Here is a 57,671-nt window from a genome sequence, read left to right as displayed (position 1 = left end):
CCAGGAGCACCTCATGCGCATCCGAGGTCGCGGGTAGGGGGTCGGTGCGGCCGGGCAGTCCGGCCGTTATCAGTGCGCGTGCCGTCCGCCCGACCCGCAGGTGGTCGAGCTCGTTATCGCCCACGGGAACAGCGCCGCGCTCCTTCGCCAGAGAAGCTCCCAGAAGGAGCAGATAGGCATTGGCGAAGGCCTGGTGCATCCAGAGGCGGCCGCTCCGCTCGTACCCGAGCCCGGCATGAACGAGGTAATCGATCAGCACTCGATCGATCTTCCAGTTCGCGACGTAGTCGACATCCGCCAGCTCATGGTCGGCCAGGCGGTCGACTCGGTAGGGCGTCAGGTCAACAGTGCGCGCCAGCTCGACGAACTCGCCCATGGCGCCCCGCCGGTGCACCTCGCCAGGGCGGGCCTCGCCAATGAACCCGGCGTCGGTCAGCGTCTCCTCGGTGTGGCTGCTGTACGGCCAGCTGGGATCCTCATAGGCGAGGAAGTCGTCGAAAAGCCTGTACATGCGGTCCCAGTACAAAGCGGTGACCTTGAGCCAGCGCTCGTCACGGAAACGCACATGCGGATAATAGAAACCGAACCAGGCCGAGTCTGCCACGGTCCCAACGGTAACCCGCGAGGCGTGCCGGGGCGAGCAGCCGGCGAATTCTCGCGGAGTTGTAGGTCAGGGACGGATTGACCTATTTCAGCCTCATGCGGCCTGGGTGACGCGATGGTTCTGAAGGACGGCGATGGCCTTGCACAGATGGCCGGCCTTGGAAGGGCTGCAGCGTAGCTTTCGGAGGATCTTCCAGCTCTTCAGCTGGGTGTTTGCGCGTTCGCCGCGGAGCTTGGCGTGGGCGCGGTTGGCCCTTCTGAAAGAGACGAGTGGCTCGATAGCGACAGCCTGGCCCCAAACTGCAGCACTGACCTCGGGGAATGCCTTCAAGATCATCCCCCACATGTCTCCAGAACGCTGACCTACGGCTGCATAGAGCCACTCCTGGCGGCCTACCGAGGGTCTGGAAAGCAAAAGACCTGCGGCAGCGAAACCGCAGGTCAGAGGCCAAAGCCTGGTCGAGATGCGTGCCCCCGGCAGGATTCGAACCTGCGGCACCCGCTTTAGGAGAGCGGAGGCGGTATCGGTTCTCCGTTAGGGATGACCTGCAAGAACACTCTAAGCGGCCCTCGCCGGTCGCATGATCATCCCGTGCATGTCCCGCGTCACCGCCGGCTGCGGACGACATAAGCCGATTCAAGAGGCGATGCCTACAAGTGCGATGCTCCCGTTCTAGCGGTGGCAGCATCACTGCTGTTCAGAGCACGCATAGCTTGCAACCCCCAACGGAGAGTTGACTCTTGCCCAAGCGCAAGCGTAGCATGCACATACCCGGTAGGGGTATAGAGCTTGGAGGGAATATGAATAATCGGACCCGTCAGGAATTAATTAGTTCGTTCGGTTCTTGGATAGATAGCCTTCGCTGCGACGAGGTCCTGGGCGGACTTCCCGTTTGGGTTTCGGGAACCCGAGGCTCACCTGCCCGCTACCACGCCGCTAATGGCTATCGCTGCAACCTGCTGCGCCGACCTGACCTTGCGATTGAGATGACAGTTGATGAGGCCCGAGCTCAGCATCTGTGGCCGTGTCCGGCTTGTCAGTTCTCCCGCTACACACGCGTTGCGTTGAGAACAGCAGGGCTCGATCCCGATAGGCGGGGCTCGCTCATGTGGTGACGTGGTCGTTGGTGTTGTCCCCTACGTAAACGCCCCGAGGCAAGGACAGCTTCGGGGCGTTTACGTAGGTGAACTGTGGTGGCCGCGGGCAAGATCGGGCGGCTGATCTTCCACGTGGCGGTCGTAGCGCTCGATGCTTCCTCGGTGCCGAGCTTGCCCGGCCGTACCACCTGATGCCCGCCGAGAAGGAAGAGCGGCACCCGTTCCGCGGACATCAGTTGGCCGAGCTGGTTGCGCGCGGTCCGCTTGGTGGCGTAGGTCATGAGCTGGCTTGCTCGGTGCCACCGCGCTATGGGGAGGCGATCGGCCCGCGTCCGCATCAAATTAATCGGCAAGGCGTTCGCGCAGGTAGCGGAGGCCCATGGCATGTGTAGGTACTCAGCACCGTATACGGCATCCGGCCACACAGGTCGGCTAGTCAGTTAGTCACAGTTGGTCTTTGATTCGAGGTCGGTCAGTCATGCATTCGCAGTACTGGCGCACCCTGCTTTGCCTGTTCAGGCTCTCGCCGCCCGGCATACCGTCCACGATGGCCAGATGCTCGCGCAGTTCCGAGGGCTCGGCGTGGCTGCACAGCGCGACTCAATGGAGGGGGGCCACGGCGTCGAGCGCCCCAGCCACGGTCGGCGAATGGCGAAGGGAGCGGTCCCTACCTTCCGGCTTGGGCCGTCCGAACCGGTCGTAAGGTTCTGACCTTAGCAGGGCCCCGGCGTGTCGCCGTCCGCAATGAGCTGTTTTGTGGCCGCATCCAAGGTGGGCTTGTCGGAGTCCCCTGTGCAACCCGTCACAGCCACGAGGGAAACGAGCACCGTGGCGACAGATAGCCGGCGAATATCTGGGCGCACGCCCCGGACACTACCTAACACCTAAATCGGATGAGCCGTTTCAGTATGTAGCGGGCACACAAGCTGTACGTGGCGGAGGCGCTTCGTTCAACATGGGGCCTCGTTTGATGATGACCATGAGCAACTCGAGGTGCTCGGTGGCAAGGCCCACGGAGGATGGCCATGACAGCCGATCGCCCCCGCTCGAGAGACGAGAGCTGAAGTCGGCGATCGTCACGGCGTCAACCAACTGACGCCCGAGTTAGGGGAATGGGGTCCATGTAGCCAATATTGCTGGTCTGACCTGGGAAAATAGGCCGAGTTGCGGATGTCACACTCAAAATCATCTCTCGCATCTCTCCAGCGTGGCTGGAGCGACACCATCTCATGTGCGCGCACCAACTCGGTCACCGACGGGTGGCGCTGCGCTCATCCCATAAATCCCGTCAGTCTGATTCGTCGCATCCCCCTGCCTTGCCCGCGCATCGGAGTAAAGTTTTGGTCTATATGACCTCGGCGGGGGCTGATGCGGCCAGGAGGATACGAGTGGACTACGACCTCGACCGGCTGGGCTGGCGGGAGATGGAGCACCTGACCGAGTCCCTTGCGCTCAGGTTCCTCGGCAATGGCGTAGAGGTCTTCGGGGAGGGGGCCGACGGTGGCAGGGAGGCAACCTTCGATGGTCCGCTGAGCTTCCCAGAGCCCGATCCCGGCGGCCCCTGGAATGGCTATGGCGTCATCCAAGTCAAATTCCGCTCCCGGTCGCGTGGTCGCTCTGACAACGTGTCGTGGCTCACAGAGGTGATTAGGAAGGAAGTCAAGGACTGGCTGGACCCTGAGTCCAAGCGAGGCCGCCGTCCCGAGTACTTCCTGGTTGTGACCAACGTTGTGCTGGCACCCAAGCCCGACGATGGGGGAATCGCCAAAATAGAGAAGTTGATGCAGGAGGAGGTGGTTCCCGCCCTCAACCTGAAAGGCTGGCGTGTCTGGCACTACGACACAGTGAACCGGTTTTTGGACAACGCTTCGGATATTGCGAAGAGGTACTACGGGCTCATCACACCTGGCGACGTATTGGCCCGTCTTCATGACTACGTTGAAGGCCTCGCTCCCGAGCTCGGCGATACGCTTATTGCCCATGCGGCGAAGGAACTGCTAGCTGAGCAGCATGTGAGTCTGGGACAGGCGGGAGACCACGAGGACCGCGCCCTCGCGCTCAACCGGGTAGCGGTTGACCTGCCCGCTTCCATTGATGAGGTCGACGCAAGTGACGTCAATGTCGTGGCCCACGTTATCGAGCGAGGTGAACGCTCGCTGCGACGCGAGACGGATCCGGAGGTGCGGTCTCAGCTCGTTATTCTCGGTGGCCCCGGCCAGGGTAAGACCACCCTCGCGCAGCTGATCTGCCAGGCGTACCGGGTGACGCAGCTGCAGGACCTACCCGACCACCGACTGATCCCCGAGGTTCGCGCGCTGCGGGACGAATTCACGGGCAACCTCATTGGCAACATGGGGATCGAGTTGCCCGGGATGCGGCGCTGGCCCTTCCACATCAGGCTCGACCGCTACGCCGATGCCATCGCCAAGGATCCGGATCTTACCCTGCTCCGCTACATCGCCGACCGGGTGGGTCGAAACACGACAAGGACGGTGACAGACGCTCAGATGGCGGAATGGTTAGGCCGCTGGCCCTGGGTGCTGGTACTGGACGGGCTAGACGAGGTCTCCGACCCGCAGGTGCGCGAGCCACTTCTTCGACATATCCAGGAGTTCCGTACCGAAGCGGCGCTGCGTGACGCCGATCTGCTACTCGTAGCGACGACCAGACCGCAGGGCTACGCGGAAGAGTTCGTGCCCGATCAGTACGACTACTTGCGGCTGCGCTCACTGCGGCCGGATGAGGCGGTGCACTATGCCGAGCGGCTGGCCGCCGCACGGCACCCCGCCGACTCCGAGAAAGAAGCAGAGATGCTGCAACGCATCCGTGACGCAGCGGGCGAGGAGCAGACCTCGCGCCTGATGCGCTCGCCGCTCCAGGTAACGATCATGGCGCTATTGCTGGAGCGCCGCCGCCGCCCGCCGCAGCATCGGTTCGGACTCTTTAAGGGCTACTACGACACCGTCTTCGCACGTGAGGTCGCAAAGCGAACTGGCGATGCCCAGCTGCTTGAAGGTCACCAGACCCATATTCATGCATTACAAGCTGAAGCGGGACTACTACTCCAGGCACGGTCGGAACGAGAGGGTGACGCCGAAGCCACTCTGTCGGAGTACGACCTCCGTGCACTTTCGGCACAACTTCTTCGGGACGAAGGATACGACGCCGACACCGTTGACACCTTGTCGGGGCGGCTAGTCGGGCTAGCTAGCCGCCGTCTGGTATTGCTGGTTCACCGCCCCGACGGCGGCGTTGGGTTCGAGGTGCGCAGCCTCCAGGAGTTTATGGCCGCGCGGGCGCTGCTCGCCGGAACCGAGACTGACATCATTTCCTGCCTGACTACAATCGCCCCTTCCGATCACTGGCGTAATACCTGGTTGTTCGCCGCGGGGGAGGTCTTCGCCGAGCGCGCACAACTCCGGGATGCGATTCTCACGCACCTCAAGGCAGTCGACCACCAGGATGTCGTCAGCCTCACCGTACTGCCCGCAGCCCACCTGGCCGTCGATCTTCTCGAGGAGAACATCGCCGACACATCCCCCAAGTTCCAATCGTTGCTGACGGACTATGCCTTGGAGCTATTGCGTCGCCTCCCCGATCTTCACCTCGTAAAGCTGGCCGGAGTCGTGGCCGATGTGGTCGAACGCAACGCCGCGACCGAAGAGGTGGTAGCCAGAGCCATAACCGACGCCTTTGCCGCGTCAGGGCCACCCGCCCTCAGCGCGCTGATGGTTTGCGCGGTTTGGGCTGGGGGCACCGGACGGCTCGCGAGGCGTGCCCGAGACTGGTTGGAACAAGGGCGCAACGACCTCGCCCAAGCCGACTCGCGGCGACGGGCGGCCGTGGCCGGCCTTGCAGTCACCTTCCCACTCGCGCATCTCAGGGGGTTTGAGCTCACGAGCGTGTCGTCACGGCGACGAGAGAGCATCGAACCAGCCCTGAGCAACTTGCTGAAGCACGGTGGACTGCGGTCTGAGGACCTGCAATTGGCAAGGACGGTCGTGGATACGGTGGGGACAGCCAAGGTTGAACGCAGTCACTGGCCCGACGGCGGGTTAGACGTAGTGAGAGCGGACCGCTCATATCGTCCCGACTTGTCCAAGTTGAGCGTCGCGCTGGACAACCCGCGCGTGGCCGCCGCGTTTGTCGCGGCGGCCGACGACGTCGAGCTGGTGAACTGGCCGGTGGCGGCCCTGATGCGGCAGGTGCTTGCACTGTGGTCGCTACGCCGTCCCGTCGCGGACCTGCTGCCACGTGTCGATATCAGCGGTTTCTGATGTTGACCTTGATGCCAAGTTCTTCGGCTAGCAAGCCGATTTCTCGCGCCTGCTCGGAAGGTAGCTGTGCCTGGATCGTGAGCGATAGGTAGCTCATGTTCCCGCGGTCTAGCGCGTCAAAGAGGCGGCGGAAGATCTGCGCGAGACGGTCGGCAGCGTCCGGGGCCGACGCAAGGTTCTTCATTACAGTGAACATGAGCATCTGCTCTGGGGAAGGGCCACCACTGGATCCACCCGACCCTGTGTCCGTACCGCCGGCTCGGCCGTTCGTGGTCCCGCCGCCGGGGGGACCGGGGCGATCCGTGTCGGTCCCCCCGCCTCCGGGCTGAGGCTCGGGTTTCTGCCCCTCTTCCGGCTTGGGCTTCAGGTCTGGCTTGGCCAGGCGGTACGTGGGGGCGTTGAAGTTGATGCCCGTGAGGTCGTCAACGACGACCTCCTCCCCGCCTGCCCGCACGATCCGTAGCTCGCCGTCCTGCACCGCCTGGTAGACGGCCTGCCGCAGGTCCGCATCCCCACTGGGGAGCAGTCCCAGGCGTGGGGTATTCCAGAAGGCATCGCGGATCTCGCTCAGCGGACGGTCGTAGTCGCTGTCGCGGAGATTGTGTAGCAGCGCGCGGCCAGTGAACCTTCCGGGCGGGAATGCCTTCTGAGCCTTGGCCAGCAGGTCCCAGATCTTCGCCCCGTCGAGTGTGCCCTCGTCCAAGTTGCGCTGCTCAAGGTCGCGTTCCATGGTTGGGTCTGGCTGCGCGAGATACAGCACATGCTGAAAGCCGCGCGCAACGTAATCCTCGAGCCGCCTTTGCGCGGCGTCCCGTGCCTGGACGGCCTGAATCGCCAGTTCCTCGTCCCCCTCTACCTCTGGACCATTAAGCACCAGCTCGTAGGCCAGGAAGTCAGCCGCAGCCCTTCGGGCGAGCGTGCGGTGGCGGGCCGCAAAGACGATAAAGACAAGGGAGGACGCCCAGGTCGTTGGAACCTTGTCCGGCCCAAGTCCGAGGATAGCGCGCACGGACTCAATCGTCGGTTTCTGGGTACCGTTGCCGATTGTGAACATGGCGGGGTCGAGCGCGACTAGCCGGGTAGTGCGGGCCTCTTCCAGCTCCGCTCTCACCAGAACCTCCCGGTGAGGCTGCCCTGCCTCGGCATAGATGAACCGGACCTTGGCGAACGGTCCCCTGCTCTTGCTGAGCCGTGCGTCGGCGCAGCGGGCGACGGCTTTGTCCCGGTCGTCCTCGGTCACTGTATTGCGCATTGCGCGGACGAGCATTGGCAGCCGCTGCTGGGTTGAAAGGTAATACCGGCGTGGCTGGCCGCCCCTACCCTCGAAGATCTCCAGGGACGCCAGACCGCTCCCGTCCACGTCGGTGAGCGCCCGGACGACCGCGTCGGCCTCGTTGTAGCCATAGTCGGGCTCGGGGACCATGGTCGCGGCCTTGACTTCGGGGTCGGTCGCGCCACGCCGAGAACCGCCGCGTGCCCCGACGATCGAGGCCAGATAGATCATGGTAGCTGCGCGCTCGGCCGCGCGTGGATTGCTCGCCTGCCAGGGAGCGTCTGCTCGGGTCAGGTCGAGGTAGCGTGCTGCGCCGGCGCGGTCTTCCAGATCGACAATGTCGTTCTGGGCGATCGAACGGTAGTTGCCGCGGGCCTTGGAATGGCTGATTAATCCGGAGCTGATCACCGCGTCACGTACACCGGCGTCCGACAACGGAACGTCGCCAGGCCCTATCAGCAGTGGCGTCCACTCCCCGGCAGCCGCTCTGGCGGACAGCGAGTGCACAGTCGCTGCGAAGATCTTGATAGTGGACCGCACCTGCTGATAGCCAGTGAGATTGGCCCACTCTTTCTCAGCAATATCCATCAGCTGTGGATGGAAGGGGAACGTACGCTCGACCTCGGTGGCGAATCGCTTGGTCCAGGCAGCGTGTAACACGCCAAGGACTTTGGACTGCCATGAACCCTGGTCTAAGACCGGCGTGAATGCCTCCACTGTCGCGGCCACGGTGTTGTTTAGGATCTGGTTGGGAACTGGGTCGAAGAGCCGTCGGCGCAGGATTGCGCTGAAGTCGGCGTTCTCGTTTACGGCCATGGTGTCGCCGTTGCGCTGAAGGTAGGCGTCCAGGTCCTGGCGACGGGCCTCGCCGTCGCCGCGCAGCGCTGTCGGGTCCTTCTCCGAAGAGATCATCACGACGATCATGGCGGCGTTTGGCACGTCGCCTACTGCATCGGTGATCGCTCGCAAGAATGCCATATCCTGGGCGATAAGCTGAGCATTACCGGTGGCCTCCAGCCCATCCCCTATGTAGTTGATGATCTCGTCGACAATGATGAGTACGGGCCTACCGAGAGCCTCGATCGCTTCACTGATCTTTGCCTTGTTGGAGAAGTACGGCTTGTAGGAATCGTAGAGCTCATCGCGGTCCGCGCGGTTCGCGAATAGCCGCCATAAGAACCGCTCGTAGAGATTGAACGCCCAGGGGCCGTCCTGCTCTGCATCGGTGGCGGGAGCCGGCGTCATGTTGTCACAGGACAGCACAACTACGTGCGGCCGGTTGAGGTCCACAGGAAGGTCCTCGCCCAACTCTGCCCGTGCCCGCCTGAACGCCTCCCTGCCGATATCCTCCCCGGCTAGTTCTTCGGGAGCGGTCGCTAGATGCCAGGCGCCGATGCAAGCATGCGACTTGCCGCCGCCCATTCCTTGATCGAGCCGGACCAGCTTGATCCCGTGGTCGGCCTTCGCTCCGCCACCCAGCCTGATCGCGATCTTCGTGAGCAGCTCGGTGAGCTGTTCGGTGGGATGAGTAATCTTCCCGTAGTACGAGGCGCTCGCATAGGGCGGTTTGCTCGACCCCTTCCCGTAGACGACGTGGTAGAGAGAGACGCGGGTGTCATCAACCACACCTGAAGCATCGATGATCTCGCTACGGAGCCTGAGCGTCCGCCACCACCTTGTCGACTCGACCTCGACCACGGTATCCCCTCGCCATGATTCAGTTGATTTCGGTTGTGTTGCACGTCAAAGCATGATCTTGCCGTCCTTGGCCCTGTTAGAACAGGGGAGTCTGAGAATCTCTTGCCTTCCTGATGCTGACCTCGGTCAGCTGCTCCTCTTGTGCGGCACGGGTGGCCGATTTGATGACCCCGCTCTCTCGGCTCATGGCCTCCCAACTTCGGACATCGGGGTCGCCCTGCGGTAGTCGCTCCTTCAAGAACGCAAGAGTGGCCCAGAGCTGCTCATCGTCCGGTTCACGGCCTGCCTTCACCAGAACCTTTGCGACATCCTCGCTGTCTCCCTCCGTCCAGGCCCGCGCCATTGCGAGCACGACATCGATCAATGCCGACCGGTCGTTGATCGGGTGGTTAAACTGGCTTGCCTGGACGAATCGGCAGCCTTTGGCGGACCTCTTGACCAGTGTCTGCAACTCGCTCATGGGGATGCCCGAGGTAAAGCTGTGCCAACGCATTTCCGACTGGGCAACCTGCTGCCTCTTAAACAGTTCGATCCACCACAGGGCGAACTTGGTACGTTCGTCAAACAACTCAAGGGGGACCGAGCTGATCTGCTCGAGGGCGATCTCCTGTACCACGCGTCGCGCTGTTCCCAGCAAATCCACGAGGCTGACCGGCTCCCCTGTATTATCGCTGATCGCCGAATAACGACCGGCTACCTCCATAGCGGGACCCGCCGAGGCCATCAGCATGTCGGCTCGGGCCAATCCAGATCGCTCCCAGAGCCGGAACCGATCTGCGATCTCCGCCCTGATCTGGTTCTCCACCGCCGCTAGTGATCCCGGACTCCGGTTCTCCGCTGCTGGACGACATGACATCGTCAGTGTTGTTACAACGTTGAGCGCCCCAGCCCCCGCGCCGCCTGCTTCGGTCTTGGCGGGCCACGATGCGGTCATCACGAGCTCGGCCCGGTCGAGCGCGCTCAGCATGCGGTACCAGACATCCAGGTCGTTGTGGCCAAACACAATGGTCACAACCCCGTCATCGGCTACGACCCGGCGCATTTCCGCGTACGCCCGTGAAATCATCTCGTCGTAGTGCTTCACCGTCCGATGATCGCTCGCCTGGCTTCCTCCGCGTTTGACAATGATCTCCTCATCCTTCTCCTGAACTCCGTCTGGATGTATGGTCATTGCCAGGGATGAGTCGGCGGTAAGCATGGCGCGCTTAGCCCACACGTAGAATAGGTCGCTGGAGTCGCTGTAGTCGATCATGTCGTCGTACGGCGGATCGGTGACGACGGCGCTCATCGAGCAGTCCCGATAAGGCAGAATCGTCGCGCTTCCGCGCTGAATCATGGCAGGGACCGCTGCCCCACGCTCCCGGATAGCGCGGAGCGCGGACACCGTCTTGGTTGCCAGTGACGCCCAGGAGCCCGGCCCGTCGGACAAGCCGCTCTCGAACCAGTCGTAAGAATGCAAGATTGCCGACTGATTAGCGAAGACGTCTCCGATTTTCTGGGCTGCTACCTCAAGTCTGCTTCCACGGGTGCTGCGCCTGATCTTACGCATCATGGCAGCCGTCGCGTACGCACTTAAGGCACGGACATACGCCGGGGAAACTCCGTGCCCGAGGCATTGGTCAGCCAGTTCGTTGATAGCGCGCGCCAGCTTGATAAGGCCGAGAGCCGATCGCGGGGGAATTAGATCTCCGTAGGATCGGTCGCCGTAGTTGACACTCTGGATTGTCCAGGTATTACCGGGCGGGATGAGTTCGTCCGGGCGGGCGCTGAGCGGCCCGAACGGAGGTTCCTTAGCGAGGGCTTCCTCGGCTCGCACGGCCGCTACCAGCTCTTCCGGTGACGGTTCGCGGAACACCTTGGTGCCGTCCCCGGCTATGTCTGCAGCGAGGAGGAGGACATCGCGTCGCAGTCCCTCCGCGCTTAGCCGCGTATGCACCGCCTTCGGGTGTACGTGGTTACAGAATGGGCACACAGCGACGCGGCCTTCGGCAGAATATTTGCTCTTGCCAGCGAAAACTCGTGTAGGGCTTCCTTGCGGTTCACCGCTATGGGGAATAGCCCGAAACTCGCCAGTAGTGGAGTCAGTGTGGATGTTAAAGCTCTGGCCGTCGTCGGCGTCCCTCCTGCTGGTCTTCGCCCGCGGATGCCGGAGCCACAGTTCCCCGACGAGGGGAAATCGGTTCGCACACTCCTGACACGGAAGAGTGGAAGCCCACAGGTAACCCCACGGCTGTGTGCCCTTGTGGCGGGGATAGAACTCGGCCATTTCTTCGGTGTAGTGGCGGCCCGCCTCGGCCAGGACTGCTTCTACGTCCCGCTCCAGGCGGTCCCCCTCGAGCTGATCCTGACCTTCTGTGTGGAAGGGCAAGGGGGGCTCGTGATCCCACTCTTGAAAGGGGATTTCTGCCAGCAGGGATCCACCGAGAGCGGCGAAGGGCGAGTAGTCGACTCCCTCGGCCGCAACGCCAAGCCGTCCCGCCTCCAGCGGGATCATGGCTCGGCCGGAGAACGGATCAAGAATGCGCGCGCCTTGCGGATAAGCCTGGGCCAGGGCGGACCTGATGCGGGCTACAGGGCCGTTTGCCATGGACGCCGCGCGCATGGTTTTCGCGTCCCGAATCCCTAGAACTGCCCGCACCGCAGCTTGGAGCTCCCTCTGCTCCTTCTCGTCCTCCGGCCAGGGCAGGAGACTCGTGAGAACGGCGGCCTTGGCCTGGGCCGTGGGCCGCTTGGCGAACCAGACCCACAGGCTCGCCTCAGTGTTTCCGCTGCCCCACCCGACCATCGACGCATCGCTCACTTCCGCGCAGGGAAACCAGCGTTCGATCATCCGGATCATGGGCTCTCCTGTTGTTCAACGCGGGACATCGGCGGTGCGTTCAATTGATCGAGAGCCGACCGTAGCGCGGGACCGGGAATGTTGGTAATCGCTTGGCCTCGAATGAAAATAGTGAAAACAGAGACAGGGTCGGCGAAGCATCCGTAGAGCGACCCGCGTCCGTCCTGGCAGGACTCGACGACGTACAGCAGGTAGTCGGACCGATGCTGGGCCGCTAGCAGCGTCTCGTTGCCGCACAACAGCAGCCCTTGGTCCTCGGCCGAATGCCAGACGCCTCGCGCGAGTACAAGCGACTGGCGTTCGCCGCGCACCGCTCGCAGATCGAATCCGCGGCCTTCATCTCGGACATCCTCGACCTGCCAGCCATCGTCCTTCAGCAGCGTCATCACGTGGTCGGCGGCGATTGCGTCGGCTTGGCGGCGTTCCGGCGTCACGACGACCCCGGCAGGGGGAACGACCTGCAGACGGGCGGTGAGCCTGGGCGGATCGGCCTCCAGACGACAAAGTTCCTCGAGCTGCCGAATCCGGTGTTCAGCGGATTCGGCTAGACGATCCCGCAACGCGATGCGTTCGGCACGGCTGGAGACGTCCAACGTCAGATCGACTGGAAGATTCGTCAGGTCCCGCTTGGCGGCGGCGTACCAGCGTTCGCGAGCAGCGGTCTGTTCGCGTACCTCTGCGCTGAGCAGTCGCCTAGCTTCGCTTTCAGCTACTTCGGCGGTGATCGGGTCCGGCGGATGAGGCAGTGCCCGGGTCGGCCTCAGATTGGCGAGCGACTCCCAATGGATACGCCGTGCCCTGCCGCTGCCATCGACGCGGATAAGCGCGGACCACGGGGTAGGTGTTCGCGTTGCTGAGGAATGCAGCGAGGAGGAGAAGGCCAGAAGCTCGTACGGAAATGGGGCCGTGGGATCCTCGACTGTTGCGCCTCGGTAGAGATCGGCTGCTAGCGTCTCCGCCGCCATAGTGACCAACTCGGTGAACGCCAGGCTACCCGGCCCTAGCGGCAGGGCATTCGCGGCTGATGCGCTTTCCCCGTCCGTGCCTCTCCCAGAAGCTCCCGTGAGGACGAGCGCACGTTTTCCGTCCCCCAGCGCTCGCGGAAGCGGCCTGTCCGACTCGAGCAGCATAACTCCCTCGCCCGCGGCGGTGTGCCGTGCGCGAAGAACATTCGACTCGTCCAGTCGCCGCAGGTACGCCTCCACCACGGCGGGATTCATCTGTTCCAGTGTGGTCCGCTGGATATGGGCGAGGCCAGCCGCCACGTCGACGGTGCTGGCGAGTTCGGCCTCCTGCGCGCGCGCCGCCTCGGCTCGTCGCCGAAGATCCGTCGAGCTAATCCGCTCCACCGCCTCGACGACCTCGGCGCGTTCCAACTCGTCGTCTCCATAGAGCGTTTGCAGCCACTCCTCGTAGGGCACCGTCGCCAGTTCCGCGATCAGGGAAAGGCTGTCGAACATCTGCCCGTCGAGCTCATTTGCCGCCGCCACAAAGTTCTCCAGCAGCTTGAGCAGCGTGTCACCCTCCCGAGTGTCGGTGGCGACGAGGTTGTATAGCTCGACGTCCCGTCTCTGGCCGACGCGGTGGATACGTCCCATGCGCTGTTCCAGCCTCACCAGCGACCAGGGAATGTCGTAGTTGATCAGAACGTGGGCCACCTGAAGGTCAATGCCCTCGTTTCCTGCGTCGGTGGAGACGATGACCTGGAAGTCGCCAGCCATGAACGCTGCCCGGACCTGGTCCCTCTCAGCGTGCGACTTCCGGCCGCTGTACGTTCGAGCGGGGAAGCCAGCTGCAATAAGGCGGTCGGAGATCCATTCGGCAGTGTCAGCGTACTCGGTAAAGACAACTGCTCGTTCTCCTCCGCCGGGCGTGATGCCGTTGGTGAGCAGGCAACGTTCGACGAGCGTCGACCACTTGGACGGTGTGTAACCGGGAGTTGCCAGCAGTTTCAAGATCCGGCCGAGCAGCGGGCGGACAGCAGCTTTCTCCGCTCTTGGGGACCGGGAGTCAGCGTGTACGACCTTGGCCTCGTCTCGTACCGCCTGGTCCTCGCTCTCTGGGTCAGCTTCGGCAGCGGCTTCTACGGGGGACCGGTTGCCCATGCCCGCTAGCCGTCGCTCCAGTGTTCGTGCGAGGGCGAATAAGCTGGAAGCCGCTCGCTTGCCGTAGACCATGCGTGCTAACGAACGTGCCTGGCTGGGGAAGAACTCGTCCACCAGAGAGAGGGCGTGGTTGTAAATATCGAGCTCGTCAGGGCTGAGGGGAACACGGAGGTTGGTAGCTCGCCGCTTCTTGAACAGAGGAGTGATCCCGTCGTAGTCGACGAGGCTTTCTTTCATGCGCCGCAAGAAGTGAATCGAACCAGGCCGCAGCGGAGTGAGCGGTTGCCGAGAATCGTCCCCCGGGTCGGGGTAGATCTCAGGGTCGACAAGATGTAGAAGATGTCGGAAAAGCCACTCGGAGCCGCGGTGCGGGGTGGCGGTCATAAGCAGTACACGTGGAGTGGCGCGGCCGAGTAGCCGGCCAACCCGGTGGAACGATCTCGCGGTTGGAGTCAAGCGGTGCGCCTCGTCGAAGACCACTAGGTCCCAACCTGTTCTCTCAGGGTGGACGGCCTCCTGGACGGCCGAGTTCACCGCCGCCAATTCCAGAGAGGTGACCCATAGATTGTGCTCGAGTTCAAGAGCCCCCTCCCGGACAGTGGCAGCTGTGATACGGCGGAGACCGCCGCCGAAGAACCGTTCGAAGTCCGCCTGCCATTTAGTAACCAGCCCGGCGGGAGCGACGATTAGCGCGCGGCGGACGAGTCCGAGCCGGCGCATCTCGCGTAAGTACAGGCCGGCCATTACGGTCTTGCCCGTTCCCGGCTCGTCGGCGAGCAGGAAGCGGAGTCGCGGCTGCGGCAGCATCGCGCCGTATACCGCGTTGTGCTGGTGGATGTAAGGACGGAGCGGCGTTGCCGAGGGCGGGCTGACCGTGGTGTCGGTGGTCGCTGCCGCCATCCAAAGCGTCCACATGCCCGCCAGACCACCCGCTGACGAGCCACCGCCGTCAGGCTTCAGAATCTCGACCAGCTCAGCCTCGTCAGCCGTCAGCGTGACCTTGCTGAATGTGTCTCCATCCTCGGGTGCGACGTAGAGGACCCAGCCGCCCGCACCGTCGGGACGAGCAAAGTCGACGGTTAACCAGCCGCTCGGACCGTGGGGCAGACGCACGCGTTGTCCCGGCTCGAACAGCTCTGCCACCCGCGCCTCCAATGTTCCACTTTCGTCGATTACCCTAAGGCTCTCGAGCCTGCCACGTGGGGGCTATGGGCGGGGAAGATCTGACAATCCCAATCCCACGAACCGCAGAAGGCCCAGGTTTCAAAGGTCTCCTGGGGCTGCGACCGGCTTGCTGTTCAGTCGGACGTTGCGCGCTGATAAGTGGTCCGCGCTGTCGTCAGCCAGCGTGCCCGGTGCCAAGGCCCGACGAAGGAGGGCCTTGGCGGCGATCGCCCCAACCTCCTACGGTGGGACGCGAAGTCCGCGATCGTCACGGCGTCAGCCAGGCTGCCATCGACAAGATGCCTGCAGGCTCCCAGGGGATATTTTGATCATCATGTCAGGCGGCGGACGGTGAGTCCAGAGCCAGCGAAGATCAGTGTTTCGATTTACTATTACCTGGGGCGTTGCATCAGGAACGAGATGAGTTCTTGAGTAAACTGCTGGCGCTTCAGCCGGTCAGGGGTTGGCGTGATCCCTCCCGCCGCAGCCACCACACTCTCTGCTGCAGTCCGAAACATGGCTACTTGGTCGGGCTGCTTCAAAGCTTGTATTATCGCCTGGCTCTGCTGCTCGCACTTGGCCGAATTAAGCGGCGCGGATGGCCCTCCAATTATCTGGTATTTACATGCCATAAGAATGTGATAGCGCGCCGGCTTATAAATGGGGTCCAGTCCGGTTCTAAACGCGTTCTCAATTCGGTATGCGGCAAATGCGCTAGCTATGTATGGAAGGAGCCTATGTTCTTCCTGGAAGATTGAGGTCCCGACTTCATCGTAAAGCCGGGCCGTATAGCGAGCAGCCGCGTGCGGATTGTCCAGAAATACTGCGGATATCGACCGAAGTTGGTCGCTAATCGTTACGACGCGTGTTTTGGTGACGTCTGCACTGTAGAACTGGCCAGATCGGCGCTCATAGGTAAGTTTGACGTCCTCACTGTCTAGCTTGTAGAAGTCTTCGAGCTTCTTCTGGAACTTCGTGAGGGCGACGAGATCATTTTCTTGTACGGCGGTTTGTGAATTGGTTGCCCGGATAATTCGGGTAGCAACTTCCTCGTCCTGGGTGACCACCAGCCGAATTGGAACGAATACAGATGTGACTGCATCACCTAGAAATTCCTGAGAAAGGTGTAGGCAGTGACTCGTCTGACAGCCGTTTACGACTTGAAATCCGGAAACGGCTACCGCATCTCCGGGCTTCGGGGTGTAAGAGGAGGCAACGACGGTAATGCCGTTGTTGAGTACGGGAAGTAGGCTCCTGTCTTGTGAATTGAGGGTGCTGATAATCTGGCGATTGACTGGGTTATCTTCGCCCTTAAAGCCTCTTACATTGTCGTAGAAGACACGTTCATCCAAGCTTCCGTCGTCCGCATGTACCAACTTGAGAAGTTCGGAAACAGATACTACGCCTAGAATCGCTTGGTCGACCCCCGGCATCTTCGGTAGATTCACTTGCTTTTCAAGCTGAATCTCAACCTCATTGGCATGGTTCTTTCTGATCCATGCGTCATGTAGGTCATCGGCTCCGATAACATTCATGTGCACTTTTCCTAGAAATCCCAAGTCCCTAATGTGATCTTGAGACTCTTTGGTCCTGTCGGCCACAACCGGATCTTCGGTTGATACCTTGGGGGCGGACGATACGAAGTACACGTAGACAGAGGGGGATGATTTGAGGATCGCTGCGTAGTCGGAGAAGACTAAGCTGAGAGCAGACGCTAGCTCTTGTAGCCGTGGAAAGTCCGGGAAGCCTTCGTTCCGAAGAAACTTTTGTATGGTGCTACCGAAGCCAAGAATGTCAGCGCTCTTAATAGTTGAAGATCGCTTCGCCTGGATAAAGTGTATGGATACATCAATCTTTCCGGCCGCCTCGCATATCTCCCTCACGTCGCTGGTGTCCCAGATTAGTTGCTCATTAATTTCGAGAGCCACAACGTCGATACCAATGGCTCCGGCGTCAAGTAGGAAGTCGGTCTTTTCCGCTTGAGCCAAAATGTTATCCGGAAGCATGAGGCTGGCACTAAATAGCTCGAACGCATCATCATCGTTGATGCTTTGAAGCTCCTCGCTCTCCTTGAACTTGTTGAATAGACCCTGAATCAAAGGATTCATTTCCTACTCCAAACTCAGGAGGCTTGGCACGAGCTTCTTATGGTGGCAACCAAGTCTACCGTGACTCTGACTAAGGTGGTCGATATGCGCCTATCCGGATAGATTGGGATGAATCAGTACAAATTGCATCAAGTGTCGACGCAGCTACTCGGTCAGCCTTGTCCTTAGGCCACAGCCTGGCCTCATGTGGCAGATCTTCTCGGCTCTCCGCTATTCCGAGACGAGTCTCGAACAATTTGGGCCATTCGTCGTGGCGAATAAGCGCGTGGGCGACGGTGGCCGCGACCGGCCGGAGAGCCGCAGCGTGGCCAGCGATCGCCCGACGCGCGGCAGGCCGCCGCAGGCGGGCTGCCCTTGAAGACGTAGAGAAAGTACTCATCCAGTCGACAATCATGGCCGTGGGCTGGCGCTTTGTCGCGCTGTAGTGGCTCAGCTTCGGTTGAAGCTTGACGTCGGTCCCTCGATTGGGCCGGTGTCAGCCGATGTATGGGCTGTGGCTTCCGTCTGCCTGGAGGTAGTGGCTGATGCGCAGGCTCATGGAGCGATCCATGTGGTAGCTCATAAGGTCGTCTCGCGATACCCATCGAACTTCGCGGGACTCCGTACTTGGGGTCGGCTCGCCGCTGACTGCTCGGGCGGTGAGGACGATGGAGAACTCCTGCCGAACCTCGCCGTTGCTGGTGTAGAGGATGACGTGGTCGGGATCGCTGTAGGTCCCGACGAGCCCGGTGACCTCGCAGGTGATGCCCGTTTCTTCCAGCGTCTCGCGTACGGCTGCTGCCGGGATGGACTCTCCGAGATCGATGGCTCCGCCCGGTAGGGCCCAGTTGTCGTTGTCGGAGCGGCGGATCATGAGGATGTGGCCGGCCTCGTTGGTGACGACGACGTTGACCGAGGGGACGAGGCTGTTCGCGGTTGGCGCTTGCGGGTCGTTGTAGAAGTCGATCCTGCGAGTCACGGTTCGGAGCCTACTTGCTGGATGCCTTGTCTTCCGGCGGTTTGGTGTCGCTTGGCTGGCTGACGAAGCTGCCGAGGCCGCGGACGGTGTAGATGGTGCCTTCTTCGCGGAGGGCCCGCATCACCTTGTGGGCGGTCATCCGGGCGATGCCGAACTCCTGCATCAGATCGTTCTCGCTCGGCACTCGTGCGCCGGGGCGGTATACGCCGGCCGTGATGCGCTCACGGATCACGTCGGCTACCTGCTCCCAGCGAGGCCGGTCGTGGCGAAACTCGATCATGACGTCACTGTAGGAACCTGTGAAGTTCCATCGTTCTCCGGATGGCCCTATGGAGCCCTATAGACAACCCTTCTGAACTTTGCTTACTCTGGCCCCATGGAACTTCCCGGTTGCAACCTCGACGCACTTCGCGCCACGTTCCCCGACTGGTCGTTCTTTCGCAGCGATGCGGGCGTCCTATACGCGACCAGGCGAGGCGCTCCGCTTCGCTATGCAGAGATCGCCGCGGGGCTTGAGCAGACGGTGAGTGCCGACGATTTCGTGACGCTCGTGGCACTCCTGCAACGGCAGCAGGTCCGGCGGTGAGGCGGCGCGGCGGTCTGCATGACTACCACGGGCCGCACGCTGCCCCTCCACAGCCGTGGGCTGAGCCGGTGGAGTGGGAGCCGAGCCTGCCTCGCGCCGATCGGTTGCGCGTGCGTGAACACACCTGCGACTGCCGGCGCCCGGTGTTCGAGCTTTGCGCGGCGGGCGGTTTGTGGTTCGTCCGGCGCATGTCGAGTGAGTCCCCGGCCGCGGTCGTCGAGAGCAGCTGGATGCGGGAGCGCGCAGCGATGGACCTGTGGCAGCGGATCTTGAGAGGTCAGGCGCGGTGACCGAGCGGCGGAGCCTCCTGGCGGAAAGCGGCCTCGGATATCTGCCGCGCCGCTTCCTCAGGTGCCACCTGGTCGGTGCGTATCCGCAGTGAGAAGAGGCCAGTGTCGTGGGCTTGCAGGTCGAGCAGGGTCTCGTCCCATGCGCTCAGGCGGCTCGCGGTGTCACTGTCGCCTCGTTGCCGGCATCGCCGCTCGCAGACGTCGCGTGGCACCCACAGCAGGACGAGCAGCCAAGGGGCGACGGCCAGGCGCAGGATGTCGGGGATGTTGCCCATGTGAACGACAGGCACTCGCCCCGTCTGGGCCATCTCCTCGATCTGGCGGCGGTCGATGGCGTAGACGTTTCCGTAGCGGTGGGTCTCCGCGAGCAGCCGTCCGGCGGCCCGCAACCGGTCGAGGTGCTCGGAGGTGACGAAGTCGTATTCCGTGCCGCGCCGGTTGCCGACCTTGAGCTTGCGCAGAAGGACGAGCCGGGAGTCGAGGGCGGTCAGCGCGGCGGTGGTGGTGCTCTTGCCGCTGGCCGGCGGGCCGTAGAGAACGATGCCCTTCACGACAGGATCCGTTTCAGGGTCTCGCGGGTCTGGTCGGCGAGGCTGATCGCGGCTCCGAGCCGGTTGTCGACGGTGGTGTGCGCGGTGGGTGGGCTGGTGTCGGTGTTGAGGCCGCTGGTGTAGGCGTCCCAGTTCTGCAGCTTCCAGGCGTCGCGGGCGGCCCCGCGGAACTCGATGTACTCGCGCATGGACTCCACGTCGCAGCGCACCCACACCACGGCGACGTCGATGCCTTTCGCTGCGCAGCGGTTGGTCAGGCGGCAGACCCAGTCGGGGTCGGCCAGTTCGGCGATGAACGGGGCCGACAGGATGGCCGAGGTGCCGACGTTGAGGTTGTCGAACGCGGCCTCCATCAGGCACCGGTACTCCAGTGGACGGACTTCGCGCAGGTACAGGTCGGTGTGCCGGTCGTGCGGGTCACCGCCGAGGGAGACGAGCAGGCGCTCGACCATGGCGCGGGTCAGGGAGTCCTTGTCCAGGAAGGCCCAGCCGGTGATGTCGGACAGGAACCGGGAGAACTCGGTCTTGCCCGATCCGGCGTAGCCGCCGACGAGGGTGAGGATCGGCTTGGGGCTGCCGTGGCCGTGGCGGCGGCGCCAGGCGTCCACGACGCGGTTGAGGAGGGCGTTCTGCTCGGTGTTGGAGGGACTGCCGGACACTTTGATGAGGGTTTCTTCGATGACCTTGGCGGCGGCGTTGTCGACTGCGGGGTCGGTCGGTTGGGGCAAATCCGAGATGGAATTTTCCACTTCGGGTATTTCGCCGGGAAGCGGCAGTCGGAAACCAAGCGTGGGTTCGTTTGCCTGGTATAGGAGGCAATAGGCTCGCCGGTAGTGAGGTCCGGGATATACCGATCCTTGTTCGTGTGCCCAGATTGTCTGGAAGTTGGCGGCTGGCGCGCTCAGGCCGTGACGGTGGGCGACCTGGCGGAGCTGGTCGCCTGCGGCTTCGAGGGTGAGGCCGACGGCTTCGCGGTGTCGGCGCAGGAGCAGAGGTTGCCATCCGGGGCGGTGAATTGTCTTCATCGCATCCTTTTGCGCACTGTGAAGGCGGACGTGTGTAAGCGGATGTGTAACCGCCGTGCAGGCAGCAATGAAGAAGCTTAGCTAACGCTCCGTGATACTCAACAGCGCGAATGCGCGATGAACTAACGGCATCCCCGCCGGGATAACGACCGACCAGAAAAGGGGTGCCGAAGTGACCACAAACAAGCGGATTTTGGACGAGCTTCAGGCCATTCGGTCTGAAATGGAGGACTTGGCCTGCCGGGTCAGCGAGATCGCTTCGGCCCTTGGAACACGGCCTTCTCCAGATCGGCGATCCGCTCGCCGAGAACCGCCAGAGTGTTCCGCATCTGAGCGAGCTGGTCCATGACCTCCGACGAGGCCGGCTCCTCGGCGGCGGAGGTGGCGGCGCCCTCGCGGACGAACACGCCTTTGCCCTGCTGGCCGACGATCAGACCCTCGGTGCGCAGCACGCTGATGGCCGCCTTGACCACGCTCGCGGACACGTCGTAGCGCTGGCAGAGCTGGGCGGTCGACGGCAGTGCAGCGCCGGGCCCGAGTGAGCCCGTTTTGATCTGCGTACGCAGGTCGTCGGCTATCTGGAGGTAGCCGGGCCGACCGGTCTTTTCGACCATCCCCTGCCCTTCGCGAGGTTGTCTGCCCTCCAGTTCAGCACAGCCGACACGACATGCCAACCAAGTCTGCGTGGAAGCCCTTGACAACTTAGAATTCCAAGTGTTCTATGTATTCCAAGAAGTCTGCTCGAACCGAACGAAGGAACCCGACCATGCGCACCGTCCCCATCCCTGTGGACACCAGCAAGCTCACCATCACCTGCGTGAAGGCCCCGCGCCCTCGCGTACTCAACAAGGACACCGGCGAGATCAAGACCGACAAGAACGGCAACACCGTCTACGAGGTCACCGTCTCGGTCGAGGACGAGTTCGGCCGGATCGAACTCGTCAAGATCGGCATCACCGGCGAGCCGCCCATCACCGCCGGCGACCCCGTCAACGCGGCCGGCCTCGTCGGCTACGTCTGGGAGATGGCCGGACGGTGGGGCATCAGCTACCGCGCCACCGCCCTCCTCCCGCAACGGGAGGCCGCCGGTGTCTGACCTGCTCATCCCGCTCGGAGTCCTGGCCGCTGCGGCGGCCGGGCTCTGGGCCTGGCACCACTGGCACTACCGCTCCTTCTGGCTCGTGATCGGCTTCCCACTGACCGCGATCAGCGTGCGAGCCTCGTGGCGCAAAGTCGCGCTCGGCTGCGGGCTGACCAAGAAGCGGCAGCGCTTCTGGTTCACCACCGTGCCCGGCATGATCGCCTCGACCGGCGTCGTCCGCGTCAAGCGCAAGTTCCAGCGCATCGCCGTGGACACCAAGCCGTTCATGTGGCCGCCCCTGCCCACCCGGCACGGCTGGCGCGTCACAATCCACACCCTGGAAGGCCAGATTCCCGCCGACTACGCGGACGTGGCCGAACGGCTCGCACACTCCTGGGGCGTGCACGCCGTTCGCGTCTCCTCCGACAGGCCGGGACGGGTACGGCTGGCTGCCACCATGCGTGACCCGCTGGTCAGAATCGACGAACTCCCGCCCTCTTCAGAACTCCTCAAGGTCACCGTGGGACGTCTGGAGACGGGCGGGCCATGGGTCGTCGACTTCAAGACCGTCCCGCACTGGCTCAACGCCGGGGCGACGCAGTCCGGCAAGTCCAACCTGGCCAACGCCCTCATCGTGGGTCTCGCCCCGCAACCGGTGGCGCTGGTCGGCTTCGACCTCAAGGGCGGAGTGGAGTTCACCCCGTACGCGCCGCGCCTGTCAGCGCTGGCCACCACACGAGCCGAGTGCGGGGGCCTGCTAGATGACCTGGTGGCGCTCATGACCGACCGGATGGGCGTGTGCCGGATGGCCTCGGCCCGCAACATCTGGCAACTCCCACCCGGCATGCGACCGGTGCCCGTCGTGGTCCTGGTCGACGAACTGGCCGAGCTCTACCTGATGGCCGACAAGTCCGAGAAGGACGAGATCGCCAAAACCTCGACCGCGCTGTTGCGGGTCGCCCAGCTCGGGCGGGCCTTCGGGATCTACCTGTTCTGCTGCGGCCAACGCATCGGCTCCGACCTCGGGCCCGGCGTCACCGCGCTGCGGGCCCAGTGCTCCGGACGGATCTGCCACCGGGTGAACGACCCCGAAACCGCCACCATGACACTCGGCGACCTCGACCCCGCCGCTCTCGACTCCGCTCGGGCCATCGCCGCCGAGACACCAGGCGTCGCGATCGTCGCCGGCCAGGACGGCCAGTGGTACCGCGCCCGCTCCTTCTACGTCAGCGAACAAGCGGCCGAAAACGCCGCCCACACCTACGCCGACCGCGCCCCGTCCTGGGACGAGGTCATGGCCGCACAGCCTCACCGAATGACCGACTCCCAGACCGCCTGACCGAGCAGAGAGGAGACTCCTGGTGCGCCGCTTCGCAGCCTGGCTGCTCGACACCGGTCTCGTCCTCGTCCTGGCCCTCATCGCGGGCGCTGGCTCGTTCACCCACATCCGCGACACCGCCAGCGAACACGGACAGTCCGGCTGGATGGCCTGGGCCGTGGCCGTCTGCATCGACCTCACCTGCGTCATGGCCGCCTGCGAACGCCAACGCGACAACAAGACCGGCCGCCGGCGGCGCGGCCTGATCTCCTGGCCCGTCCTCGTCCTGACCGGCGCCATCGTCCTGTCCCTGGCCGCCAACCTGCAACAAGCCGACCCAACCGTCTGGGGCTGGATCACCGCCGCCACCCCGGCCGCCGCCTTCCTCGTCGCGATCTCCATGCTCGAACGCCGGACGTCCGGCCCTCGTCCCATCCCGTCCCAGGACGTCTGCGAGACGTCCCCAGCAGACGTCCCACCGTCCCGTCCGCGTCCCACCGAACCCGCACTCGTCCCCGCCGCTGATCGTCCCGCTCTCGTACCCGCCCAGGACGAACAACCAGGACCGTCCCCAGCGCTCGTCGACTACGCCCGCCGCGTGGCCGACGAACACCACGCCAGGCACGGCAAGCCCATCACCCGCGACGTTCTCCGCGCCCGCCTGGGCGTGTCCAACCAACTCGCCTCCGACCTGCTCCGCACCCTGCGGACCGTCCCGGAAGCCACCTGAAAGGCCATCACCATGCACAACGAACGAGACGCCCTCATCGCCGGACTCATCGCCCTGGCCGGATTCCTCAAAGCCAGGCCCCAGGTGCCGGTCTCGGTGGCACCCGTCATCATCCGGGCCTTCGCCGCGAACGGCCCCGACCGCCAGATGCGCGCCGAGGTCGACGCGGTTGCCGCCCTTCTGGACACGGAGATCGACCCTGAACATCTGCCTCACGGCCACTACATGACCGCCATCGGCTTCGGGCCGGTGCGCTACGAGTTCATCGCCATCCTGGCCGCTGCCCGCGCCCGCCACGCCGCCGAAGACAGCTACCGCGGCTGCATCACACCCGACAACACCTAGGAGATCCCACCATGCGTATCCGCCTCGAAGGCAACCGCGCCGAACTCACCCTCGGCCTGATCCACCTGCGCGAGGTCTTCACCGTCACCGCGATGTCGCGCGCCTACCCGGACCGCAACCACCCACGCAAGTACCGCGTCTACGTCCACATCATCCCGCGCAAGGAGCACTGACCGGCATGAACGACGTTCTGATCGCTCATTACCGCTGCTGCACCTGCAACGGCACCGGCCTGACCGACGACCAGACCTGCGCCGACTGCAACGGCACCGGCATCGACGACCACGGCGCATAACCGGTAGCGCCCCCCGCCTGGCCACACATCCGCCAAGATCCGCGCCAGGCCGGGGGCCATCCCACACCAGCAGTACTGGATAGGACGGACCCATCTTGCCCCACCTCGCCCGCACCCACGCCATAGCCGGGATGATCACCCGGCTCCACGACCCGAACTACAACCGCTGGGCCTGCCAGATCAAGCGCACCGGCGGCTGCCGACAGCCCATCCACCTGCGCGGCAAGGTCGAACACTACGACCAGGCCACCGGACAACTCCTGCACCGCTACACCACCAACCGTGAACCGGACGGCGTCCTGCGCGTGCCCTGCAAGACCCGCCGCGCCTCCCGCTGCCCAGCATGCGCCGAGGTCTACCGCGCCGACACCTACCAGCTCATCCGCGCCGGCCTCGTCGGCGGCAAGGGCGTCCCGGAGACCGTCACCGCTCACCCGTGCCTGTTCATCACCCTGACCGCACCCTCCTTCGGGGCCGTGCACGTGCGACGGGAGAAGAACGGCAAAGTCCTGCCCTGCCACGCCCGCCGAGACGCCCAGACCTGCCCGCACGGGCACGTGATGTCCTGCACCAACCGGCACAGCACCGACGACCCACGGCTCGGCGAGCCGCTGTGCCCCGACTGCTACGACTACGACGGCTCGGTCCTGTTCAACGCCATCAGCCCCGAACTGTGGCGACGCTTCACCCTGGCCCTGCGCCGACGCTTCGCCAAACTCAACGGCCTGACCGTCATAGCCCTGCGCGAGCACGTGAGCATCGCCTTCGCCAAGGTCGCCGAATACCAACGCCGCGGCGTCGTCCACTTCCACGCCGTCATCCGCCTCGACGGCCCAGACGGCCCCAACTCACCACCGCCTGCCTGGGCGACGGCGGACGCCTTGGCCCAAGCCGTTGACCATGCAGCGTCCGTGGTGACAGCAGAGATCAAGCCGCTCAGCCGCATCTTCCGCTGGGGCACGCAGCTCGACGCCCGCCGCATCACCATGGACGGCGAACTGACCGAACAGGCCGTCGCCGCCTACATCGCCAAATACGCCACGAAGGCCGCGGAGTGCGTCGGCACCCTGGACCGGCGCATCCAACCCCTCGAAGACCTGAACGCTCTAGCGGTGCGCGAGCACGCCCGCCGGCTGATCGCCGCTTGCATGCACCTGGGAAGCCACCCCGGTCTGGCCGACCTCCGGCTGATCCAGTGGGCCCACATGCTCGGCTTCCGAGGCCACTTCTCCACCAAGAGCCGCCACTACTCCACCACCCTCGGCGCCCTGCGCGCCGACCGCGAAGAACACATGCGGGCCGAAGAGATCACCACCGGACGGCTTCCACTCTTCGACGAGGACACCGTCCTGGTCATCGCCCACTGGCAGTACGTCGGACGCGGGCTCTCCCTGGGAGAGCAACTTCTCGCGGCGGCGCTCGCCGGCGTCCGACTCTCCAGCTTCGGCGGTGAGCCTCAATGAGCAGAAGCGACGAGTTGCTGACCGTTCCACAGGTCCTGGTCGAGCTGGGCGGGGTCTCACGCCGGACCTTCTACCGCTGGCGCGAACTCGGCCGTGCCCCGGTCTGCATCCAACTGCCCAACCTCGAACTCCGCGTGTGGCGGAGCGACCTCATGGCCTGGCTCGATTCGCGACGGGAGGGCAAGTGAAGACCACCTACGACGTGAAGTTCAGCCAGGTCCAGCAGCGCTCCAATGGCGGCACATTGGCTTACGTCGCTCGCTGGAGAGTCGCTGGCAAGGAGAAGTCGAAGAGCTTCCGCACCAAGGGCCTGGCCAACGCCTTCATGTCCGACCTGAGGCAGGCGGCCAAAGCGGGGGAGGAGTTCGACGTCGCCACCGGATTGCCGGTGTCGATGCTGGCGCCTGAGTCGGCTGGTCCGTCGTTCATGGAGTTCGCTCAGGCCTACGTGCTTCGGCGTTGGAACACCTCGGCGGCCCGGACCCGTGAGACGGACGCGTACGCGCTCCTGTCTCTCATCCCTGCCCTGGTGGCCGATGCGCCGCGCCGTCCCTCTGCTGAGGAGTTGCGGGAGGTTCTCCGGATTCACGTGCTGCTTCCGGAGAAGCGGCGGGCCGACCTGACGACGGGACAAGCCGCGGCTTTGAGCTGGCTGGAGAGGGCATCTCTCCCGCTCTCGGCCTTGGGGGAAGCGCACGTTCTTCGTACGGCCCTCAATGCCGTCTCGATCACCTTCGCTGGTGTACCCGCAGGGGCGAACACGGTGCGGCGCAAGCGCGCTGTCCTGCGTCACTTGCTGGAGCACGCGGTCGAGCAGAAGGTGTTCAGCGGCAACCCGCTGGACGAGATCAAATGGACCGTCCCCAAGGCCGTGACGGTCGTCGATCCCCGTACGGTGGTCAACCCAGTCCAAGCACGGCAACTCCTCGACGCCGTCCCCAAGGTGGGCCGCAAGCGCGGTCCTCGGCTCAGGGCGCTGTTTGCTTGCATCTACTACGCCGCGCTCCGACCGGAGGAGGCTGCCGACCTGCGGTTGAGGAACTGCACCTTGCCGGAGTCTGGGTGGGGCCTGATCGTCTTGGAAAGGGCACGACCTCAGGGAACGAAGCGCTGGACCAACTCCGGCGAGACCCACGAGTCGCGCAGCCTGAAGCACCGCGCGGACAAGGAGACGCGAGAGATCCCGATCCCGCCCGTCCTGGTCGCCTTGCTCCGCGAGCACATCGCCGAGTTCGGCACGGCCGAGGACGGCAGGATCTTCAGCACGGGCACCGGCGGCTCCTACTCCAGTTCGGCGCACTCCTACGTCTGGCAGGAAGCCCGCAAGCTCGTGCTCACCCCGGAACAGATCGCTTCGTCGCTGGCTGCTCGGCCGTACGACCTGCGCCACGCGGCTGTGTCGCTCTGGTTGAACGCGGGCGTTCCGGCTGTCGAAGTCGCCAAGCGTGCTGGCCACAGCGTGGATGTGTTGCTGAGGGTCTACGCGAAGTGCATGGACGGTCAGCAAGAGCAGATCAACGGCAAGATCAACGACGCCTTGGGCGAATAGTCCTCAGCTATCCACCTTCGGCCCCGGTCAGATCCGGGGCCGTTCGCTTCGTACCGCCCGCCATGCCGTGTCGTTCCCGCCACGCGACGCTGGTTGCGTCACGCTGGCGTGCACGAGCAGCGAGAGGAAGACCATGGACGATGACCAGGACTGCCCCGCCGCGCCTCGCAGACAGGTAGGGCGACCACCCTACGGCCTGCCACTCCGGAGCCGGCCTCGGCTCCCCGCCGCATCCGACTCAATGGGCTGGCGCACGTACTCATCCCCGGTCCCACCGGATCGGCCATCCCGCCGACTGACCGTGCCGACGCTTGTTGGCTTCCTGGCCTGTGTCGGCATCAGTATCTGGAACGGATGGGGAATCGGCATCGCCTCACCTCGACCGCCTGCTGTCTCGGTGGCGGCGCCTCACCCGAGCGTTGCGGAACGCTCGGTCGTCCCAGCCTCGCCTCTGGCATCCACTCCGGCTCCTCGGCCGCCGTCACCTTCGGCGAAGCGGAACGCGAAGCCCAAGGCGTCGAAGCGCTGGCCGGCCTCGTCGCGGAACGCCACTCGATCACCGGCCCTGTCTGTGCCGCGTAAGCATCGTGAGAACGTTCCGGCGGCCCTGCCTGGGAAGACGCCTCGGATCGATCGCGTGGACAAGCCCAGGCGTATCGATCATCGTCGCGGAATACGATGAACTGTCCCCACCTTCGCGCCCTGAGTTCCACATCCGTAACCGCGCATGCTTCCTAAAGGGATAGTGCGTCCCCGTGAACCGGATGACCATAGCGGCAGCAATGTCCCTACTGCTGTACTTATGTTCGTCAGATCGATGAGCACCCTGCGATCCCGTGGCCCTACTTGGGCTTGTCCAACAGGAGGGGTTTGAGCTGACGGAAGAATTCGGTCGCATCCGCCAGTGAGTCCCGGCCCGGTGCACCCTTATAGACATTGATGGTGAGAAGACGCTTGAAGTCGGGAGTCCATCCATAGACGAAGGCGATGGTTTTGTCCTTGGCGTTCTTTCGACGGGCCGCAAAACCCGGCCCCAATTCCCCCGGCAGATCACTGCCCTGGCTGGACACCTTTGTATTCTTCAGCCCGTCTGGGCTGATTGGCGACGGTTCGAAGACTTCGATCACAAGTCCCAGTTCGCCCTCTGGAGTCGAGTCCTCGGCTACCGAGCACGATGCGAAACGTCCCTTGTCCATCTTCGTACCGACTGCCGCGTAGTCCTTGAAACCTGTGGCGATCTTGATGGCATTCGCCGAGACGAGATCGCATTCCTGCGGGGGAGCGGTCACATTACCCAGCGGCCGGGTGTCCGGTGGCGGAGCAGGAGGAGACGTGCACGCCGCCGCCAGGGCGAGAACGGCAACGGCAGAGGCCACCGACGACTGGATTCTCATGACCCATTACCGTAGTTCTCTTCGGCCTCCTTGAAGCCTAGCGCGATGGCACTACTCGGTCCCTCGAAGACGCGACCGGTCGAGTTCAGTGACAGCCACTCTTCGTATGCCCTCCGCTGAGCGGCAGTCATTTCGTCCCATGGCCTGATTTCTCCGTTGGCTATGAAGTGGCCGTCTGATCCTGGGGAGAAGTCCTTGTGCTTGTAGGGGTGCGTCTCGGCAGGCGGGGATCCGTCTCCGAACAGGCCGTGGCGCATCATCGCGGCCGCCGTGAGGTCGGTGAACATGTGCTTGGCCACGCCCAGCGCGGTATCCGCGTCTGCGCGCGCCTGGCTCTCATGGCTGGACTTGACCTTTCCAAAGATCATCCCCTTGGCTTCGTCGACCAGGAGCCCGACGAACTTTCCCTGCGGACCCGGAGCCAGTCCGACGACTTTCTCAGCCGCTTCTTTGAAAGCAGCGAAGCGCGCATCGTCCGCCTTCGCCGCGTCGATGTTCGCGATGTTGGCGGCATCTGTAATCGCCCAGGTCGTCCTGCTGAGGCCGCGCGTCGCCCGGGCGAATTCGGCACCTCCGCTGCGGCTCATGCGTTCTTCGAGAATGTCCTGCCGCGCTGCGTCGAGCTGCTGCTGCGTGGCCTCCGGATGCGACTTTTGCCAGGCGGTGAAATCGGCCTTGACCTCCCCCGCGATCTTGCCGGCCAGTTCGTCCAGCATCTTGGCGGAATACAGCCCGTGCGCGGCGGTGACGGTCTGGAAGGCGTCGTCATCTGCGAACGCCCACGTCATGGCCTTCTTGATGTCCTTCGCGTCGAACAAGGCACCAAAGGGTTCCACACCGTGCAAGTTCTTGTCCGGATCCTGGTCCGTCACCACGCCCGCTACCTCCTTGCTGAAGGACTGCGTGGCGCGGTGCACGTCGCCGGTGTAGTGGGCCAAGACCGTGCCGAGGTGGGCGGAGGTATGGGGAAGGTTCGCCTGGACCTTGGCGTCGCTCCAGAAGCGGACCGCCCATGAGGCGATCAACGCGGACTTGTACCCGCGCGAATTCCCGGGCGGCAGGTCGTGATCGCGGAAATCCGTGCTGGCCACCTCGATGGCCCAGCCGAGATCCGCGTCGGCGTCGCCATCCCAGTGGTGCTTTCGCATCAAGTAGGCCAGGGGCTTGCGCTGGGGGTCGGTGAAGAAGTCCTGCGCGACGGCGGGATGGTGGGCCAGCGCGATCAGGGCCGTGCCCATGGGGCTGAGGTCACCGGGTGAGATGTCCTTGGGGCCGGGCATCGCCCAAGTGTCTCGCGGCAGGCTCGGGTCGGGCGGATGAGCCACGTCCTTGTCGTACAGCTTCCGAACCACATTGAGTAGGAACGTGTGGTCGAAGTCGCCGTCCTGGAGCAGCCTTTTCACCGCGAACGCGTCCTGCGGGTTCTCGATGTCGTCGACGAGCTGATCGGCGTAGTCGTCGGCCAGCTTCATCCCGCCCACTCCATGTGAGGCCGTGCCCAGAATCTTGCTGAGCATGGTGGCGAGCCTGTCCTGTGTCCTGACGTCGCGTTGGGACGGGCGGTCCGACGGCGGGAGGCCGGCCCCGTACGCCCTGTTGATCAGGGCTTTGAGCTCGCGCGGCGGTATTTCCTTGGCGAAGGCCAGGGCGAAGTACGGATCGTTCTTGTGCCGCTCGATTTCGGCCACCGTCTTGGCGTCGACTGAGTGGCCTTTGATCTGTTCCCGCAGCTTTGTGACCAGCGTCTTGGCGGATGCCGCGCCCTCAGCGGGAGACTTCGACAGCCAATCCGATTCACTGGCCCACAGAATGCCGCCTTTGCCGGATTTGCGGTCGGGTGTGGCGAGTATCAGGTCGAGGCGGCCCTGGAGCACGGGAATCTGTTCGCTCATCTGGTGGCCGATGGCGCGGAGCGGGGTTGGGCCCCACAGGGGGATGTCCAGCGAGGTCAATGTTCGCTCCACCTGGAGGCCGACGTCCGGGATCGTGCCGCTGACCCGCTTCATGCCGTTGATCAGTTGCGTCATCAGCGTGGGGTTGATGCCGACCATAGGGCTCATCGAGAGGCCGCCCCCTTGCTCGGTTCGGACGGTTGAAAGGAGTCCAGCAGGGACAAGGCTCGGGTGAACAAGTCCTTGAAGCCCCGATCCCACGCGCGTAGATCGGCGGCGAGCCTGTCTCCGGCCTCACCCTTGAGCGCGCCGTCATCGACCAGACGAACAAGCGCGATCACGTCATTCGCATGCTGATCGCGTAATCGCTCGATATGACGCCGGGCGGCGTCGATCTGCTCCTGCGTCGCCATCATCGCCTGATCTCGTGGAAGTGGGAGATGCCGGGGTCAATGGCATGGTAACCACAGGGAAGGTTGAGTTGAAGCGGAATGTCGCAAACTCAACGACATGGCTATGGATGAGTGGGTTCTGCTGAGGAGCAGCACCACCACTAGGAGTGTCATGACTAATCGCGGCACGTGGTGATCTTGACAGGGTGTAGCTTCCGATGCCGAAGGCTTCGGCGACATCGAGCCGTCGAAGGCCGTCGAGATGGTTGGAAACGGGAAACATGGGGAACTCTGTTATGCCAAACATGCTGACATCACAGTACGGGTACACCGAGCCCCGCGAATAGGCGGTTAGTCGACGGGTCGGTCGAATGCAGGACCGCACCGGACATGCCCCTGGTGGCCAGCACGCGGTATGTGTTGCGAACCAGTTCCCCGAACCGAGGGGCGCCCTGCACCTCGGTATCTTTGTTGGCTCGACGGTTGGTTTGCCAATCCTGCCCCGTCCAGGTCAAGTCGTCACCGAAAATGACCCCTGCATAGTCGTACTCGAAACCTTGTGCAGTGTAGATGCATCCAATCTGGCCGAATCCAGCCGGGTGAGTAGCCCACAGGCTGGACGGAGGGATGCCATTCTTCTCGCGCTCGGCTCGCGAGTTCCAGGGGCGGTGCCAGTCACCGATCCGAACATCCTCGACCAACGTCCCATCAGAGCGGGGGTCGGTCCACGGCCAACAGAAGCCGGCAGTCATGCGGGCGCTGTCGCCTTCGGCCTGCTTGGCTCGTAGAAATTCCTCCATAATCGCAGGAGTGCGGGCGACGTACAGCTCGAAGGTCTCCAAGGGCCGCCATGGTTGCGGGCCGTCCCCCCACCCCAACCCCAGGAGCTGCTCCACCCAGGTGACGTATTCGGGACAGCCGCCACATCGAAATTGGTGGCGTAGATCGATTTGCTGAACCTTTATTCCCATACTGGCTGCGGCATCATGGATCAGCTGAACGGAGCCCACTTCGCCACAGCGGACCAACTGGTGCTCATCGAGCAGGAATACCGGAACGGCCGCGGCCTCGATCAGCTCCTGTACTTGAGGCCGTCCCTGTCGTCGGTCGTGGTCCCCGTCATAGGTGTTACGGCGACGATCAGATGTCTCGCGGATTCGGTGAGCTTCGTCGCAAATCAGAACATCGATATTGTGCGGGGTGGCATGAGTATAACTGTTGAAGTAGGAAAAACTACGCGCGGCACGTCGGTTGACCTTCTCGACGTTGTCGCGCAATGTCAGAGTGAAGGATTTGCTGCCTGTGGCGTGTACGGCATGTACACCCTGCCGGTTCAAGGTGCCCAGCAGCTCCACAGCGATTACGCTCTTCCCGGTGCCTGGACCGCCCACGATCAAGACGACCTCCTTGGGGGCGCCCTGCTTGCTCGCGTTCACCGCCGCTCTCACGTACTCGTAGGCATCCCTTTGCTCATCGAGCAAGGGAAAGACCGACCGTCGGCAAACGCTCTCATTTACCACCGTCATAAGGCTTTCGGTTGGGCGTACTGGCGCTTCCAGAAACTCTTGTGCATAGTCGGACGCCTTTTTTGGCGAGAGGACAGCGCGAAGTGTCCTTTTGAAGTGATCACGATGATCAGAACAGAACATCCGAACCAAGGAGGAGTCATATTCGAGGCCGATGGTGGCAGGTCGGATCGCCGCCAAGTTCTCGCTGATGGCATTGTGCATGTTGACAATGCAGTGGACCTTGGCCGACCTCCGGACTAAGGAGATGTAGTCGATTAAGACTTGGCGGTAGTCCCAGACTTGCCTGATGGGGTGTGAGTGCGGTCTTGGATTCGGTGACCTAGAGAGGTAGACCAGTTCTGGGCTCGGCCCGGGTGTAGCCCACTGCCACTGCTTGTTCTCCACCACAACCAGTGACATCTGCCCGTTGTTCGGATAGGAGCCGACCAGCACGATGTCTATCCGCACATCGCTGATCGGCGTCTTCACCTCGACTAGCACCTGCACATCACCCAGACCCTCTTCGAGTAAAAGATCAACGACCGTGGGGATGCTGTTACGCCATGATTCAACTTCTAGGGGATTCAGATCACCGCCAATCAATTCGTCGTAGCTTCGCCTGAGCTCTCGTAGAAGCCCGCCTGCAGAGATAAGGGCGGTGAGTTCGCTGGCGGTTGCCTGGTATAGACAGCGTGATGCCACGAAAGCTGCTCCTCTGCAAATGGAGCCATCCGGTAATGGACGGGCTTATGCAACATATCGTAACCATCCTGTCAAAACGGACATGACTGGCCAAGTAGGGATGAAGTCCCATGCTTATGGCGGGGATGAGGCCAAGCCTTAGGAGGAAGGGGGCGGATCTGCAGCGCCCAGTTCGCGGGTTCCTGGGCATTGGCGACCCCGCATCTGCAGCAGCCTTCTACAAGCTGCAGAGCCCAAAGATGGCATAGGTACCGTCTACGGGGCTATGACCAGAAGTTCGACCGAGAAGCCGTTTTCGGGCTCAACTACTGCTCCTCGTGCAGGACGCTGAGGCCTTGGGCACGGCTTTCTTCTGTCATGGCAAGAATCGTGGCCTCGGGTAGAGCGGCCTCAAGCGACTTTGGCGTGGGCGCGCCATGATGAGGTCATGACGGGACCGATTGGGGCCGCGTGTCACGCATGAGGCCCGCAAGGAAGTCCCGCAGCTCGGGGTCGACCGCGTAGATCACGGTTCCGCGCATGCCTCGGGTGAGCAGGACCTTGTACACGTTGCGAACAAGCTGGTCGAAGTCGCTGTTAGGAACGGTCTTACGGCTCTTGAAAGCAGGATCCCGGTTCTCCTCGCGCACGGTGACCAGTTGCCCGTCCTGGACGGCCAGGTCGGGACCCAAGATGACGCCGTTCCAGTCGTACTCGAACCCCTGGGCGGTGTAGACACAACCAACCTGCCCGAACCCGTTCGGCTCGCTGGCCCACAGCATGCTCGGCGGATAGTCGCCGACGGCCCGGTCCTTCTTGACGTTCCACGGCCGGGCCCAGTCACCAATGACGACGTCATTGACGAGGGTGTCATCAGCACGTGGGTCGCTCCACGGCCAGCAGTAGCCGGCGGTCATGCGGGCGGTACCGGTCTGGCCTCCCAGGAAGGCCTCAAGCTCTTGCGGTGAGTCGGCGAGCCGTACCTGGAAGTCCTCATCTCCGTCCCACTCCATCGGCCCGCCGTCCGCCAGACCCAGCAGACGGAGGACCCACTGCTCATACTTACGGCTGCCTCCGCAGCGGAACTGCTCATCGAGCGATACGAACCGAACGTCGTATCCCTTGGCGCAGGCGTAGTGCTCGATGCTCGCCACGGTGCCGAGCTCGCCGGGCCGTACCACCTGGTGCTGGTCGAGAAGGAAGACCGGCACCCGTGCCGCGGATAGCAGCTCGTCGAGCTGGCTGCGTCCTGTCCGCCTTGCCGCCGGGGTGAAGCGGTTGGTGGACGTTTCGCGGATGCGATGAGCTTCATCGCAGATCAGCACGTCCATGCCGTTCTGCTCGGCATCTGTGAAGCTGTTGAAGTATTTGAAGAGGTTCTTGATCCGGGTGCTGCCACGGCCGGGATAGCGGCGCATGGTCTGCGTGAACGATTGTGAGCCGGTGGCGTGCAGAGCCGAACGGCCTTGCCTGTACAACTCCCCGAGTAGTGACAGCGCAATGACGCTCTTCCCACTCCCTGGACCGCCTGTGACGATGACGACTTGCTTGGAGTCCGCCCGCCGTGCTTTGTCGACGGCGCCCATGACCAGTTCGTACGCGACTTGCTGCTCGTCCAGCAGGGTGAACTGCTCGCGCTCGCGGATCTCTTTGGAGGCATAGGTCATGAGCTGCTTGCTGGGAGCGACGGCGCTGGACAGGAGGCGGTCGGCGGCGTCGGCGCCAGGCTTGTCGGACAGCCGCTCGCTCAGGTAGCGGAGAAACTCGCCGCGCCGTTGTTTGGTGAAGAGACGACTGCGTTCGTCGCGGACCTGATCCGATAGGCCGTCGACGTCCAGGTCCATGGCGTTGTGCAGGTAAGCGGCTCCGTACACGGCGTTCGGCTTGTCGCTGAGCACCCCGAGGAAGTCGCACATGTACTCGCAGTACCGGCGCACCTGCTCGGCCGGATGAAGCGTGTCGCCGCCCGGCATACCGTCCACGATGACCAGATGGTCACCCAACTCGGAGGGCTCCGCACGGCTCCACTGCTTGAGCTCGACGACGACGTAAGAGTCCTCGCCGGTCCGCGGGTGTACGCCGGCAAGCACCACGTCGGCGCGCTTGCTCGTCAGCGGGAGTTTGTACTCCACGAGCATCTCGACCCTGTGCAACCCGGCGTCGGCGAGATCGCGTGCAAGGACTGGCAAGCTGCGCTGCCAGGACCTGACTTCGGAGGGTGAGGAACGGCGGCCGGTAGTTGCCCGCACATGTTCGGCGATCACCTCCGCGAACGCGGCCTCGTTTGGAGAGGCGAGCAGGTTCTCGACAGACAGCCGCAGCGCCGTCACGGATTGTCCCCCCAGGCAGCACGAATGAACTCGCGCGGGTGGGGGCCTATCCGCTTCGGACGAAACCGTACGACCGCGGAAGCCCGTCGGGCCGCATCACATGGTCGCCAAAAGAGTAGCGGGGCCAGTATCGCTGCGAAACCGCATTCACCTGTATTGGAGCACTCACTCTCATTGTCGGTGGCGTGCTCTAGCCTTCCTGTACTGACGAGACTGGGGGCGGGGATGAGCACTGCGGAGCTGCTGGAGCCGGTCAAGTTGTGGGAAGCGGTCGAGGTCCTCACCCGCCCGAGTCCGGTGCCCGCCGTTGCGGGCATCTACGGCTGGTACTTCACCCAGCCTCCGCATCCAAGCCTGCCCGCTGACCGCCTCCTCTATGTGGGTATTGCTCCCCGTCGCATGGCGACCCGAGCCAGCAGGCAGAATCTCCGGAGCCGGGTGCGCTATCACTTCCGGGGCAACGCTGAGGGTTCCACCCTGCGACTCACTCTCGGCTGTCTGCTCGGGCTTGAGCTTCGCCGGGTGGGCAGCGGAAAGCGGCTGACCTTCGGCCAGGCCGGTGAGAAGGAACTGACTGCCTGGATGGCTGAGCACGCGCGTGTGTGCTGGATCCAGCACGACGAGCCCTGGACGGGGGAAGCCGAACTAATCGCTCGGCTGGATCTTCCCCTCAACCTGGATCAGAATCGCCACCACGCCTTCCACCCCTACCTGAGCGGCCTGCGCGCCTCGGCGCGCGCCCACGCTCGCAGCCTCCCGATCAGCTCCTGACGATCCCCGGGCTGTGGGCGCGCTCGGCCGGCCCTCTCCTTCTGCGGCAAGTGTTCGGCTTGGCCGGCAGCGGTATTCACGCTTGTAGCAGCCCGGCGTCACGCCAGGTAGAGGCGGTCATGGAATGCGCCGCGCTCCTCACGTTTAGCGGCTGCAACTTTTTCGATCACAGCCCAGTCATGTCCGTGGACCGCAGCTAGAGCGCGAAGAACTTCATACACATCGGCGATTTCCTCCGCGACCTCGGCGGGGGAGGCTTCGTTGATCTCGGTGGCCTCTTCAAACAATTTCGCCAGCAGGGCCTTGCGGTAGTCGACCTCGTCGAGCACGGTAATGACCGGTTCTCTGCCGCTTTGGCGGATGATATCCGGAATGTTGTCCCGTACCAGTTTGCCCATGCTCGACGTCCTCCACTCTCCCAAGCCCCACCTGTAAGGCTGCTGAGCCTATCGAGCCTCAGTGACATTGCCGTGATCGCGAACTACCCTGAACCGGTCGATATCGCGATCAAGGCTGGCATGTACGGATGACTGTGGAGTTCTTTCGCGAAGAGCCGACCGCCCGCTCCTCATGGCGGCTGGCGGTGCTCATGGGCGCCAACGTGCGTACCTACAAGTTCGCCCTGGGTGGGGCGTTGCTGGGCGCCGCCGCCGAGGGGCGTGCCGACATTCTCCTCAGGGACTTGGCCAAGCCGTACGCGATGAGTCTGGTGGAGCATCTGGCTCAAGCGCCGCAGGCGTCGCCGAAGGTCGTTGCCGGCGGATTGGACTTCCTGTCCGTGGCTCGGGAGGAGGCCGCTGAGTCCGAGCAGCTCGGGTCCCCAACGGAGAAGCTGCTCGCTGCCGCGATGAAGTCGATGCCCGCCATGGTGATGCAGAAGTTCCACAATTTGCGTGGCGACGGCGGCGCTGAAGTGCCTCACCGCTTCTACGAAGTGACAGGCACTTCTCAGGAACGTGTGGTCAAGCTGACAGACCATCTCCGTGAGGTCGCTCTGTCCGAGCAGAAGGCGAGTCTGCAGGCGGAGTTGGCCGCGCGGTGGAGCATCGTTGAGACGTCCTTCGCCGCTGGGGTGGGCCGAAGCCTCGTCGAGGAGGGGGTCGCGGTCGACCTCGAGGCGCTGCAGATCACCGACAAAGAACGGCGGCGCTCGGTCGCAGGGGTTACCGAGGCCGTCATCGGGTTTCAGCATGGCCGCTGCATCATCTGCGCCGAACTGCTCAACCCTGGTGTCGATGACGTCGCGGTCGACCACGTGTTCCCGTACTCGTTCAAACGGCTCCTGCCTGGTGCGGGCATCGATCTGGACGCGATCTGGAACCTCGCCCCTGCACACAGACCCTGCAACGGGCAGAAGAGCAATCAGCCGCCCACGCAGGGCCAGCTCACCCGTCTGGCCCTGAGGAACGAGGCGATCATGCAGTCGCCTCATCCGCTGAAGCGGACCCTCCAACTGACGCTGAAGCGTCACGGCTTCACAGGTGGACGCGTCGGCGAATGGTGGGACTTCATCCAGGAAGTGCGCAACCAGCTGGGCTAGTCGCTCGAAGGACAGTTAAGGCCACCCTTTGTCACTTCCATCGCGATCTCACCCACTTCGAGGACGGCAAGATCGCGTGAAAGTCGCTGGGATTACCTCGCTGCACCATCGGTGTCAGGGACGTATGCCCGGTGCCTGGGCTGCGGCGGCGAGTCTGAGCGCTCGTCCCACGGCGTCGATCGGTGGGTGCTGGGAGGCGTCCCAGACAAGGTTGAGGCCGGTCGCGCTCTGTAGGACCAGCCTGCCGTAGAGCAGGATCGGGAGCTGGGCGTTGTTCTTGAAGCGCCGGTCGGGACCGCCTTTCACGTTGACGTATCGCCATGTGCTGTCGACGACATGCCCGTCCGCTGGCAGGGGGCCGGTCTCGATGAAGCGGGTGGGGGAGGTGGTGACGTGGAGGTGCTGATAGGGGATGTCGGCGAAGTGCTTGCCTTCTTGAAGCAGCACCCGGTCGGGGAGGAAGTGGACGGAGCGCCGCCCAGCGGTGAGGGTCGGGACCACGACATTGGTGACCAGACAGCGAGGGCCAGTCAGCGTCAGGGCCGCCGGGTGGCGTTGCAGCAACTTGGAGGCGCCGCTGTTGACCTTGTACTGGTAGGTCGTGGTGACCGCGCCTGCCGCCGCGATGTGCCAGAGACGGCGGGCATTCTGGAGCGCGGTGATGGCCTGAACGATGTGGGCGAAGCGCTGGGCCGCCTCGTCATTGACGTCGTACATCACGACCACCGATCTGGCCGCGCGGTCGCGGAAGGCGAGCCAGATGACGGCGGGTGCGCTGATCGGGATGATGAGCAGTCCCCAGCCGCCGATTGTGAGGCCGATGAGGACGAAGACAGCCAAGGCGAAGGGCCAGAGAGGCCAGCGGCGGGCGGCAGCCTGGAGTTGCCGGACGATGTCGCTGGCATCGGTGGCGACAAGATTCTGGATCGCAGCGCCGGTGACGTCATGCATGGTGATGCCGGGGCCGGGGGGAGCGGGCGGCAGGTGAGGCTGTGGGATGGGCTGGCGAGCGGCCGGGCGGGGCAGGGTGGTGCGGTAGGAGATGGTGCCCCCGCCCATGCGCACGTAGTTGCCGCGCGGGCCCATGCCAACCCTGAACCCTGGGACGCCTGCTGACACCCCGAAGCCGGCTGGGGACAAGATGAATCGGAACGGTCCAGCCTTGAGACTCGTTCGTACGTAAAACCCCATGGACATCCCCTCCCCACAGAAATCCATCGGGGCCTGTCCCGTGTTACCGGCGCTGTTCAGTCCGGAGCCGGCTGGCAAGCATGAAGAGTTCCACCCCGCAGCCGCGAAGCCGACACCCACGCCCGAGTGCGTAACGACCGCATCGACCCTTCTGGGAGCGGTCACCTTGCGCGTGAACGGTCAGCTGCACCACGTCGGCGTCGGACGAATCCGCCCGAACCCAAGTCATCCTCCTGGCCGATGGCCTGCACGTCCGCATCGCCAGCGCCGTAACCTGGGAACTCCTGCGCGAGCTGACCATCGACCCCACCCCGCGACTACCAGCCCCAGGCAAACTCCAAAACGACGAAACCCGCGGTGACTTCCTCCGGGCCCCAACCGTCGCTGTGTAGCGACCTCCGTGGCTTGCCGTAGGTAGCCGACATTGGGCCCATGATCGTTCTGTCGAGGTCAAGAGAGCCAGGGGCGCACGATCTTGCCCGTTAGGGCGATCGCTCAGTTGCGACAAGGGATGCTGGCAAATCCTTGAGTGACCTGGGGAAATACGCTCAAGATCATCCCGCATATATCCCGTGATCATGGTCCTATGGCTGCATACGGGTGCCCTCGGCGGCCTACCAAGGTCCCGACAAGCAAAAGACCTGCGGTCGAGAAACCGCAGGTCAACGCATGAAAAGCCTGGTGGAGATGAGTGCCCCCGGCAGGATTCGAACCTGCGGCACCCGCTTTAGGAGAGCGGTGCTCTATCCCCTGAGCTACGGAGGCGGACGCAGTAAGCCTAGCGAAAGTCAGGCACTGCGTGGGCCGCGGGGAGGGGGTGAGTTTGGTGGGGTTGGTCATGGGTGCTCTGAGCTGCGGTAAAGGGATGATAAGCGATCATGCTGGGCTCCCTCGGCGTGGTTAGCGTTCGGCTCGTGTGCAGGAGAGATCGGGATCGGGGGCGTCGGCGGTCCGTGGTGTTGTTCGCGGGGTTGGCCGCGCCGGCCATTCTGGCGGGTGGGTTGTTGGTCGGGGAGTTGACCGGGTACGAGCGGGCTGGCTGGGCGGGGGAGGGCGGTCGGGCGTTGGGGATGTGGTTGGCGTTCGAGCCGATGGTCGTCCCTGCGCCCGCTCGGCCTGATCGGTGGTACGAGGGAAGGGTCTCCGGGCGGGTAGCGGTGGTGGCCGCGCCTGAGGCTCCGGCGAAGGCGAGTGCGAAGGCGAGCGCGAAGGGGCGTCCGGCTGTGAGGTCGTTCGGGGAGGCTCCCGTGGTGTCGCCCTCTGGGGGCAGGCGGCGTGAGCCGGTGGTGCGGCGTTCGGCTGAGCCTGTGTCGGAGCCTGTGTCTGAGCCGTCACAGTCGAAGGCGCAGCGGCAGCGGTGGGAGGGGTGTCCGGGGGAGTGGGCTGACACCTGGTTGTGGGAGGCCTGCCGGGAGCATGAGGGATGGGTGGCTCGGGACGATGGTGAAGGGTGGGCCACGTCCGGCACCTGAGCTTTCGACACCTGAGCGGGACGCGGGGTGCTGGGTTCGCCGTTGGGGTGAACGCCCCTGGTTCTGGCAGGCCGGTGACTCCCCGATGCCTGGTGCGGGCCGATGGCTTCCTGATGTCTGGCTTGGGCGGATGGACTCTTGGAGGCCGGTGCGGGTGGCCTCGATGCGGCTCGACGGGGTTCTGGCGCTGGCGAGCGACTGTTCTTCAGGGCGCGTGCCGCCTACAAGGGTGCGTGCCGCCCACCGGAGCCCGTGCCACGTACGAGCCCGTGCCACGTACGTGCCCGTGCCGCCTAAGAGCCGTGCCGCTTGCGAGAGCCGTGCGTCGGTCTGTCGGTGATGGTGCCGGACTCCGACCGGTCAGCTAAGAGGGCGGTGCACGCCAGGGCGGGCGAGGGGCGCGTGACAGACAGGTACCTGGGTGGGCGCCCTGGTCGCCGCTGGATGCTCCGGTGGCCGGGGCGTCGCTGGGGGCCTCACTGGTCGGCGGGCCAGGTGCTCGCTAGGTGCTTTGGTGTCCCGTGGGTGCGGGGCTGGTTGGTGCGTGGTTTACGGGGCTTCTGGAGGTGGCGCGACGGAGTGGGGGTGCAAAAGCCTCTTTCACCTCGTAACGGCTCTCTGGAGTTGGGTCCGGGCACTCGGGGGGCTGTAGTAACGTGCGTGCCGAGCCTGGGTAACGAGTTTGCAAATGGAGGAGTCGAACGTGCCAGCCCCTCGATCAGCAGGTCTGATCGCGGTCGTCATGGCGATGACTTCTCTGTTCCTGATGCCTGTGGAGGCTCGGGCTGAGCGGAAGGTCGCAGGTGGCCTCAGTGAGTCGCGGACGGTCTCGGGCAGCGGGCTGCGGGCGGATCCCAAGGATCTCGCCGAGCTCCGCAAGGAGGCCGAGCAGTCGGCCAAGGAGCTCGAGGACGCGACCAAAGCCCTGGAGAAGCGGCGGGCCGACATCGCGGCGGCCGAGAAGGAGCTGAAGACCAAGCTCACCGCCCTTCGGACGGCTGAGCAGAAGGTCGCGCAGATCCGGCAGCCCGTCTCGCAGCTGGCGGAACTGCTGTACGAGCAGCCGGTGGGGGCCGACGGGATCGCGCCGTTCCTGTCTGGAGACGCCACGGGCGACACCTTGCGCGCGCTGTCCAGCGTGACCCACTTGATGACCGTCCGGCAGGAGGCGGTGCAGCAGACCAGCACCCTCTACAAGGAGGCGGAGCGGCTGGCGGCCGATGCGCAGGAGATCCGGGCCGGGAATCTGCTGGCCGAGGCGCAGATGGCGGCGGAGATCGACACGCTCAGGCAGCGGTCCGACAAGATCGTCAAGTCGCTGACCGCGGCCCTGGTGAAGATGGGCATCAAGATCGACAAGGTGGGGAGGGCCGCGCTCGGGTGTAATCCGTTGCGGGCGGCGACGGCGAACTCCTACCCGAACGGGTTGATCCCCAAGGCCATGCTCTGCCCGCTGCAGCAGAAGGGGTTCAGCCTCCGGGCTGATGCCACGATCGCGTTCGTCAGCCTGAACGAGGCCTACCGGAAGCAGTTCGGACGGCAGGTGTGCGTCACCGACGCCTACCGGAGCCTGGCCGAGCAGCAGTCCGTCTACTACCGCAGGCCGGGGTTCGCGGCGGTGCCCGGCAGGAGCAACCACGGGCTCGGGCTGGCCGTGGACCTCTGTGGCGGGGTGGAGCGGTTCCGGTCGCCGGAGTTCGTGTGGATGGAGAAGAACGCCAAGCGGTACGGGTGGTTCCATCCGGCCTGGGCCTACAGCAGCCCGTTCGAGCCGTGGCACTGGGAGTACGACCCGAAGATCGACTCGGCTCTCTAGGACGACGGGGCTGTCGGGCGGGGTTTGATGGTGATCGAGAGGCGGCCGCCCGCCTGGGCCGCGGCCAGTTGACCGGCCTGGGTCGGGGTGGCCGCGAGGACGAGCAGGGCGCCGTGGTCGTCGTCGCCTCTGGGGATGGTGACCACGGTGACGTCGTCGGCGACGAGCTGGGCCGCCTGGTTCTCCCAGGCCGCGTAGACGCCGATCATCGAGCCGGGGGAGAGCAGGCGGGCCACTTCGGCGTCTGGGATGCGTACCGGTGTGGCCACCGTGCCCGTCGGCAGCGGCGCCGAGTGGAGCAGGCGGACGTCGGTGAGCGGCTCGCCCCTGCGCATGGCGCTCGTCAGCACCTGGCCCACGGCTCCCGAGCGCACCGCCCCGTCGGGAACCTGGGCGAGGGTAGCGGTGCGCAGGTCGCCGGGGCGCAGCGGCCCGGGCGACAGGTCGCGGGCGGCCACGAGGACCGGGGCTCCCGAAACCGGGCGTATGGCGATATATCCGAACAGGACCCCCAAGGCGGCCACGAGCGCCGCGACCAGCCGGCGCCGCCGCCCCAGCCGCGGCCGGCGACGGCCCGGCGAGCCGCCGCCTCCCGCCCATCCGACGCCGCCGGACGAGGGGGCGTCGGCCAGATCGCCGCCGAGCCGCCTCAGGACCCCGGTCACGGTAGCTCGAACGGCAGCTTGATCCCGTCGAGCGCCGCCCCGCACGGGCAGGCACGCTCGCTCGGCAGCGCCTCCACGGCCTCGGCCACGAGGGTGCGCATCCGGGTGACGTTTCGCGCGAAGAACTCCAGCACCTCGTCGTGCGTGACCCCCTCGCCCGTCTCGACCCCGGCGTCGAGATCGGTGACCAGCGACAGCGACGTGTAACAGAGCGCCAGCTCCCTGGCCAGCACGGCCTCGGGGAACCCGGTCATGCCGACGATCGTCCACCCGTTGCCCGCGAACCAGCGGGACTCCGCCCGCGTCGAGAACCGGGGCCCCTCGATGACGACGAGCGTGCCCCCGTCGACGGTGTTCCACCCGGCGGCCCGCGCCGACTCCACCGCCACGGCGCGCCCGGACGGGCAGTAGGGGTCGGCGAACGAGACGTGCACCGCGCCACCCTCGTCGTAGTACGTCTGCGGACGCCCGGACGTGCGATCGACGAGCTGGTCGGGCACCACGATCGCGCCGGGCCCCACCTCGGCCCGCAGCGACCCTACGGCGCTCGGCGCGAGCACCTGCCGCACTCCCAGAGACCGCAACGCCCACAGGTTGGCCCGGTAGGGGATGCGGTGCGGCGGGAAGCGGTGATCTCGCCCGTGCCGGGGGATGAACGCCACGGACCGCGACCCGATGCGGCCCACGGTGACCACGTCGCTGGGCGGCCCGTAGGGGGTGCTGAGGTCGATCTCTTGGGCGTCGTCGAGCAGGGAGTAGAACCCGGATCCGCCGATGACGCCGATTTCTGCGCTGGTGACCATGGCGCCGAGAGTAGCGGCATCGCGGGGCGTCCAGCGGAACCAGAACGCGGCTCTGTGGATAACCTCGTAGCGGAGCAATCACGAAGCGTAATATCGGATATATGCGGCGAAAGGGTCTCGGGTTCATCATCCTTGCGCTGATGCTCGGCATGCTGCTGGCGGCGCTCGACCAGACGATCGTCTCGACGGCCCTGCCGACGATCGTGAGCGACCTCGGCGGCCTGGAGCAGCTCTCGTGGGTGGTCACGGGTTACCTGCTCGCCTCGACCGTTTCCACGCCGCTGTGGGGCAAACTGGGCGACCAGTACGGCCGGAAGAAGCTGTTCGTCTCGGCGATCGTCATCTTCCTCGTCGGCTCGGCCCTCTGCGGGCTCAGCCAGGACATGGGCCAGCTCATCGCCTTCCGTTCGATCCAGGGGCTGGGCGGCGGCGGGCTGATGGTGCTGGCGCAGGCGATCGTCGGCGACGTCGTATCGGTCAGGCAGAGGGGCAGGTACCAGGGCTTCTTCGGCGCGGTGTTCGGGGTGGCGAGCGTGGTCGGCCCGCTGCTCGGCGGCCTGTTCGTGGACCACCTCTCCTGGCACTGGGTCTTCTACGTCAATCTGCCCCTCGGCGCGCTCGCGCTGGTGGTGATCGTCGCCGTCCTGCCGGGCGACGCCACGCTCACCAGGCACCGGATCGACTACGCCGGGGTGGTGCTGCTCGGCGGCGCGACGTCCTGCCTGGTGTTGATCACGACCTGGGGCGGCACCGTCCGCCCCTGGACCGACCCGGTCATCGTCGGGCTCGCCGTGGCGGCCCTGGCCATGCTGGCGGGCTGGGTGCTCGTCGAGCGGCGGGCGGCCGAGCCGGTGCTGCCGCTCGGCCTGTTCGGCATCAGGGCGTTCACGATGGCGTCGATCGTGGGGTTCGTGGTGGGGTTCGGCATGTTCGGCGCACTCACGTACCTTCCGCTCTACCTGCAGGTGGTTCACGGCGTGAGCGCCACCCTGTCGGGCGTGTACCTGCTGCCGATGATGGCGGGGATGCTGACGATGTCCGTCGTCAGCGGGCAGATCATCAGCAAGACCGGAAAGTACCGGTTCCTGCCCATCACCGGGACGGCTGTCGCGACCTGCGGGATGTTCCTGCTGTCCACGATGACCGAGTCCACCGGCCTGGGGACGATGGGGGTCTACCTGCTCGTCCTCGGTGTCGGCCTGGGGATGACCATGCAGGTTCTGGTGATCGTGGTACAGAACGCGGTGGACTTCACGGACCTCGGCGTGGCCACCTCGGGCGCGACGTTCGCCCGCTCGATCGGCGGCTCGTTCGGGGTGGCCACGCTCGGCTCGGTCTTCACCGCGCGGCTCAACACGGACCTGAGGAGCGTCCTCGGCAGGACCGTGCTGCCGCCGGGGTTCGACCCTGCGCAGGTGCGGCGGGACCCGACGGTCATCCAGCGGCTCCCGCCCGCGCTGGCGGCGGACTTCCTGCACGTCTACGCGGACGCGATCGCCGCGGTCTTCCGGGTGGCGACGCCGGTCGTGTTCGTCGCGTTCGTGCTCGCCTGGTTCATCCCGCAGCAGCGGCTCAGGGAGACCACCAAGGCGACAGACCTGGGCGAATGCCTGGGCGCGACGTCGGCGGAGCGCTCGTCGCTGGCCGAGGTCGAGCGTGGGCTGGTCAGGCTCGCGGACGCCGACCTGCGTCGCGGCTTCTACGCCAGGCTGGGGGCGCTGGCCGGGTTGACCGGCATCCCGCCGCAAGGGGTGTGGATCGTCGCCAGGCTCGGCGGCGAGGGCTGGGTCACGGCGCAGTCGCTGGCCGAGCGGGCGAACGTCAGCAGGGAGCGGGGGCGTCCGTACGCCGACCAGTTGGTGGCGGCGGGACTGGTCGAGCGGCAGGGCGACCTGCTACGGCTCACCCCGGCGGGCCGGCAGTCGGCGCTACGTCTGCTGCGCTCCGCACGGGAGGGCCTGGCCGGACTCGTCATGGACTGGGGCCCGAATGCGCAGCTCGAAGCCCTGCTCGACCGCATCGCGCCCGAACTCCTGGGCGCGATGGGCGACAGGCCCCGCTAGCTGGAGGCGGCGGCGGGAGCGGCGGTCGACGTCGAGGAGGACGAGGACGACTCGGCGGGCTTGCTCTCGGCGGGCTTGCTGCTCGAGGACGTCGCGGCCGTGGACGCGGACGACGAGCGGTTGTCGGTGCGGTAGAAGCCCGAACCCTTGAACACGATGCCTACAGCTGAGAACACCTTGCGCAGGTTGCCTTCGCACTTGGGGCACACGGTCAAGGCGTCGTCGGTGAACTTCTGCACGGCCTCGAGCTGCTCACCGCAGTCGTTGCAGGCGTACTGGTAGGTCGGCACGCGCCCCTCCTTCAGGTCTGGCACTCGAGCCCGGTGACTGCTAATGGTAACCGATTAGGTCAAACAGCTATTCCTGTCCGCGCTCCCCGTACCAACCAGCCAGCTTGCCGCGCCGGCTGACGGCACGCAACCGCCGCTCGACCTGGTCGCGGCAGGCGGCGGTGGTGACCACGAGGAGCTGGTCCTCCGCTCTGATCCTGGTGGTGGCGGAGGGGACGAACGAACTGCCTTCCCGGACGACCAGCGTCACGGCGGCCCCCGCGGGCAGCCGCAGCTCGAAGATCTCCACGCCGTGCAGCTTCGAACCGGTGGGCACCTTGATCTGCAACAGGTCCGCCTTCAGCTCCTCCAGCGGCGCCGACTCCACCTCCAGGTCGTGCGCCTCGCCAGGGGCGGCCACACCGAGCAGCCTCGCCACGAAGGGCAGCGTCGGCCCCTGCACCAGGGTGAACACCATCACGATGACGAAGACCTCGTTGAAGACCTCCTTGGAGCCGTGGACGCCCGCCGCCCATGGGATCGTCGCCAGCACGATCGGGACCGCGCCGCGCAGGCCCGCCCACGACAGGAACGCCTGCTCGCGCCAGTTCACCCTGGCCAGCCGCAACACCCGCGCCACCAGCGCGCTCACCACCACCGAGATCGGGCGGGCGAGCAGCACCAGGACCGTTCCCGTGATCAACCCGGGCACGATGGCCGTCGGCATCTCCTTGGGGCTGGCCAGCAGCCCCAGCATGACGAACAGCCCGATCTGGGCCAGCCATGCGGCTCCCTCGGCGAAGCCCCTTGTGGCGGCCCGGTGGGGCAGCCGCGAGTTGCCCAGGACCAACGCCGTCAGGTAGACGGCCAGGAAGCCGGATCCGTGCAGCCACACCGCTCCGCCGTACGAGATGAACGTCAGCGCGAGCACCGCGATCGGGTACAGACCGGACGCGGGCAGGGCCACGCGGCGCAGCGCGTACGCCCCGGCGGGGCCGATGGCCAGGCCGACCGCGGCGCCGATGACCAGCTCTACCCCGGTGCGCAGGAAGAACGTGCCAAGGTCGGGCGTCATCTGGGAGAAGCCGCTGAGCAGCACCACCGCGATGACCGTCGGCGCGTCGTTGAAGCCCGACTCCGCCTCCAGGATGCCCGCCAGGCGCGGTGGCAGCGGCAGCCGCCTGAGCACCGAGAAGACCGCGGCGGCGTCCGTCGAGGCGAGGACCGCTCCAAAGATCAGCGCGGAGTTCCGGTCGATGCCCAGCAACCCCTGGACTGCCAGCGCCGTCACCAGGATGCTCACCGCGACACCGACGGTGGCGAGGATCGCCGCCAGGGGCACGGAGCCGCGCACGTGGTTCCAGTTGGTCGTCAGACCGCCCTCGGCCAGGATCAGGGCCAGCGCGGTCAGCCCGATCTGCTGGGCCAGGTCCGGGTTGCCGAACGGGATGCCGAGCCCGGAATCGCCCAGCAGCAGGCCGAAACCGAGGAACAGCAGGAGGCTGGGCAGGCCGCTGCGGTGCGCGACCCGCACGCAGGCGATCGCCGCGATGACGATCGCGGGACCAACAAGAAGCCAGACATCAAACGGCATCTGGCTCCCTCCTGCACGATGGTTCACATAAGCCTAGTGAGTCCCGCAGGGGTAACGGCAAAACGGACGTGTCGGTCGTGTGGTTCCGAGGGGACGTCGTCCCGAAGCTCCCCTTCGTGAAGCAGCGCGACCGTGGGGACGTTCGGCCCGACCCTGTCCAGCGCACGGTCGTAGGAGCCGCCGCCGCGGCCGAGCCGCACGCCCGTCCGCCTGTCGACGGCGAGAGCCGGGACGATCACCAGCGCGGCGGTGCGGACGGCGTCGACGCCGCGCCGCGCGTCGATCGGCTCCATGATCCCGAACCGCCCGGGAGCCAGCGTGTCGGGACCGTCGTACACCGCCCAGTCCAGGTCGTTGTCGGCCTGCAGGACGGGCAGGATCACGGTCGCGCCGTGCTTCCACAGCGCGAACACCAGCCCGTGCGTCTCCGGCTCCGTGCCCACCGACCAGTAGCAGGCCACCAGCCCGGCCATCTGCACCCACGGCTGGTCCAGCAGTGTCTCCCTGACCTTGGTGGCGTTCGCGCGCAGCTGCTCCGCGGTGAGGGAGGCGCGCGCGGCGTTCAGCTCGCGACGCAGGTTCGACTTGTCCACAGGTACCTCCACTAGGGTCTACTCATGGCTGACTTCGACCCTGTGACGAAAGCCGTCGTGCCCGCCGCGGGTCTGGGCACCCGGTTCCTTCCGGCGACTAAGGCGACACCCAAAGAGATGCTGCCCATCGTCGACAAGCCCGCGATCCAGTATGTCGTCGAGGAGGCGGCCTCCGCCGGGCTGCTCGACGTCCTCATGGTCACGGGCAAGAACAAGCGGTCGATCGAAGATCATTTCGACCGCGCGTTCGAGTTGGAGGAGGTGCTCGAAGCCAAGGGTGACGAGCACCGGCTGTCCCAGGTTCGCGAGCCCGCCTCGCTCGCCACGCTGCACTACGTGCGGCAGGGCGAGCCGAAGGGGCTCGGGCACGCCGTTCTCTGCGCCAAGCAGCATGTGGGCGACAACCCGTTCGCCTGCCTGCTCGGCGACGACCTCATCGACTACCGCGACGCGCTGCTGAAGCGCATGATCGAGGTCCGCGACCAGTTCGGTGGCAGCGTCATCGCGCTGATGGAGGTGCCCAAGGAGCAGGTCTCGCTGTACGGCGTGGCCACGATCGAGGGCACCGTCGAGGACGACGTGGTGCGGGTGACCGACCTGGTGGAGAAGCCGCCGGTCGACGAGGCTCCGTCGAACTGGGCGATCATCGGACGGTACGTGATCGACCCGGCCGTGTTCGAGGTGCTGGAGAACACCCCGCCGGGGCGCGGCGGCGAGATCCAGCTCACCGACGCGCTGCGCACGCTGGCCGGACGCGGGTCCGAGCAGGGCGGCCCGGTGCACGGCGTGCTCTTCCGCGGACGCCGCTACGACACCGGCGACAAGCTCGACTACCTGCGCACCGTGGTGAGGTTCGCGGTCGACCGGCCCGACCTGGCGCCGGAGTTCGTGCCGTGGCTACGACGGTTCCTCGATGAAATCGGTTGACGAGCACCTGGCCGAGATCCTGGCCACGGTGCGTCCGCTGGCCCCGCTGGAGCTGGAGCTTGAGCAGGCGCTGGGCACGACGCTGGCCGAGGAGGTCTCCTCGCCGGTCCCCCTGCCGCCCTTCGACAACTCCGCCATGGACGGATATGCCGTACGGGTTGCCGACATCTCGGACGTGCCGGTCACGTTGCCGGTGATCGACGACGTGGCCGCCGGGTCCGACGAACTGCGTGCCGTCGGGCCAGGGCACGCCGTGCGGATCATGACCGGCGCCCCCCTGCCCGCCGGCGCCGACACCGTCGTGCCCGTGGAGTGGACCGACGGCGGCACCGTCTCCGTCACGATCAACCGGTCCGCCGGCGAGGGCAACGCGATCCGGCGGGCGGGCGAGGACGTCAAAGCGGGGCAGGCTGTCCTCGAACCGGGCACGGTGATCCGTCCCGCCCAGCTCGGGATCATCGCCGGAGTGGGGCGCCGCCGCGTCTGGGTGCGTCCGCGCCCCCGGATCGTGGTCCTGTCCACCGGCGCGGAGCTGGTCGAGCCGGGGCTCCCGCTGGGGCTGGGCCAGATCTGGGACTCCAACAGCTTCACGCTCACCGCCGCCGTCCGCGAGGCGGGCGGTGAGGGGTTCCGGGCCGGCACGGTGGGCGATGATCCCGCCGTCTTCCTCGAACAGCTCGACTCCCACCTGGTACGCGCCGACGCGATCATCACCAGCGGCGGCGTCTCGATGGGCGCGTACGAGCCGGTCAAGGAGGCGCTCACACCGCTCGGCACCGTCCGGTTCGAGAAGGTCGCGATGCAGCCGGGCATGCCGCAGGGGTTCGGCGTCGTGGGCGATGACCAGGTGCCGATCTTCGCGTTGCCCGGCAACCCGGTCTCGTCGTTCGTGTCGTTCATGCTCTTCGTCCGTCCCGCGCTCGACAAGATGCGCGGGCTGCCCGCCGGGCCTCCCGCGACGGAGACCGCCTACGTCACCACGCCCGTGCGCTCGCCCGCGGGGCGGCGCTCGTACCTGCGCGGGGTGCTCGCCGCCGACGGCACGGTCGCGCCCGTACGGGGGCAGGGCTCCCACCAGCTGGCCGCCCTGGCCTCGGCGAACGCGCTGGTCACGGTGCCGGAGGACGTCACCGAGCTGCCCGCAGGGAGCGCTGTGGAGGTGATCAGGCTGTGAGTGAGTTCACCCATCTGGACGAGACCGGCGCCGCGCGCATGGTGGACGTCTCGGCCAAGGAGGTCGGCGTCCGCACGGCCGTCGCCACCGGGCGGGTGCTGCTGTCGCCGGAGGTGGTGTCGCTGCTGCGGTCCGGCGAGGTGCCCAAGGGCGACGCGCTCGGAGTCGCCCGGATCGCCGGGATCATGGGGGCGAAACGGACCCCTGACCTGATTCCGCTCTGCCATCCGATCGCGTTGCACGGGGTGAAGGTGACCCTGGAGGTGGCCGACTGGGGGGTCGGGATCACGTGCAGGGTGAAGACCGCCGATCGCACGGGCGTCGAGATGGAGGCGTTGACGGCGGTCTCGGTGGCCGGGCTGGCGCTGATCGACATGGTCAAGGCGGTCGATCCGGCGGCGGTGATCACCGATGTGCGGGTGGAGGAGAAGACGGGTGGCAAGACCGGGGTGTGGACCCGTCCGTCGTAGGTTTCGTACGCCGTGGGAGGTCGGCTGGTGATCCGTGCGCTTGTGGTGACCGTGTCGAACCGTGCTTCTGCCGGGATTTATGCCGACAAGTCGGGGCCGCTCCTCGCGTCGCTGCTGGGTGAGGCGGGGTGCGTCGTCGAGGGGCCTGTGGTGGTGCCCGACGGGGAGGCGGTCGAGGTGGCGCTGCGCGACGGGGTCGCCGGCGGATACGACCTGATCGTCACAACCGGCGGGACGGGGCTGACACCGACCGACCGGACCCCGGAGATGACCGCCCGGGTGCTCTCGCGCGAGATCCCCGGCATCGCGGAGGCGATCAGGCAGGCGAATCGGGAGAAGGTGCCCACCTCGATCCTGTCCCGCGGGCTCGCAGGTCAGGCCGGGAACACGCTGATCGTGAACCTGCCCGGGTCCAGCGGAGGCGTCCGCGACGGTATGGCCGTCCTGGCGTCCGTGCTGCAGCATGCGGTGGAGCAGGTCCGCGGCGGCGACCACCCGCGCTGACAGGTCCCCCGGAGCGATCCGTGGCGACATCCCGCCCGATAGGGGGATGATGAGAGGCGTGGATCGACTTCGTGGCTGGCCCGCGACCCTGAGCGAAGGCCCGGTAGGCCTGCGGCCGCTGCGGCTGGGCGACGTGCGGGTGTGGCGCGACACCAGGGTGCGCAACGCCGACTGGCTGCGTCCCTGGGAACCGAGCAACCCCGAGACGCCGCTGTTCCGCACCGGGCTCGGGCCGTACGTCTCCATGGTCGCGACGCTGCGGCGCGAAGCCCGGCAGGGGCTCGCGCTGCCGTGGGTGATCACTTACGGTGGCCGCTTCGCCGGGCAGCTGACCATCGGCGCCATCGTCTGGGGCTCCGCCCGCACGGCCCAGGTGGGCTACTGGATCGACGGCGCCCTCGCCGGACGCGGCATCACCCCCACCGCCCTCGCCATGGCCGTCGACCACTGCTTCTTCACCACCGGGCTGCACCGGCTCGAAGCGAACATCCGTCCCGAGAATCAGGCCAGCCGCAGAGTGGTTGAGAAGCTCGGATTCAGGGAAGAAGGCATTCGGCGTCGTCAACTTCACATCGATGGAGCCTGGCGCGACCACCTCTGCTACGCACTGACCGTCGAGGACGTACCCGGCGGGCTGCTCGTGCAGTGGCGTCGCGCTCGTGAGTCGGCCGCTCACGGTGGGTCTCCAGTAGAAGAGGTTTGACGATCTCGCGACACACCGCACCGAATGCTCGTCAATTAGTGACACGCGGTCTTACGGTGCGTGACGTGAGCACATCGAAGACGCCAAGAGCACCTCGGCGTTTTTGTGCTGCCCGGAGGTGGTCGTGAGCAGCGTCCTCCTCTATCTGGCCATCGTCGTCATGTGGCTCTGCGTCCTCATCCCGATGTGGTTGCGGCGCGACAAGAGCACCCTGATCGAACTGCACGAGCTCGAGGAACACTACACCGGCGAGCACCAGCTCCCCGACCTCGACCACGCGCCTGTCGAGCTCTCCGACTCCGATGAGCCCTTCGACGAGGAGGGGATGCCCTCTCTCGCGGAGGTCGAGAAGGTCGACGTCCGGCAGTTCCAGGCCAGGCGCCGCGCCATCATCGTGGCCCGCCGCCGGCGCCTGCTGTTCTTCACCGCCCTGCTCGTCCTCGCCTCGATGATCACTGCTGCGGTGGAGATGATCCCGTGGTGGGGGGTCGCGCCGTCGATCGTCATCATGGTCGCCTACCTGGCCTTTCTCCGCATCGCCGTCCAGGTCGACCGGGAGCGTCGCCAGCGCGCCGCCCAGGCCCGCGCGGCCCGGCGCCACCACGAACAGCGGCGAGCGGTCCAGCTCGCGGCCGAACAGGCACAGGCGGAGATCATCGAACTCGCGTCCAGGCAGGGGGACGTCCTGTTCGACCAGTACGCCGATCCGCCGAAGCGCGCGGTCGGCGACTGATCGGTGGCGCGAGAACCCCCGGGAGTTTGCTAATCTAGTCGAGGTCCTTGGGGATGTAGCGCAGTCCGGTAGCGCACTTCGTTCGCATCGAAGGGGTCAGGGGTTCGAATCCCCTCATCTCCACAAGGTCAAAAGGCTCGGTCCCGACGTCGGGGCCGAGCCTTTTTGCTGGTCAGGGGCGATGCGGGGTTGCCAGTGATCCCCGATCGGTGGCGGAGTGTCCGAGCAGAGGTTCGGCCCGGAGTCAGCGGACGTCCTTGGAGCCGCTTGCCGTAGGCGGGGATGTCAGGGACGGGCCCGCTTGACTGGCAGCCATGAGGTGAGCAGCGGTCGTCCGGAACGGCAACACCGTGGACATCGGCGGCTTCGTGAGCCCAAACCTCGCAGCGTAGATGAACAGGTCATCGGCCAGATGCTCGAGCGTCTCCCGACACGTCCAGTCGAGAGTGCCGGCCTTGGCCTCCCACGCCTGGGGATCTGCACGCTTCAGAGCGTCGATAGCCAAAGTGACGACCCGACGCACGTCCTCTCGTCGACCGCAGTGTCTGCGTTGCGTATGCGGAGGATCGTAACAACGGCCGCTGTGGGCCTGGTCCGCCCGGCTCTGACTACCTGGCCGAACCCGTCCCGCAATGCGACCCATCAAGACGTCAAACACAAAGCCGGGGCGGTTCACCCAGAACCCCTCGGGAGGAAGGTGACCGACCGCCCGACTGACCTCCCACCAACTGGACGACCCTCATGAACCATGAGGTGTTCCAACTGCGCATCGACCAGGCCGCCGTGTCGCTGTGGGAGCTGGGCGACCTCCTCGGGATCCTGTGTTGTCGGACGTGAGTGCGGAGCCCCGGGGCCGACGACCAGAGGCGCTGCCGGGAGGCCGAAGGCGGCTTCCCGGCAGCGTGGGAAAGGCTGGGGTTTCAGCTCGGCGTACCAGGGCGAGGTGTCGGCCTCGTGCCCTCGCCTGGCACTTCGACGGCCGGGCAGCTGGTGCCCTGATCGGGAGTCTTGAGGTCGATGAGGAAGGCGTCGATCGCGTCGTTGACGCACGCGCTCGGCCCGAAAGCGACAGTGGAGGGGTAGATGGTGTGCCCGAACCCTTCGTAGGTCACAAGGAGTGCTCCGCTCTGCTTGGCGGCGCTCTTGGACCACAGGTACACGCTCATGGGGTCATTGATGTTGCCGATCATGACCAGCGGTAGATTGCCCTTTATGCGCAGAGGCTTCTGGGGGTTGGTGGTCTTGCCTCGCCACCCCACACAGTCCAGCGCACCGTCGGTGGCGTTGGGGTTCCACTCGACGTTGGGGTACCGCTTGGACAGCCGGGCGATGTAGCTCTTGAGCTCGGCATAGTTCTTGATCCCGAAGGTCCAGTCCTGGCACCACATCGCCTGCTGCGGGTAGGTCATCACCTTGGGCATCTCGGGCTGCTGCGGCGTGGACGTCGTCGAAGGCGCGGGCGAGGGCGAACCGGTGCCGTCGTGCAGCGACTTGAAGAGCTTGGCCAGGTCCTTCCAGTACTCCGGCCCGCTGACGGCTTGGGCTCTCCCGGTCAGCATGTCGAAGTCGACCTTCACACCGGTGGCCGGGTCCACCAGCTTCCCGCTCTTGGCCCGCTCGCGCAGCTCGCCGTAGACCTTCTTGGCGTCCATTCCGTAGAGGGCGCAGTCGGAGGTCTTGTCGCACCAGTCTGCCCACTGGACGAAGTTCTTCTCCATCGCTGCGGTCTGGCCGTCCAGGAAGTCCCACGCGGATCCCAAGCTGTGATCCACATTGCCGTCGGCGACCAAGGCCCGCACGTGCTGGGGGAACTTCTCGGCGTACTGCTGGATCATCAGGGTTCCGTAGGAGTACCCAACCTGGGTGATCTTGTCTTCGCCCAGGGCGGTCCTGATGGCGTCGATGTCCCGGATGACGTGCAGGTTGTCGAGGTGGTCGTACAGCGGGCCGGTGAGCTTGCGGCAGTTCTGGCCGAGCTTCTCGTTGATCCGTCTGAGGGCGGCGAAGTCGGCCGCGCTTCGGCTTGCCCGCCTCTTGGCCTCGTCCGCCTGGTGGAGCAACTCCGTGTCGCACTTGGCCGGAGTGCTGGTGTTGACACCCCGCGGGTCGAAGCTGACCACGTCGAATCGTTCACTGACAGCCGAGGTGAACAAGTTCGGCTTCCGCTTGACCTCGTCGACACCGGAGACTCCCGGGCCCCCGGGATCCATGAGGATGGAACCGATGCGGGCCCCGGGCTTGGTCGCCTTGCGACGGGCCAGACCGATCTCGATGGTCTGACCGCGTGGATGTGACCAGTCGAGCGGCACCTTGATGGTCGCGCACTCGACCGCTCCTGTGGCGTCCTCGCAGGAGTGCCAGTCGATCTTGCTCTTGGTGGACGCGGCGTCGGCCGGGGTGGCCGTGCCCGCCGATGCCGCCAGCATCAGCGCGCCGGTGAGAAGGGCGGTCAAGCGGCCGGTGCGAGGTCTGGTCAAGGGATGGCTCTCACGGATTCGAAGCCTCATCAGGCATCCTTCGTCATTTGATCAGGAATTCGGCAATGAGGGACGGCATCATGTGGGGGTTACGGTCGTCGCCAGCTGGACCTGACGGATGCCGAACCGACAGAGAACAGGTATACGGGAGTGACAGTTTCGGAAACGTTTCAGTGCGTTCAGGGGCGGCCGCATTTATTGGCTGAATAGGTCGAGGCGCTGCAAGTGCTTCCGCTGTCGCTGAGCGAGCTGGTCACTCGAGGAGGAACGCCTCGAAGTGGGCGCGTGAAGTGCGGGCGGCGGGCAAAGCTGTCGCAGAGCGTCCCTGGCTGTTGTTTCTCAAGGGCGGCCCCGAATTCTTCACGTCCCGGCCCTTGAACAACGAAGGGTGGTTGGTCCGCGCCCTGGCCGAGTGCTGGGTGCTGCTCGATCGACGTACCGCTCGACACCCGGTGTCCCCACGCACTGGCTCGCCTCGGCACCGCCGCAGCGATGGTCTTCTCGTCGTGCTCGCTGGGCATGCGCAGGAAGGTCTGTGGAAGGGGGCTGGCACTTGCTAGTGCCACCGCCTACGACCTCCTGCGCGACCAGCGCCGACACGCCGGCGCCCGCCCGGGCTGAGCACCAACGCGGTGAGCGCGGCCAGCGCCGCGAGCAGCATCGCAGCGGTCGCCGTCACCACGGTGAACCCCGTGTCATAGGCGTCTCGGGCGGCGTTTCGCAGCATGGCGGCCGTCGCCGGGTCGAGCCGGTCCGCGACGTCGGCGGCCGCCCCGATCGACTCCCGGGCGGCTTCGCGGCTGGACGGGGAGAGGCCTGGCACGGGTGACAGCACGATCCGGTACGTCGCGGCCAGCACGGTCCCGAACACGGCGACGCCGAGCCCTGCCCCGAGCTCGAAGGAAGTCTCCTGGATGGCCGCGGCCTCACCGGCCCGGTCGGGATCTGCCGCGGCCATGATCGAGTCGGCGCCCAGCGTCATGATGACTCCCGCCCCGATCCCCGCCGCGACGAGCACCGAGACCACCAGGCCGTACCCGGTGCCGTGACCCGCCACCGTCATGACGGCCAGGCCGACGGCGAACAGGCCGAGCGCTCCGACCGTGGTGGACAGGTTGCCGAATCGTCGCGCGGCCCGCGGGGCGAGGACCGCCCCGGCCGCGTTGGCGGCGGCCAGCGGTGCCAGGGCGAGCCCCGCCTGCAGCGGTGTGCGGCCGCCGACCCACTGGAACCACTGGGTGAAGAAGAACAGCATCGCGGTGTAGCCGCCGAAGCAGCCGATGACGCACACCGTGGCGATCATGAAGCGGCGATCGGAGAACAGCGACAGATTGAGCAATGGCTGGGCCAGCCGCCGCTGACGGACGACGAACGCCGCCAGCAGTCCCGCCCCGGCGACTCCGATGACGCCGGTCAGCAGGTCGAGGCTCATGTGCTCGCCCACCTGTTTGACCGCGAAGACGATGCCGGCGAGCCCGATGATCGACTGCAGGACGCCGAGCAGATCCCACCGGCGCGGCGCGCGGTTTCTCGACTCTGGGATCACCTTGCCCCCCACGGCGAGCACGACCGCGGCGATCGGGACGTTGACCAGGAAGACCGCACCCCACCACCACCTGTCAACCGCCGCTCCCCCCACCAGCGGCCCGATCGTGGCGCCCACACTGTGCGCGGAGGTCCAGATCCCGATGGCCAGCGCTCGCTCGTGATCGTCGGGGAAGACCACCCTGATGATGGCAACGGTGGAGGCCATGATCATTGCTGCACCCGCGCCGAGCAGCATCCGCGCGCCGATCAACTGGGCGGTCCCCTGCGCCAGCGCCGCGGCGGCCGACGCCAGGCCGAACACCGCCATCCCCGCCAGCGCCATGCGCTTGCGGCCGATGCGGTCGCCCAGGGTCCCGCAGGTCACCAGCAGCGCCGCGAGGGTGAGCGAGTAGACGTCCACAATCCAGAGCAGTTCCACATTGCTCGGGTGCAGATCCATGGTCATCGACGGCACCGCGGCGTGGAGCACTGTCAGGTCGACGCCACACAGCAGCAGGCTCGTACACAGGACGGCGAGGACCGCCCACCTGCGCCTGTAGGCCGCCGGGGTCGCGGGTCGAGGGTCCGGCGAGCCGGTGAGGTCGTTGACACCCATGGCGGCACTCTGTCGGCGCCGGTACCGTTCTCACAAGTACGGTCATTTCTGTGCCGTAGTGTCACTTTGTATACCGATGCTGGAGGGCGGCACGTGCGAGGCGGCAGCGAGACGACATCGGACGAGTGCGCGGTCGAGATCGCCATGGAGGTTCTCGGCGGCAGGTGGAAGCTGGCCATCCTCAAGCGCCTGCTCACCGGCACCCACCGC

The 57,671-nt window shown here is 65.4% G+C and carries 47 protein-coding genes, 2 tRNA genes and 1 pseudogene (2 of these 50 running past the window's edge); 23 read left to right on the top strand and 27 right to left on the bottom strand.

What is annotated here, in order from left to right; genetic code table 11:
• The 3 genes and pseudogenes from ABZ297_RS07330 to ABZ297_RS07320 all read right to left on the bottom strand — a co-directional run.
• Positions 1–604, bottom strand: the 5' portion of a protein-coding gene (locus tag ABZ297_RS07330) for a DUF6236 family protein (RefSeq protein ID WP_355340821.1). It extends 533 nt beyond the left edge of the window; only the first 604 of its 1,137 coding nucleotides appear in the window; it begins with the start codon at positions 602–604; the stop codon falls past the left edge of the window.
• 93 nt (positions 605–697) lie between these two features.
• Positions 698–868, bottom strand: a pseudogene (locus tag ABZ297_RS07325) (IS5/IS1182 family transposase); the annotation flags it as partial.
• 784 nt (positions 869–1,652) lie between these two features.
• Positions 1,653–2,039 (bottom strand): DNA/RNA helicase domain-containing protein, encoded by a 387-nt coding sequence (locus ABZ297_RS07320; RefSeq protein WP_355340818.1) that lies wholly within the window; start codon positions 2,037–2,039, stop codon positions 1,653–1,655.
• Between the two features lie 1,050 nt (positions 2,040–3,089).
• Between ABZ297_RS07320 and ABZ297_RS07315 the strand changes: the two genes are divergently transcribed.
• Positions 3,090–5,978 carry an NACHT domain-containing protein gene (locus ABZ297_RS07315; RefSeq protein ID WP_355340815.1) on the top strand — a complete coding sequence of 963 codons (2,889 nt, stop codon included), beginning with the start codon at positions 3,090–3,092 and terminating at the stop codon, positions 5,976–5,978.
• Here ABZ297_RS07315 and ABZ297_RS07310 read toward each other — a convergent pair.
• From ABZ297_RS07310 to ABZ297_RS07285, 6 genes are all read right to left on the bottom strand, one after another.
• Entirely contained in the window at positions 5,965–8,949 is a 2,985-nt protein-coding gene (locus tag ABZ297_RS07310; protein WP_355340812.1) for a DUF499 domain-containing protein, read from the bottom strand. The genes ABZ297_RS07315 and ABZ297_RS07310 overlap by 14 nt on opposite strands.
• Before the next feature lie 76 nt (positions 8,950–9,025).
• Entirely contained in the window at positions 9,026–11,788 is a 2,763-nt protein-coding gene (locus ABZ297_RS07305; RefSeq protein WP_355340809.1) for a hypothetical protein, read from the bottom strand.
• Positions 11,785–15,036 carry a helicase-related protein gene (locus tag ABZ297_RS07300; RefSeq protein WP_355340807.1) on the bottom strand — a complete coding sequence of 1,084 codons (3,252 nt, stop codon included), beginning with the start codon at positions 15,034–15,036 and terminating at the stop codon, positions 11,785–11,787. The genes ABZ297_RS07305 and ABZ297_RS07300 overlap by 4 nt, the downstream gene beginning before the upstream one ends.
• 413 nt (positions 15,037–15,449) lie before the next feature.
• A complete protein-coding gene (locus ABZ297_RS07295) occupies positions 15,450–17,165 on the bottom strand; it encodes an AIPR family protein (protein ID WP_355340804.1) in 1,716 nt (571 codons plus the stop codon).
• Between the two features lie 475 nt (positions 17,166–17,640).
• The gene (locus tag ABZ297_RS07290; RefSeq protein ID WP_355340801.1) at positions 17,641–18,123 is read right to left on the bottom strand and encodes an NUDIX domain-containing protein; all 483 of its coding nucleotides are present in this window, start codon (positions 18,121–18,123) and stop codon (positions 17,641–17,643) included.
• Positions 18,124–18,133: 10 nt separating this feature from the next.
• Entirely contained in the window at positions 18,134–18,403 is a 270-nt protein-coding gene (locus tag ABZ297_RS07285; RefSeq protein ID WP_355340798.1) for a winged helix-turn-helix domain-containing protein, read from the bottom strand.
• A gap of 96 nt (positions 18,404–18,499) precedes the next feature.
• Between ABZ297_RS07285 and ABZ297_RS07280 the strand changes: the two genes are divergently transcribed.
• Complete coding sequence (locus ABZ297_RS07280; protein WP_355340795.1) at positions 18,500–18,709, top strand: hypothetical protein; 210 nt, start codon at positions 18,500–18,502, stop codon at positions 18,707–18,709.
• Positions 18,710–18,986: 277 nt separating this feature from the next.
• On the opposite strand, the gene ABZ297_RS07275 is transcribed toward ABZ297_RS07280, so the two are convergent.
• Both ABZ297_RS07275 and ABZ297_RS07270 read right to left on the bottom strand, forming a co-directional pair.
• On the bottom strand, positions 18,987–19,550 hold the full coding sequence (locus ABZ297_RS07275; RefSeq protein ID WP_355340792.1) for a guanylate kinase: 564 nt from the start codon (positions 19,548–19,550) through the stop codon (positions 18,987–18,989).
• The gene (locus ABZ297_RS07270; RefSeq protein WP_355340789.1) at positions 19,547–20,278 is read right to left on the bottom strand and encodes an AAA family ATPase; all 732 of its coding nucleotides are present in this window, start codon (positions 20,276–20,278) and stop codon (positions 19,547–19,549) included. The genes ABZ297_RS07275 and ABZ297_RS07270 overlap by 4 nt, the downstream gene beginning before the upstream one ends.
• Before the next feature lie 180 nt (positions 20,279–20,458).
• On the opposite strand from ABZ297_RS07270, the gene ABZ297_RS07265 reads away from it, so the two are divergent.
• Positions 20,459–20,656 (top strand): hypothetical protein, encoded by a 198-nt coding sequence (locus ABZ297_RS07265; RefSeq protein ID WP_355340786.1) that lies wholly within the window; start codon positions 20,459–20,461, stop codon positions 20,654–20,656.
• 164 nt (positions 20,657–20,820) lie between these two features.
• On the opposite strand, the gene ABZ297_RS07260 is transcribed toward ABZ297_RS07265, so the two are convergent.
• Positions 20,821–21,189 carry a winged helix-turn-helix domain-containing protein gene (locus ABZ297_RS07260; protein ID WP_355340783.1) on the bottom strand — a complete coding sequence of 123 codons (369 nt, stop codon included), beginning with the start codon at positions 21,187–21,189 and terminating at the stop codon, positions 20,821–20,823.
• 152 nt (positions 21,190–21,341) lie between these two features.
• Here ABZ297_RS07260 and ABZ297_RS07255 point away from each other — a divergent pair, with 152 nt between their 5' ends.
• From ABZ297_RS07255 to ABZ297_RS07220, 8 genes are all read left to right on the top strand, one after another.
• Positions 21,342–21,671 (top strand): hypothetical protein, encoded by a 330-nt coding sequence (locus tag ABZ297_RS07255; RefSeq protein ID WP_355340780.1) that lies wholly within the window; start codon positions 21,342–21,344, stop codon positions 21,669–21,671.
• Positions 21,664–22,995: an FtsK/SpoIIIE domain-containing protein gene (locus ABZ297_RS07250; protein ID WP_355340777.1), complete on the top strand. Its 1,332-nt coding sequence runs from the start codon at positions 21,664–21,666 to the stop codon at positions 22,993–22,995. The genes ABZ297_RS07255 and ABZ297_RS07250 overlap by 8 nt, the downstream gene beginning before the upstream one ends.
• A gap of 22 nt (positions 22,996–23,017) precedes the next feature.
• A complete protein-coding gene (locus ABZ297_RS07245) occupies positions 23,018–23,704 on the top strand; it encodes a DUF2637 domain-containing protein (protein WP_355340774.1) in 687 nt (228 codons plus the stop codon).
• 12 nt (positions 23,705–23,716) lie between these two features.
• Complete coding sequence (locus tag ABZ297_RS07240) at positions 23,717–24,049, top strand: hypothetical protein (protein WP_355340771.1); 333 nt, start codon at positions 23,717–23,719, stop codon at positions 24,047–24,049.
• Between the two features lie 11 nt (positions 24,050–24,060).
• Positions 24,061–24,222 (top strand): hypothetical protein, encoded by a 162-nt coding sequence (locus ABZ297_RS07235; RefSeq protein WP_355340768.1) that lies wholly within the window; start codon positions 24,061–24,063, stop codon positions 24,220–24,222.
• Between the two features lie 217 nt (positions 24,223–24,439).
• Complete coding sequence (locus tag ABZ297_RS07230) at positions 24,440–25,807, top strand: replication initiator (protein ID WP_355340765.1); 1,368 nt, start codon at positions 24,440–24,442, stop codon at positions 25,805–25,807.
• Positions 25,804–25,995 (top strand): helix-turn-helix domain-containing protein, encoded by a 192-nt coding sequence (locus ABZ297_RS07225; protein ID WP_355340762.1) that lies wholly within the window; start codon positions 25,804–25,806, stop codon positions 25,993–25,995. Before ABZ297_RS07230 ends, ABZ297_RS07225 begins: the two co-directional genes overlap by 4 nt.
• Entirely contained in the window at positions 25,992–27,356 is a 1,365-nt protein-coding gene (locus ABZ297_RS07220; RefSeq protein WP_355340759.1) for a tyrosine-type recombinase/integrase, read from the top strand. Before ABZ297_RS07225 ends, ABZ297_RS07220 begins: the two co-directional genes overlap by 4 nt.
• An 842-nt stretch (positions 27,357–28,198) precedes the next feature.
• Here the strand turns inward: ABZ297_RS07220 and ABZ297_RS07215 are convergent.
• The 5 genes from ABZ297_RS07215 to ABZ297_RS07195 all read right to left on the bottom strand — a co-directional run bounded on the left by ABZ297_RS07215 (position 28,199) and on the right by ABZ297_RS07195 (position 35,553).
• A complete protein-coding gene (locus ABZ297_RS07215; protein WP_355340756.1) occupies positions 28,199–28,750 on the bottom strand; it encodes a hypothetical protein in 552 nt (183 codons plus the stop codon).
• On the bottom strand, positions 28,747–30,801 hold the full coding sequence (locus ABZ297_RS07210) for a hypothetical protein (protein ID WP_355340754.1): 2,055 nt from the start codon (positions 30,799–30,801) through the stop codon (positions 28,747–28,749). Before ABZ297_RS07210 ends, ABZ297_RS07215 begins: the two co-directional genes overlap by 4 nt.
• A gap of 5 nt (positions 30,802–30,806) precedes the next feature.
• Positions 30,807–31,058 carry a hypothetical protein gene (locus ABZ297_RS07205; protein ID WP_355340751.1) on the bottom strand — a complete coding sequence of 84 codons (252 nt, stop codon included), beginning with the start codon at positions 31,056–31,058 and terminating at the stop codon, positions 30,807–30,809.
• Between the two features lie 290 nt (positions 31,059–31,348).
• The gene (locus tag ABZ297_RS07200; RefSeq protein ID WP_355340748.1) at positions 31,349–33,244 is read right to left on the bottom strand and encodes a DUF2075 domain-containing protein; all 1,896 of its coding nucleotides are present in this window, start codon (positions 33,242–33,244) and stop codon (positions 31,349–31,351) included.
• A 425-nt stretch (positions 33,245–33,669) separates the two neighbouring features.
• Positions 33,670–35,553 (bottom strand): DNA/RNA helicase domain-containing protein, encoded by a 1,884-nt coding sequence (locus tag ABZ297_RS07195; RefSeq protein WP_355340746.1) that lies wholly within the window; start codon positions 35,551–35,553, stop codon positions 33,670–33,672.
• Between the two features lie 225 nt (positions 35,554–35,778).
• On the opposite strand from ABZ297_RS07195, the gene ABZ297_RS07190 reads away from it, so the two are divergent.
• Complete coding sequence (locus ABZ297_RS07190) at positions 35,779–36,324, top strand: GIY-YIG nuclease family protein (RefSeq protein WP_355340744.1); 546 nt, start codon at positions 35,779–35,781, stop codon at positions 36,322–36,324.
• Positions 36,325–36,422: 98 nt separating this feature from the next.
• Here ABZ297_RS07190 and ABZ297_RS07185 read toward each other — a convergent pair whose 3' ends face one another.
• Positions 36,423–36,722, bottom strand: a complete 300-nt coding sequence (locus tag ABZ297_RS07185; RefSeq protein ID WP_355340741.1) for a nucleoside triphosphate pyrophosphohydrolase — start codon at positions 36,720–36,722, stop codon at positions 36,423–36,425.
• 128 nt (positions 36,723–36,850) lie between these two features.
• Here ABZ297_RS07185 and ABZ297_RS07180 point away from each other — a divergent pair, with 128 nt between their 5' ends.
• Positions 36,851–37,864, top strand: coding sequence for a hypothetical protein (locus tag ABZ297_RS07180; RefSeq protein WP_355340738.1), 1,014 nt, complete (start codon positions 36,851–36,853; stop codon positions 37,862–37,864).
• Positions 37,865–37,978: 114 nt separating this feature from the next.
• On the opposite strand, the gene ABZ297_RS07175 is transcribed toward ABZ297_RS07180, so the two are convergent.
• Together ABZ297_RS07175 and ABZ297_RS07170 are read right to left on the bottom strand one after the other, a co-directional pair.
• Positions 37,979–39,055, bottom strand: coding sequence for a DUF4236 domain-containing protein (locus ABZ297_RS07175; protein WP_355340839.1), 1,077 nt, complete (start codon positions 39,053–39,055; stop codon positions 37,979–37,981).
• Between the two features lie 692 nt (positions 39,056–39,747).
• Positions 39,748–39,820 (bottom strand) — tRNA-Arg (locus tag ABZ297_RS07170).
• Positions 39,821–41,269: 1,449 nt separating this feature from the next.
• Here ABZ297_RS07170 and ABZ297_RS07165 point away from each other — a divergent pair.
• On the top strand, positions 41,270–42,343 hold the full coding sequence (locus ABZ297_RS07165) for a D-alanyl-D-alanine carboxypeptidase family protein (protein WP_355340735.1): 1,074 nt from the start codon (positions 41,270–41,272) through the stop codon (positions 42,341–42,343).
• Here ABZ297_RS07165 and ABZ297_RS07160 read toward each other — a convergent pair.
• Positions 42,340–43,008, bottom strand: coding sequence for an SAF domain-containing protein (locus ABZ297_RS07160; RefSeq protein ID WP_355340732.1), 669 nt, complete (start codon positions 43,006–43,008; stop codon positions 42,340–42,342). The two genes, ABZ297_RS07165 and ABZ297_RS07160, sit on opposite strands and share 4 nt — an antisense overlap.
• Positions 43,005–43,811, bottom strand: a complete 807-nt coding sequence (locus tag ABZ297_RS07155) for an S-methyl-5'-thioadenosine phosphorylase (protein WP_355340729.1) — start codon at positions 43,809–43,811, stop codon at positions 43,005–43,007. Before ABZ297_RS07155 ends, ABZ297_RS07160 begins: the two co-directional genes overlap by 4 nt.
• Positions 43,812–43,912: 101 nt before the next feature.
• Between ABZ297_RS07155 and ABZ297_RS07150 the strand changes: the two genes are divergently transcribed.
• Positions 43,913–45,874, top strand: a complete 1,962-nt coding sequence (locus ABZ297_RS07150; protein WP_355340726.1) for an MFS transporter — start codon at positions 43,913–43,915, stop codon at positions 45,872–45,874.
• On the opposite strand, the gene ABZ297_RS07145 is transcribed toward ABZ297_RS07150, so the two are convergent.
• The 3 genes from ABZ297_RS07145 to ABZ297_RS07135 form a co-directional block, all read right to left on the bottom strand.
• Positions 45,871–46,164 carry an FmdB family zinc ribbon protein gene (locus ABZ297_RS07145; RefSeq protein ID WP_355340723.1) on the bottom strand — a complete coding sequence of 98 codons (294 nt, stop codon included), beginning with the start codon at positions 46,162–46,164 and terminating at the stop codon, positions 45,871–45,873. The genes ABZ297_RS07150 and ABZ297_RS07145 overlap by 4 nt on opposite strands.
• Positions 46,165–46,231: 67 nt before the next feature.
• Positions 46,232–47,737 carry a potassium/proton antiporter gene (locus ABZ297_RS07140; RefSeq protein ID WP_355340720.1) on the bottom strand — a complete coding sequence of 502 codons (1,506 nt, stop codon included), beginning with the start codon at positions 47,735–47,737 and terminating at the stop codon, positions 46,232–46,234.
• A gap of 23 nt (positions 47,738–47,760) precedes the next feature.
• Positions 47,761–48,330, bottom strand: coding sequence for a 5-formyltetrahydrofolate cyclo-ligase (locus ABZ297_RS07135; protein WP_355340717.1), 570 nt, complete (start codon positions 48,328–48,330; stop codon positions 47,761–47,763).
• Positions 48,331–48,354: 24 nt separating this feature from the next.
• Here ABZ297_RS07135 and galU point away from each other — a divergent pair, with 24 nt between their 5' ends.
• The 7 genes from galU (at position 48,355) to ABZ297_RS07100 (ending at position 52,964) form a co-directional block, all read left to right on the top strand.
• Positions 48,355–49,257 carry a UTP--glucose-1-phosphate uridylyltransferase GalU gene (gene galU, locus ABZ297_RS07130; protein ID WP_355340714.1) on the top strand — a complete coding sequence of 301 codons (903 nt, stop codon included), beginning with the start codon at positions 48,355–48,357 and terminating at the stop codon, positions 49,255–49,257.
• Positions 49,244–50,431, top strand: coding sequence for a gephyrin-like molybdotransferase Glp (gene glp, locus ABZ297_RS07125; protein ID WP_355340711.1), 1,188 nt, complete (start codon positions 49,244–49,246; stop codon positions 50,429–50,431). The genes galU and glp overlap by 14 nt, the downstream gene beginning before the upstream one ends.
• Positions 50,428–50,901: a cyclic pyranopterin monophosphate synthase MoaC gene (moaC, locus tag ABZ297_RS07120; protein WP_355340708.1), complete on the top strand. Its 474-nt coding sequence runs from the start codon at positions 50,428–50,430 to the stop codon at positions 50,899–50,901. The genes glp and moaC overlap by 4 nt, the downstream gene beginning before the upstream one ends.
• Before the next feature lie 27 nt (positions 50,902–50,928).
• Entirely contained in the window at positions 50,929–51,405 is a 477-nt protein-coding gene (locus tag ABZ297_RS07115) for a MogA/MoaB family molybdenum cofactor biosynthesis protein (protein ID WP_355340705.1), read from the top strand.
• Between the two features lie 49 nt (positions 51,406–51,454).
• Positions 51,455–52,108 carry a GNAT family protein gene (locus ABZ297_RS07110; protein ID WP_350807807.1) on the top strand — a complete coding sequence of 218 codons (654 nt, stop codon included), beginning with the start codon at positions 51,455–51,457 and terminating at the stop codon, positions 52,106–52,108.
• Between the two features lie 124 nt (positions 52,109–52,232).
• On the top strand, positions 52,233–52,841 hold the full coding sequence (locus ABZ297_RS07105; protein WP_355340702.1) for a hypothetical protein: 609 nt from the start codon (positions 52,233–52,235) through the stop codon (positions 52,839–52,841).
• 49 nt (positions 52,842–52,890) lie between these two features.
• Positions 52,891–52,964, top strand: a tRNA-Ala gene (locus ABZ297_RS07100).
• A 797-nt stretch (positions 52,965–53,761) separates the two neighbouring features.
• On the opposite strand, the gene ABZ297_RS07095 is transcribed toward ABZ297_RS07100, so the two are convergent.
• Both ABZ297_RS07095 and ABZ297_RS07090 read right to left on the bottom strand, forming a co-directional pair.
• Complete coding sequence (locus ABZ297_RS07095) at positions 53,762–55,348, bottom strand: alpha/beta fold hydrolase (RefSeq protein WP_355340699.1); 1,587 nt, start codon at positions 55,346–55,348, stop codon at positions 53,762–53,764.
• Positions 55,349–55,874: 526 nt separating this feature from the next.
• Positions 55,875–57,461 carry an MFS transporter gene (locus ABZ297_RS07090; protein ID WP_355340697.1) on the bottom strand — a complete coding sequence of 529 codons (1,587 nt, stop codon included), beginning with the start codon at positions 57,459–57,461 and terminating at the stop codon, positions 55,875–55,877.
• Positions 57,462–57,554: 93 nt separating this feature from the next.
• Between ABZ297_RS07090 and ABZ297_RS07085 the strand changes: the two genes are divergently transcribed.
• Positions 57,555–57,671, top strand: partial view of a helix-turn-helix domain-containing protein gene (locus ABZ297_RS07085; RefSeq protein WP_355340694.1) — the beginning only. It continues 279 nt past the right edge of the window; the window shows 117 of its 396 coding nt (coding positions 1–117); the start codon lies at positions 57,555–57,557; the stop codon falls past the right edge of the window.

This window comes from Nonomuraea sp. NPDC005983 (assembly GCF_040614375.1).
GTDB lineage: Bacteria > Actinomycetota > Actinomycetes > Streptosporangiales > Streptosporangiaceae > Nonomuraea.
This window is presented reverse-complemented; position numbering and strand designations above follow the sequence as displayed.

Coding starts and splice junctions, on each gene's coding strand:
- ABZ297_RS07320 (WP_355340818.1), bottom strand. CDS start 2,039: ATGCGGACGCGGGCCGATCGCCTCCCCATAGCGCGGTGGCACCGAGCA.
- ABZ297_RS07305 (WP_355340809.1), bottom strand. CDS start 11,788: ATGATCCGGATGATCGAACGCTGGTTTCCCTGCGCGGAAGTGAGCGAT.
- ABZ297_RS07295 (WP_355340804.1), bottom strand. CDS start 17,165: ATGAATCCTTTGATTCAGGGTCTATTCAACAAGTTCAAGGAGAGCGAG.
- ABZ297_RS07285 (WP_355340798.1), bottom strand. CDS start 18,403: ATGATCGAGTTTCGCCACGACCGGCCTCGCTGGGAGCAGGTAGCCGAC.
- ABZ297_RS07280 (WP_355340795.1), top strand. CDS start 18,500: ATGGAACTTCCCGGTTGCAACCTCGACGCACTTCGCGCCACGTTCCCC.
- ABZ297_RS07260 (WP_355340783.1), bottom strand. CDS start 21,189: ATGGTCGAAAAGACCGGTCGGCCCGGCTACCTCCAGATAGCCGACGAC.
- ABZ297_RS07255 (WP_355340780.1), top strand. CDS start 21,342: ATGCGCACCGTCCCCATCCCTGTGGACACCAGCAAGCTCACCATCACC.
- ABZ297_RS07240 (WP_355340771.1), top strand. CDS start 23,717: ATGCACAACGAACGAGACGCCCTCATCGCCGGACTCATCGCCCTGGCC.
- ABZ297_RS07235 (WP_355340768.1), top strand. CDS start 24,061: ATGCGTATCCGCCTCGAAGGCAACCGCGCCGAACTCACCCTCGGCCTG.
- ABZ297_RS07225 (WP_355340762.1), top strand. CDS start 25,804: ATGAGCAGAAGCGACGAGTTGCTGACCGTTCCACAGGTCCTGGTCGAG.
- ABZ297_RS07215 (WP_355340756.1), bottom strand. CDS start 28,750: ATGAGAATCCAGTCGTCGGTGGCCTCTGCCGTTGCCGTTCTCGCCCTG.
- ABZ297_RS07210 (WP_355340754.1), bottom strand. CDS start 30,801: ATGGTCGGCATCAACCCCACGCTGATGACGCAACTGATCAACGGCATG.
- ABZ297_RS07205 (WP_355340751.1), bottom strand. CDS start 31,058: ATGATGGCGACGCAGGAGCAGATCGACGCCGCCCGGCGTCATATCGAG.
- ABZ297_RS07190 (WP_355340744.1), top strand. CDS start 35,779: ATGAGCACTGCGGAGCTGCTGGAGCCGGTCAAGTTGTGGGAAGCGGTC.
- ABZ297_RS07185 (WP_355340741.1), bottom strand. CDS start 36,722: ATGGGCAAACTGGTACGGGACAACATTCCGGATATCATCCGCCAAAGC.
- ABZ297_RS07180 (WP_355340738.1), top strand. CDS start 36,851: ATGACTGTGGAGTTCTTTCGCGAAGAGCCGACCGCCCGCTCCTCATGG.
- ABZ297_RS07175 (WP_355340839.1), bottom strand. CDS start 39,055: ATGGGGTTTTACGTACGAACGAGTCTCAAGGCTGGACCGTTCCGATTC.
- ABZ297_RS07165 (WP_355340735.1), top strand. CDS start 41,270: ATGGCGATGACTTCTCTGTTCCTGATGCCTGTGGAGGCTCGGGCTGAG.
- ABZ297_RS07155 (WP_355340729.1), bottom strand. CDS start 43,811: ATGGTCACCAGCGCAGAAATCGGCGTCATCGGCGGATCCGGGTTCTAC.
- ABZ297_RS07150 (WP_355340726.1), top strand. CDS start 43,913: ATGCGGCGAAAGGGTCTCGGGTTCATCATCCTTGCGCTGATGCTCGGC.
- ABZ297_RS07140 (WP_355340720.1), bottom strand. CDS start 47,737: ATGCCGTTTGATGTCTGGCTTCTTGTTGGTCCCGCGATCGTCATCGCG.
- galU (WP_355340714.1), top strand. CDS start 48,355: ATGGCTGACTTCGACCCTGTGACGAAAGCCGTCGTGCCCGCCGCGGGT.
- glp (WP_355340711.1), top strand. CDS start 49,244: ATGAAATCGGTTGACGAGCACCTGGCCGAGATCCTGGCCACGGTGCGT.
- ABZ297_RS07110 (WP_350807807.1), top strand. CDS start 51,455: ATGAGAGGCGTGGATCGACTTCGTGGCTGGCCCGCGACCCTGAGCGAA.
- ABZ297_RS07095 (WP_355340699.1), bottom strand. CDS start 55,348: ATGAGGCTTCGAATCCGTGAGAGCCATCCCTTGACCAGACCTCGCACC.
- ABZ297_RS07090 (WP_355340697.1), bottom strand. CDS start 57,461: ATGGGTGTCAACGACCTCACCGGCTCGCCGGACCCTCGACCCGCGACC.